General features: G+C 41.3%; 41 protein-coding genes and 2 tRNA genes. 22 read left to right on the forward strand and 21 right to left on the reverse strand.

Going from position 1 to position 57671, the window contains the following annotated elements; genetic code table 11:
* The first annotated feature begins 524 nt into the window (after positions 1–524).
* The 6 genes from HMPREF9304_RS04910 (at position 525) to HMPREF9304_RS04935 (ending at position 6692) form a co-directional block, all read left to right on the forward strand.
* A complete protein-coding gene (locus HMPREF9304_RS04910) occupies positions 525–1238 on the forward strand; it encodes a glycoside hydrolase family 25 protein (RefSeq protein WP_008121905.1) in 714 nt (237 codons plus the stop codon).
* A gap of 40 nt (positions 1239–1278) precedes the next feature.
* The gene (locus tag HMPREF9304_RS04915; RefSeq protein WP_036926999.1) at positions 1279–2424 is read left to right on the forward strand and encodes a zinc ribbon domain-containing protein; all 1146 of its coding nucleotides are present in this window, start codon (positions 1279–1281) and stop codon (positions 2422–2424) included.
* A gap of 277 nt (positions 2425–2701) precedes the next feature.
* Complete coding sequence (locus tag HMPREF9304_RS04920) at positions 2702–5080, forward strand: TonB-dependent receptor (RefSeq protein WP_036927048.1); 2379 nt, start codon at positions 2702–2704, stop codon at positions 5078–5080.
* Between the two features lie 24 nt (positions 5081–5104).
* The gene (locus HMPREF9304_RS04925) at positions 5105–6397 is read left to right on the forward strand and encodes a type IX secretion system plug protein (protein ID WP_081953650.1); all 1293 of its coding nucleotides are present in this window, start codon (positions 5105–5107) and stop codon (positions 6395–6397) included.
* Between the two features lie 146 nt (positions 6398–6543).
* A tRNA-Thr gene (locus HMPREF9304_RS04930) sits at positions 6544–6616 on the forward strand.
* 5 nt (positions 6617–6621) lie between these two features.
* Positions 6622–6692, forward strand: a tRNA-Gly gene (locus HMPREF9304_RS04935).
* A 208-nt stretch (positions 6693–6900) separates the two neighbouring features.
* Here HMPREF9304_RS04935 and HMPREF9304_RS04940 read toward each other — a convergent pair.
* Positions 6901–8406, reverse strand: coding sequence for a glutamine synthetase family protein (locus HMPREF9304_RS04940; protein ID WP_036927001.1), 1506 nt, complete (start codon positions 8404–8406; stop codon positions 6901–6903).
* Positions 8407–8744: 338 nt separating this feature from the next.
* Here HMPREF9304_RS04940 and HMPREF9304_RS04945 point away from each other — a divergent pair, with 338 nt between their 5' ends.
* Genes HMPREF9304_RS04945 through HMPREF9304_RS04955 form a run of 3 tightly spaced genes read left to right on the forward strand, consistent with a single transcriptional unit; the run spans position 8745 to position 11709 of the window.
* Positions 8745–9665 (forward strand): glycosyltransferase family 2 protein, encoded by a 921-nt coding sequence (locus HMPREF9304_RS04945; protein ID WP_036927003.1) that lies wholly within the window; start codon positions 8745–8747, stop codon positions 9663–9665.
* Positions 9617–10594, forward strand: a complete 978-nt coding sequence (locus tag HMPREF9304_RS04950; protein WP_008121891.1) for a glycosyltransferase family 2 protein — start codon at positions 9617–9619, stop codon at positions 10592–10594. Before HMPREF9304_RS04945 ends, HMPREF9304_RS04950 begins: the two co-directional genes overlap by 49 nt.
* Positions 10591–11709 carry a glycosyltransferase family protein gene (locus HMPREF9304_RS04955; RefSeq protein ID WP_036927004.1) on the forward strand — a complete coding sequence of 373 codons (1119 nt, stop codon included), beginning with the start codon at positions 10591–10593 and terminating at the stop codon, positions 11707–11709. The genes HMPREF9304_RS04950 and HMPREF9304_RS04955 overlap by 4 nt, the downstream gene beginning before the upstream one ends.
* 90 nt (positions 11710–11799) lie before the next feature.
* On the opposite strand, the gene HMPREF9304_RS04960 is transcribed toward HMPREF9304_RS04955, so the two are convergent.
* From HMPREF9304_RS04960 to HMPREF9304_RS05015, 12 genes are all read right to left on the reverse strand, one after another.
* On the reverse strand, positions 11800–13857 hold the full coding sequence (locus HMPREF9304_RS04960; protein ID WP_036927052.1) for an NAD(+) synthase: 2058 nt from the start codon (positions 13855–13857) through the stop codon (positions 11800–11802).
* A gap of 44 nt (positions 13858–13901) precedes the next feature.
* Positions 13902–15074, reverse strand: coding sequence for a DUF2027 domain-containing protein (locus HMPREF9304_RS04965; RefSeq protein WP_036927006.1), 1173 nt, complete (start codon positions 15072–15074; stop codon positions 13902–13904).
* Between the two features lie 50 nt (positions 15075–15124).
* Positions 15125–16423 carry an S-adenosylmethionine:tRNA ribosyltransferase-isomerase gene (locus HMPREF9304_RS04970; RefSeq protein WP_036927009.1) on the reverse strand — a complete coding sequence of 433 codons (1299 nt, stop codon included), beginning with the start codon at positions 16421–16423 and terminating at the stop codon, positions 15125–15127.
* A gap of 20 nt (positions 16424–16443) precedes the next feature.
* Positions 16444–17142, reverse strand: a complete 699-nt coding sequence (locus tag HMPREF9304_RS04975) for a phosphatase PAP2 family protein (RefSeq protein ID WP_036927010.1) — start codon at positions 17140–17142, stop codon at positions 16444–16446.
* 24 nt (positions 17143–17166) lie between these two features.
* A complete protein-coding gene (locus HMPREF9304_RS04980) occupies positions 17167–19764 on the reverse strand; it encodes a BatD family protein (protein ID WP_036927011.1) in 2598 nt (865 codons plus the stop codon).
* Positions 19765–19795: 31 nt separating this feature from the next.
* The gene (locus HMPREF9304_RS04985; protein WP_197061642.1) at positions 19796–20485 is read right to left on the reverse strand and encodes a tetratricopeptide repeat protein; all 690 of its coding nucleotides are present in this window, start codon (positions 20483–20485) and stop codon (positions 19796–19798) included.
* Positions 20486–20492: 7 nt separating this feature from the next.
* Positions 20493–21518: a vWA domain-containing protein gene (locus HMPREF9304_RS04990; protein WP_036927012.1), complete on the reverse strand. Its 1026-nt coding sequence runs from the start codon at positions 21516–21518 to the stop codon at positions 20493–20495.
* A 98-nt stretch (positions 21519–21616) separates the two neighbouring features.
* The gene (locus HMPREF9304_RS04995; protein WP_036927014.1) at positions 21617–22615 is read right to left on the reverse strand and encodes a vWA domain-containing protein; all 999 of its coding nucleotides are present in this window, start codon (positions 22613–22615) and stop codon (positions 21617–21619) included.
* A gap of 35 nt (positions 22616–22650) precedes the next feature.
* Positions 22651–23733 carry a membrane exported protein gene (locus tag HMPREF9304_RS05000; protein ID WP_036927015.1) on the reverse strand — a complete coding sequence of 361 codons (1083 nt, stop codon included), beginning with the start codon at positions 23731–23733 and terminating at the stop codon, positions 22651–22653.
* A gap of 55 nt (positions 23734–23788) precedes the next feature.
* A complete protein-coding gene (locus HMPREF9304_RS05005) occupies positions 23789–24679 on the reverse strand; it encodes a DUF58 domain-containing protein (protein WP_036927016.1) in 891 nt (296 codons plus the stop codon).
* An 81-nt stretch (positions 24680–24760) separates the two neighbouring features.
* Positions 24761–25756 (reverse strand): AAA family ATPase, encoded by a 996-nt coding sequence (locus HMPREF9304_RS05010; RefSeq protein WP_008121869.1) that lies wholly within the window; start codon positions 25754–25756, stop codon positions 24761–24763.
* Positions 25757–26713: 957 nt separating this feature from the next.
* Positions 26714–28231 carry a DUF4301 family protein gene (locus tag HMPREF9304_RS05015; protein WP_036927019.1) on the reverse strand — a complete coding sequence of 506 codons (1518 nt, stop codon included), beginning with the start codon at positions 28229–28231 and terminating at the stop codon, positions 26714–26716.
* 140 nt (positions 28232–28371) lie between these two features.
* On the opposite strand from HMPREF9304_RS05015, the gene HMPREF9304_RS05020 reads away from it, so the two are divergent.
* Together HMPREF9304_RS05020 and HMPREF9304_RS14640 are read left to right on the forward strand one after the other, a co-directional pair.
* Complete coding sequence (locus tag HMPREF9304_RS05020) at positions 28372–30582, forward strand: RelA/SpoT family protein (RefSeq protein ID WP_036927055.1); 2211 nt, start codon at positions 28372–28374, stop codon at positions 30580–30582.
* A gap of 74 nt (positions 30583–30656) precedes the next feature.
* The gene (locus tag HMPREF9304_RS14640; protein ID WP_197061643.1) at positions 30657–30818 is read left to right on the forward strand and encodes a hypothetical protein; all 162 of its coding nucleotides are present in this window, start codon (positions 30657–30659) and stop codon (positions 30816–30818) included.
* Positions 30819–30873: 55 nt separating this feature from the next.
* Here HMPREF9304_RS14640 and HMPREF9304_RS05025 read toward each other — a convergent pair whose 3' ends face one another.
* Positions 30874–31494 (reverse strand): TetR/AcrR family transcriptional regulator, encoded by a 621-nt coding sequence (locus HMPREF9304_RS05025; RefSeq protein WP_036927021.1) that lies wholly within the window; start codon positions 31492–31494, stop codon positions 30874–30876.
* Between the two features lie 252 nt (positions 31495–31746).
* On the opposite strand from HMPREF9304_RS05025, the gene HMPREF9304_RS05030 reads away from it, so the two are divergent.
* The 10 genes from HMPREF9304_RS05030 to HMPREF9304_RS05080 all read left to right on the forward strand — a co-directional run bounded on the left by HMPREF9304_RS05030 (position 31747) and on the right by HMPREF9304_RS05080 (position 45493).
* On the forward strand, positions 31747–34065 hold the full coding sequence (locus tag HMPREF9304_RS05030; protein ID WP_036927023.1) for an NADP-dependent malic enzyme: 2319 nt from the start codon (positions 31747–31749) through the stop codon (positions 34063–34065).
* A 49-nt stretch (positions 34066–34114) separates the two neighbouring features.
* Entirely contained in the window at positions 34115–34954 is an 840-nt protein-coding gene (gene ispE, locus HMPREF9304_RS05035) for a 4-(cytidine 5'-diphospho)-2-C-methyl-D-erythritol kinase (protein WP_036927025.1), read from the forward strand.
* A gap of 247 nt (positions 34955–35201) precedes the next feature.
* Positions 35202–35519: a 50S ribosomal protein L21 gene (gene rplU / locus HMPREF9304_RS05040; RefSeq protein WP_008121852.1), complete on the forward strand. Its 318-nt coding sequence runs from the start codon at positions 35202–35204 to the stop codon at positions 35517–35519.
* Positions 35520–35539: 20 nt separating this feature from the next.
* A complete protein-coding gene (gene rpmA, locus HMPREF9304_RS05045) occupies positions 35540–35830 on the forward strand; it encodes a 50S ribosomal protein L27 (RefSeq protein ID WP_008121848.1) in 291 nt (96 codons plus the stop codon).
* 242 nt (positions 35831–36072) lie between these two features.
* On the forward strand, positions 36073–37362 hold the full coding sequence (gene serS / locus HMPREF9304_RS05050; protein WP_036927027.1) for a serine--tRNA ligase: 1290 nt from the start codon (positions 36073–36075) through the stop codon (positions 37360–37362).
* A 14-nt stretch (positions 37363–37376) separates the two neighbouring features.
* Positions 37377–38000 carry an outer membrane beta-barrel protein gene (locus HMPREF9304_RS13790; protein ID WP_156104765.1) on the forward strand — a complete coding sequence of 208 codons (624 nt, stop codon included), beginning with the start codon at positions 37377–37379 and terminating at the stop codon, positions 37998–38000.
* A 92-nt stretch (positions 38001–38092) separates the two neighbouring features.
* Complete coding sequence (locus HMPREF9304_RS05060; RefSeq protein WP_036927028.1) at positions 38093–40444, forward strand: bifunctional dihydroorotate dehydrogenase B NAD binding subunit/NADPH-dependent glutamate synthase; 2352 nt, start codon at positions 38093–38095, stop codon at positions 40442–40444.
* On the forward strand, positions 40441–40809 hold the full coding sequence (locus HMPREF9304_RS05065) for a DMT family protein (protein WP_008121840.1): 369 nt from the start codon (positions 40441–40443) through the stop codon (positions 40807–40809). The genes HMPREF9304_RS05060 and HMPREF9304_RS05065 overlap by 4 nt, the downstream gene beginning before the upstream one ends.
* A 505-nt stretch (positions 40810–41314) precedes the next feature.
* Entirely contained in the window at positions 41315–44038 is a 2724-nt protein-coding gene (locus HMPREF9304_RS05075) for a TonB-dependent receptor domain-containing protein (RefSeq protein WP_036927059.1), read from the forward strand.
* A gap of 3 nt (positions 44039–44041) precedes the next feature.
* A complete protein-coding gene (locus HMPREF9304_RS05080; protein ID WP_036927032.1) occupies positions 44042–45493 on the forward strand; it encodes a RagB/SusD family nutrient uptake outer membrane protein in 1452 nt (483 codons plus the stop codon).
* 437 nt (positions 45494–45930) lie between these two features.
* Here the strand turns inward: HMPREF9304_RS05080 and nqrF are convergent, their stop codons facing one another.
* From nqrF to HMPREF9304_RS05110, 6 genes are read right to left on the reverse strand one after another with little or no spacing between them, the layout of a single operon-like run.
* Positions 45931–47202: an NADH:ubiquinone reductase (Na(+)-transporting) subunit F gene (gene nqrF / locus HMPREF9304_RS05085; protein ID WP_008121835.1), complete on the reverse strand. Its 1272-nt coding sequence runs from the start codon at positions 47200–47202 to the stop codon at positions 45931–45933.
* Positions 47203–47208: 6 nt separating this feature from the next.
* The gene (nqrE, locus tag HMPREF9304_RS05090) at positions 47209–47817 is read right to left on the reverse strand and encodes an NADH:ubiquinone reductase (Na(+)-transporting) subunit E (protein WP_036927034.1); all 609 of its coding nucleotides are present in this window, start codon (positions 47815–47817) and stop codon (positions 47209–47211) included.
* 30 nt (positions 47818–47847) lie between these two features.
* Positions 47848–48474, reverse strand: a complete 627-nt coding sequence (locus tag HMPREF9304_RS05095; protein WP_008121832.1) for an NADH:ubiquinone reductase (Na(+)-transporting) subunit D — start codon at positions 48472–48474, stop codon at positions 47848–47850.
* Between the two features lie 14 nt (positions 48475–48488).
* The gene (gene nqrC / locus HMPREF9304_RS05100; RefSeq protein ID WP_036927036.1) at positions 48489–49211 is read right to left on the reverse strand and encodes an NADH:ubiquinone reductase (Na(+)-transporting) subunit C; all 723 of its coding nucleotides are present in this window, start codon (positions 49209–49211) and stop codon (positions 48489–48491) included.
* 4 nt (positions 49212–49215) lie between these two features.
* Positions 49216–50379 carry an NADH:ubiquinone reductase (Na(+)-transporting) subunit B gene (locus tag HMPREF9304_RS05105; protein ID WP_008121826.1) on the reverse strand — a complete coding sequence of 388 codons (1164 nt, stop codon included), beginning with the start codon at positions 50377–50379 and terminating at the stop codon, positions 49216–49218.
* Between the two features lie 4 nt (positions 50380–50383).
* Positions 50384–51754, reverse strand: coding sequence for a Na(+)-translocating NADH-quinone reductase subunit A (locus tag HMPREF9304_RS05110; RefSeq protein ID WP_036927038.1), 1371 nt, complete (start codon positions 51752–51754; stop codon positions 50384–50386).
* A 273-nt stretch (positions 51755–52027) separates the two neighbouring features.
* Between HMPREF9304_RS05110 and HMPREF9304_RS05115 the strand changes: the two genes are divergently transcribed.
* Entirely contained in the window at positions 52028–56377 is a 4350-nt protein-coding gene (locus tag HMPREF9304_RS05115) for a translocation/assembly module TamB domain-containing protein (protein ID WP_231564472.1), read from the forward strand.
* Positions 56378–56423: 46 nt separating this feature from the next.
* Here the strand turns inward: HMPREF9304_RS05115 and HMPREF9304_RS05120 are convergent, their stop codons facing one another.
* On the reverse strand, positions 56424–57380 hold the full coding sequence (locus tag HMPREF9304_RS05120; protein WP_036927042.1) for a LuxR C-terminal-related transcriptional regulator: 957 nt from the start codon (positions 57378–57380) through the stop codon (positions 56424–56426).
* Between the last annotated feature and the right edge of the window lie 291 nt (positions 57381–57671).

The raw sequence follows: 57671 nt of genomic DNA on the forward strand, positions 1-57671 counted from the left end.
AGTGCTATATTTTAATTAACATATATTAGTCCTTTTATCAAAACACAGAAAAAATCTTAACAAACACCCCTCCATAACTTTAATATTTCTGAACAGGTCTGCATTCGGCTGTAAATATGCGAGTTTTGAGCGAGTTTTATAACTCAATATCAGTGAATGCGTTATGGAAATATGCCGAATATAGACGCGCTTTTTATCACTATTTTTGTCTCAAAACCAGCAAAAAATGCGTGTTGGAACAATGACTTTGTGCTTCTATTATAGCTTAGTAGTGCGACAATCTACATACTTTTGTTGCTTTAACTCAATGTTATAACCCAAAAACGGTATTATTTTGATGAAAAAAACGCAAAATCTATCTGCGCTTTACTGATTTTCTTTTCTATTTCACAGCTTTTCATCACACGTTTTTTGGTTAATTATATTTACAAAAGAGTAATTCTGGAGGAGTGATAAATCATAAATATATGCTAAAATCATGATATGACCTAACGCATTGAATTCTTTTTATTAACTTTGCAAGTATGAAAAGAATTGCCACATTATTATTGTTTATCTCTATGGTCATCGTAGCTAACGCTCAATACTTTGATGTTCAGTGTGAAGATACGTGTACACACGTACATGGGATTGATTTAAGCCATTATCAAGGTGAAGTGTTTTGGGAGGCTGTTGGAGAAAACACGAAAAATGCGTATGTGTATTTGAAGGCAACAGAAGGAGGCAACAACATCGACCCTACCTATCAATTAAATATCCAACTCGCCAATAAGTACGGCCTTAAAGTCGGCTCTTATCACTTCTTTCGTCCCAAAACGAATCTTACATTGCAACTCCAAAATTTTATGACTCAATGTAGGCCTAAAGATCAGGACTTGATTCCAATGATTGATATAGAAACGAAAAGCGGACTGTCTACAGAAGCCTTTTGTGACTCTCTTCACAAATTTTTAGGCATGGTAGAAGAGGCTTATCACCAAAAGCCACTTATCTATACGGGAGCAAACTTCTATGATCATTATTTGGTGGGACAGCTTGATAACTATAAAATCATGATTGCCCAATATACAAGTCGCGAACCTGTACTAAAGGATGGACGAGACATTACCATGTGGCAATACACTGGTAAAGGGCGCATCAATGGTATTAACACATTCGTGGATAAAAGTAGAATGATGGGACGACACGGTTTGAGAGAAATTAGATTTCGTCGTGACACAGGAAGTAAAAGACCTTGAAATGGAAACATTAACTAAAATACAGTAATACATTGATAACATGGCGATTATAAAATGTCCTGAGTGCGGTCATCAAATTAGTGACCGAGCACCCATTTGCCCTTCTTGCGGGGTAAAGATAGCAAATCAAATAACCACCTGTCCGCAGTGTGGTGAAGTGTTTTTTAAGGATTTGAGACGCTGTCCTCGTTGTCAGCATCTCAATATGGATTATCAAAACGGTATTTCTCAAAGCGAGGAGGAAGAAACAACACCCACAGACAACCCAACATCCTTATCTGAGAATGGTGAGCAACCCTCACCTAAGCAGCCCAACAAAAAGAAAAAAACGACCAGCTTGTTGATTGGATTCTTTATAGCGATAGCTATTTGCTGTGGTGGTTATTATTTCTATTCTCAGGCTCAACATAATCAAGAGAAAGAAGCCTATGCCTTTGCATTGGCAAGTTCAGACCCCATTGTTTTGCAAGACTATCTGGATCGCTTTAAGAATGCACCCACCGCTCATAGAGATTCCATTCTCTCCCACCTTTCAGCCCTTCAGTCAATGGATCGAGAATGGACAGACGCATTGGTAAGCAACTCTAAAACCGCCTTGCAGAATTATATAGATCAGCATCCCGATTCACCACATAAAGCCGAAGCTCTTCGAAAAATAGATTCTATTGACTGGGTTTCTGTCAGTATGGCTCACACCTTGGATGCCTATCAAGTCTATTTGGAAGACCACCCCAATGGTGCGTATGTGGATATGGCAAAAGATGGCATTAAACGAATCAATGCCGCAACAGTACAACCTGAAGAACGAGCTATGATTAGTAATCTGTTCAGACAATATTTTCAATACATTGATCAAAAGGATGCCGAAGGTTTGTCAAGCTTGATGAATCCGATAATTTCTTCCTTTTTAGGCAAGTCAGATGCCAATAAAAATGATGTGGTGCTGTTTCTACATAAGCTCTATCGTGAGGATGTTGCAAGTATGAATTGGCATCTGCTCAATGATTTCAAGATAGAAAAGAAAGAAATAGGCGATGAGGAGTATGAGTATTCTGTCAACTTCTCTGTCAACCAAGATATTGAGAAGGTGGATAACACTCAAACAAGTAACCACTATCGGGTTAAAGCTAAGGTGAATCCAGACGATAAAATCACGGAATTTAATATGACCAGGATTATACAATAGTTCAGGAGATAATCCTTTTCTATCACAATTTTGGCACTCTGTTTCACTTCTCATCATGATTGCCGATTCTATCCGAATGACATAAAGAAGGTCAATACCGCCTTTATGTCATTCGGCTTGAATAAGGACTTACCATGAAAGTGAAGGAAAAATAGGACAAGACTGAGATAGACAGCAAACATCGTCTACTTTTGATGCTCAAGTTCAATACCATACGCTTTCCTTACCTTTTCAAGTTTTGGCACAATATTTCGTGGCAGAATACGTTAAAAAGACAATGATTAAATTGAGATTACTGCTCTTACCATTATTCGTACTTTGTGCCCTTTGCGCACAAAGTCAAACATTTATTCTACAAGGCAAAGTGGTTGATGAGCAACTCAATCCTATTGAATTGGCATCTGTCTCTTGCCTTGCACAAGGGAAGGCGACCGTTACCTCCTTGAAGGGCGAATTTAGCATGCGGTTGCACACTGCTGATTCGGTTGTTGTCAAATTCTCAATGATAGGTTATCGTACCAAGAAACGTGTTCTACGCTCTCCAAAAGGAAAACTAACACTACAAATTGTCCTTTTTACCGATGAAACGACATTAGATGAAGTACACGTAAAAGGCGAGCAGATACAGACAGGACAGACGCAAAATATAAAAGCTGAACATGCAAAAAACACTCCTTCTGCGACAGGAAATGCCATAGAAGACCTTATCAAGACACAAGCTGGCGTCTCTTCTCACAACGAATTGTCCTCTCAATATAATGTGCGAGGTGGAGCCTTCGATGAGAATAGCGTTTATATCAACAACATAGAAGTTTATCGACCTTTCTTGGTTCGGTCGGGACAACAAGAAGGACTGTCTATTATCCACCCCGATATGGTAGAAAAGATAGGCTTTTCTACAGGAGGATTTGCCGCAAAATATGGCGACAAAATGTCGTCGGCATTGGATATCACCTACAAACAACCCAAACCATTTGAAGCCAATCTGTCTGCCAGCATGTTAGGTGCCAGTGCGTTTGTTGGGTTCAGAACAAAAAAGTTTTCATGGAGCAATGGTATTAGATACAAAACAAACCAATATTTATTAGGAAGTTTGCAAACAAAGGGAGAATATAAACCTGCATTTTTGGATTATCAAACCTTTTGGGTCTATACCCCTAACCAACGGTGGAAAGTATCAATGATTGGAAACATATCCGATAATCATTACCAGTTTACACCACAAAATAGAGAAACCTCCTTTGGAACACTCAAAAATGTAAAATCCTTCAAAGTCTACTTCGACGGACAAGAAAAGGATCGCTTCACTACTTACTTTGGTGCCATGGATATTACTCGCAACTTTGGTGACTCTACTTCCATATCTCTTCTGGCTTCTGCCTTTTATACCAATGAGCGCGAGAAGTATGACATACAAGGACAATACTGGCTTACACAGACAGAGACAAGTGAGAACTTGGGAGTTGGTACCTATTTCCAACACGCACGCAACTATCTTCAAGCACATGTAGAAAACGTAAAATTGATGGCTCGTCATACCACCAAGCGACATCGTATTGAAGCTGGCATCACCTACAAGTTTGAACGAATCAATGAGTATGCAGCGGAATACGAAATGAGAGACTCAAGTGGATATAGTATTCCGCACACGGGGAAAGACTTATATATGATTTATGCCTTACGAGCCAACAATCAACTAAAGTCCAATCGCATTGAGACTTACTTTCAAGATACTTATCGATTCACCAATAAAGGCGGAAACACCCATTACACACTCAATTACGGCATACGTATGAGTCATTGGAGTTTTAATAAGGAATTGGTGGTCAGTCCACGACTCTCATTGGGAATTATTCCGGCGTTCAATGAAAACATGACTTTTAGGATAGCCACAGGTCTATATTATCAAACTCCTTTCTATAAAGAGGTGAGAGACACTACCACCGTCAACGGCATCACTTACGCCCGATTGAACGTAAAAGCAAAGAGTCAGCGTTCTATCCACTTTATTACTGGTATGGATTACAGATTTCGTGTAAACAACAGACCTTTTAAGTTGACCACAGAAATATATTATAAAGCTCTCTCTAACCTTATTCCCTATAGTATCAACAATGTGAAAGTGGTGTACTATGGAGACAACAAAAGTTCTGGACATGCTATGGGTATTGACTTCAAATTATATGGTGAGTTTGTGCCAGATAGAGACTCATGGATTAGTTTTTCGTTGATGGATGCACGCATGAAGCTGAATGGAAAAACAATACCCATGCCTACCGACCAGAAATATGCGGTAAATCTGTTCTTCACGGACTTCTTTCCTGGCACGAATCGTTGGAAAATGTCTTTGAAACTTGCCTATGCAGACGGATTGCCCTTTGCTGCTCCGCATAAAGAGTTAGAGAGAAATTCTTTTCGTGCCCCTGCTTATAAGCGAGTGGATATTGGTATGAGCTATAGACTGTTCAATAACGAAGAGAGAAGAACAAAGTCCATCTTTAAAAATATTTGGTTAGGTGTGGATGGTCTCAATTTGTTTGGCATCAATAATGTCAATTCCTATTATTGGATTACAGATGTTACCAATCAACAATATGCTGTTCCCAATTATCTCACGGGAAGACTTATCAATGGTCGCATCTTGTTTGAATTCTAAATAATAGAGTAATATTTAGGGCTTATGTTTCAGATAAAAAACATCTATACGTCAATTCTTAGGTTGAGTATATTCTTCATTTCTTGTGCAATCCCAGCAACTACCTTTGGTCAAAACGCTCAAATTTATAAAGAATCGATAGCTTCTTTACAAGTGGTAGCAGGTGATGATTGGCTCTCCCCTCCAGTCACTACTCTTGGAGGTTTGCCCATCAACATCTCCTTTGACGACCTTACACATGAATATCATCGATACTCTTACTCTATTGAGCACTGTGAAGCTAATTGGATACCAAGCACACAACTCTTTGAAAGTGATTTCCTGAGTGGATTTGCAGAGGATAACATCATCAAGAGTTTTCAAAAGTCAGTGAACACAAAAGTGCAATATACGCACTACAGTCTTCAAATTCCCAATGCAGAATGTCAATTAAAAATGAGTGGGAACTATCGGTTGACAGTCTACGATGCGAATAATGACAATGAAAAAATACTGACCGTTTGCTTCATGGTTGTTGAGCCTTTAGCGCAAATTGGCTTAGATGTAACGGATAACACAGACTGGGATATTCGAGGAAATCATCAACAAGTCAACATGACTGTGAGATATGGCAACCTGTCTGTCACCGATCCACAAAAACAACTCCAAACAGTGGTGCTTCAAAATGGGATATGGACGCAGCAACGATTTAACATTAAGCCGCAATACGTCACACCAGAGGGACTTCGTTGGGAACATAATGAGGCACTTATATTCGATGGTGGCAACGAATATCGCAAATTTGAAACCTTAGATGTCAACCATCCCACAATGGGAATAGAAACAGTTGGCTGGGATGGTACCGACTATCATGCCTATGTTTGGACAGACGAGCCTCGACCCAGCTATGTTTATGACGAGGATGCAAATGGCAGTTTTTATATTAGGAATAGTGACAACATCGAAAACAACACCACCTCAGAATATCAGATAGTCCACTTTCGTTTACGAGCCCCGCAACAAACTGGCGAGGTTTACCTGCATGGCAATTGGACTCATCATCAGCTTGCACCCGAATATCGAATGACTTATAATCGAGACACGAAGTGCTACGAGGGTTCTGTACTTCTCAAACAAGGATATTACTCCTATCAATATGTCGTTGTCAATCACCAAAACGAAATAAAACCTGTATCATCAGAGGGCAATTTTTATCAAACGGAAAACAAATATCAAGCACTTCTCTACTTTAGAGGAACAGGCGAACGCACTGACCGACTTGTTGGTTATCAACAGGTAAGCTTCAAAATAGGGGCTACGACATTACTAAATCGATGAAGAGGAAAACTGTCGTAATCATTCCAGCTATCCAAAACCGACTCTCTAAAAGTGTTAATAAACTCTAATCTCGTTGATATGTGTCCTTGAACTATTGGTATATGTCGAGCAAATTGCTTACCTTTGCATTCGCCTAAATAAGAAACGCCGATATGGCTCAGTTGGTAGAGCAACTCATTCGTAATGAGTAGGTCCCCGGTTCGAGTCCGGGTATCGGCTCTCTTGCGGAATTAGCACATCGGTAGTGCGTGGGCTTCCCAAGCCTGAGAGGCGGGTTCGATTCCCGTATTCCGCTCTATTTCTTTTATTAAAACATTCTAAACTCCCCTATTTAAAGAATTAAGAGATGTTAAGGAACTCGGGCGGCAACTATGCCCCTTTATCCTTCATTGTTTAATACCGCAGTTTTTAAAATATCAGGAGTTAAGGGATTGTGCAGCCGAGGTTGTCTCTTTGGCTCCGCAACTCCTTAACTCCTGAATATCTATTTTGCCGTTGCAGGCTTATCCGCAGTGGAAGTATTCCTGCACGAGCTTCTTCGTGGCATCGTGGTTCTTCTCGATGTCGTGGCGGAGCGTGCGGTCATTGAATGAGCGTAGCTGCTTGATGATGCCGTCGATCATGGCCTTGCTGAACACGCCCTTCTCCTCATACACCGCGCGCTGGCGCTCGAGGCAGTCGGCGGATGCGCAGCAGCTGTCAGGCAACTGAGCCAGTTTACTGAGTTTGTCGGCGTTTGCTGCATCGTGTATGTTGACGTTGACGTATGTGCTGTCTGCCACTTCGAGCGCGTTGTCCATCTCGAAGCCATGGCGGCATGCCACGCAGAGGCCTGCGATGAGTTGGTACAGGTCAGCGCTGCCGTCCGGTGAGCGCATTTCCACCGTCTGCTTTGCCGATGTGTCGGCGATGGCCTCCGGCTCCTGCGGGTTTGCTGCGTGGCAGAGGTCGATGCCTGCTGTCCACCCGAGCGGCACTCTGACGAGCACGCTGCGGTTGCGGTCGCCCCAGCAAACGTTTGTCGGCGCTTCCTGATGCGGCACGAGGCGGAAATATGACGTTGGGTTCTTGTTGCCAAAGGCGGTGATGCTCTCTGCCAGGTCCATCATTCCGGCGATGGCCTTGCGTGCTGCGGCGCTCAGTTTCCCGCCATCGAGCATCTGGTTCTTGCCGTCCTTCACCATGCGCATGTGTATGTGCAGCCCGCTTCCTGCCTTGCCCACGGTGATCTTCGGGGCGAACGTCACGTTGAGCCCCATCTCGTATGCCAGGTTCCTAATAGCCCATTTCGCCAGCATGAGCTGGTCGGCGGCTTTCTCGGCGTACACCGGCAGGAACTCAATCTCGTTCTGTTCGTAGAGCAGGCCGTCCTCTGTGAAGTTGCCCACTTCCGAGTGCCCGTATTTTATCTCCCCTCCGGTCTGTGCCACATAGAGCATGCACTGCTGGCGGAAGTCGTTCATCTTGGCATACGGGGCAGACTCGTGGTATCCGTGCTGGTCGATTGCCGGGAACACCTCCGGGTCTTCGTCTATGACGTAGTATTCGAGCTCGCCCATCGCATAGAACTCCATTCCCGTTGTCTCGCGGAATGCGCGGCACGCCTTGCGCAGCGTGTTCTCGGGAGAAGATGCGAGCGGATTGCCGTCTTTGTCGAAGTAACTGCACAACATGCAGAGCGTCGGGATTTCTGCGAACGGGTCGAGGAACGCCGTGCTGAAACGCGGCAGCACATACAGGTCACTGCTTCCCGCCTCGATGAATGAGAACAGGCTCGAGCCGTCGACACGCTCACCGCATGTCAGTATGGTCTCAAGGTAATCCCTGTTCGTGATGACAAAGTTGAGGGTCTTCAACTTGCCGTCGTCCGCAGGATACATGAAATTGACCATCTTCACTTCATTGGCCTCGATGAAGCGGATGATGTCTGCCTTCGTAAATTCTTCCGTAGGCTTCTGCAGGAATGCCACCACGGGGTTGGCATTCATTACCAGTTCTGCTTTTGTCATAGTATTAATATTTTTTACAAGTTAGTAATGTAATTTTGCGTGCTAAATTAGTTATTTGTTTTCACACCGCCAAATAAAAACATGGAAATAATGTGGGGGGGGGGAGGGAGATTATAGATATAAAGTTTTGGATTATTTGATAAAGACAACGGGAATAGATCCTATAAAAAGATTTTTTCCTAACAAATTACGGAATTATCTTGCTTGAACCCATTTATAATTACCAACACCCTTCCTTCCATGAAAGAGCTGTGAGAGTTGCTTAACAAAACATGAAACCTATTTGTGTTTGTGCGTAGAAACAGTTACCTTTGCAGATACGTTACAACAGTCAAGACATGCTATTAAGTATCATCATACCTGTCTATCTTGTCGAGGAAACATTGCAACGATGTGTGAAGAGTATTTTGCAACAAACCTTTACCGACTGGGAACTTATCTTGGTAGATGACGGTTCACCTGACGGTTGTCCTGTGCTGTGTGATGAGTATTGTCAGCAAGATGACCGCATCAAAGTGGTACATCAAGCCAATGGCGGACTAAGTGCTGCTCGCAATACGGGTTTGTTGCAGGCACAAGGTAGCTACATCACGTTTGTAGACAGTGACGACTATGTACGCAAAGACACCTACCAACAAGTGATGCAACAATTGGTGGAGCAACCAGAGGTCGATATCATTGAATATCCTATCACCCTCCACGCTGGCAACAAACAACGAGAAAAGATATTATCCTTTCCTGCAAAGCGTTACAGCAATATGCTCACCTATTGGTTTGAGAGCAAAGCCTACCTACACACCTACGCTTGTAACAAGGTGTACAAACGCAGGCTTTTCAACCAAGTACGCTATCCTGTGAATAAGGTGTTTGAAGATGTGTACACCCTACCATTGCTTTTACGACAAAGCAAGGTGGTAGCTACCACCGATAAAGGTATGTATTTCTATGTTGACAATCCGCAGGGCATCACCGCAACGGCTGGTGGTGAACAACTCAAGGATTTGCTGCATGCCCATCTTGCGGTGTTACAAAATTCTCAATTAACAGAACATGAGGGATTTGCCAATTACTACGAACACATATTAAATATACAAATGGATGTCTGCGAGATGACGGGAGCACAACCCACTCTACCCTCATTCAGCTTTCGCGGTCAGCAAGACATTCCTTTCAAGACGAGGCTTTCCAGTCTCATAGGAATACAACGCTTATGCCAACTGAACCAATTTATACACAAGGTGTATCGAAGAAGCCGTTAGTGAGCTTCATCATACCCGTTTACAATTTGCCATCATCAATGGTTATCGAGTGCTTAGACAGCATCCTAATGCTATCGCTTGACGCACAAAATTGCGAGATAATTGTGGTAGACGACGGCTCCGACACGTCTCTCCTCGGTGCATTGAACGCTTATCTCGACAAAATTGTCTATATACGACAGCCCAACCAAGGATTGTCAAGTGCTCGTAATATGGGACTTTCCATAGCTCAGGGAAAATATATACAGTTTGTCGATGGCGACGATGCCCTTATTCCCTTTGTTTATGAACATTGTTTGGATCTTGTGCGATGTCAGGATGCCGAGATGGTGAAGTTCGATTTAACACGCAACAAAAAGCAAGACAACAACTACAATATTGAAGGTCCAATGACAGGAAGCCAATATATGAATACGCACAACCTGAAAGCCACTGCGTGTGGCATGATTTTCAGGCGTGACCTGCTTCAAGGACTCAGGTTTACACCAGGCTTGCTGAACGAAGACGAGGAATTTACACCTCTAGTCATCTTGCGCACCGAACGATTGTACATCACTGATGCCAAGGCGTATTACTATCGAAAGAGGGACAATTCGTGTACCACGAGCAAAAATAAGAAAACCCAATTGCAACGCCTGCAAGATACTCTTCGGATATTGGGGCAATTTCAACAACGCATTGACACGCTGCCTCTCATGGAGCGAAACGCCATGCAGCGACGCATCGCACAGCTTTCAATGGATTATATTTATAATGTGGCACGCTATACGCACAGTCTTCGCCGACTTGAAACTGCCTTGCAGGAGATGAGGCGACATGGGTTATATCCGCTACCCGACAAGAGATATACCCGTAAGTACAGCCTTTTCAGACGCCTAATACGCACTAAAGCAGGCAGATATTTACTCATTTTACTGACATCGAGATGAAGATTTTGCTTTTAGGAGAATATAGCAATGTGCACTGGACATTGGCAGAAGGACTGCGACAATTGGGACATATGGTAACAGTGGTATCGAATGGTGACTTCTGGAAGAACTATCAGCGCGACATCAACCTGACAAGAACATATACAAAATTAGGTAGTATTAGCTACATGATAAAGTTGTATAGTCTTCTACCACGTCTGAGAGGGTATGATGTGGTACAGATCATCAACCCTATATGCCTTGAAATAAAGGCTCAACGTATCTTACCTATTTATCAATATTTGCGCAAACACAACAAAAAAATGTTTATGGGTGCCTTTGGCATGGACTACTACTGGGTTCACACCTGTTGCACCGACATGCCGCTGGAGTATAGCGATTTCAATATGGGCAAAGAATTGCGCCAAACAACCGATGCTCTAAAAGAGCAAAGGGACTGGTTGGGGACGGAGAAACAACGGCTCAATGAATATATGGCACACGATTGTGACGGCATCATTGCAGGACTTTACGAATATTGGGTATGCTACCACGCCCATTTTCCCGACAAAACAACGTTCATCCCCTTTCCTATTCGGACAAAAACGATGAGAGAAAGACAACCAATGACGAATGGTGATCATCGACTAAAACTGTTCATAGGCATCAATCGTGAACGGTCTATCTACAAAGGAACAGACATCATGTTGAAAGCAGCACAAGACCTCGTGTTGAAATATCCTCATCAAGTGAGTTTGCAAATAGCAGAAAGTGTACCTTTTGAGCAATACCAACGCATGATGAACGAAACAGATGTCATACTGGATCAGCTTTACAGTTATACTCCTGCCATGAATGCGCTTGAAGCAATGAGCAAGGGAATTGTGTGTGTAGGGGGTGGCGAATCTGAAAACTACCAGCTATTGCACGAAGACACGTTGAGACCAATTGTCAATGTAAAACCCTGTTATGAAAGTGTTTACCACGAATTGGAGAGCCTGATATTGCATCCAGAAAGACTCAGTGTTCTTCAACAACAAAGCATCGCATACATTCAAAAGCACCATGATTACGTGAAAGTGGCGCAACAGTATGTCGACTTTTATAATAGCAGCGAACCAGTCGCCAAGAAATAAGAGTAAAAAGAAAATCAGCGCACAACGGTTGATTTCCTTTTTACTCTTTTTCATCTAATGTTTTTTCGACAAGCGAACTAATAGTACGCTTTAGAGAGTATCGCACTCTTCAAGCCACAACCTGCTGATTGCATCGCTTGGCATGCGCCAATCGCCACGAGGACTCAGGCTGACACTCGTCACCTTAGGTCCATCGGGCAAGCAAGAACGCTTGAACTGTTGTGAGAAGAAACGCTTGAAAAATACCTTGAGCCATTTTTTGATAGTCTCCTCGTCATATTGTCCTTTCATTTGAAGAGCATCGTTTGGTTGAGGTTGCCCCTCTTGTGCCATGCTTTCAGCAAAGGCTTTCTTTGCCAAAAGGAATATTTTACTAGGTCGGAACCCAAAGCGCAGCACGTAATACAAGAAGAAATCGTGCAACTCGTAAGGTCCTACCAAATCTTCTGTCTTTTGTTCTATCTTCCCTTGTTCGTTGGCAGGGGTTAACTCAGGAGAGATAGGGGTATTGATGACATCTAAAAGTATCTTCGCTATGTCTTGATTTTCGGCAAGGTGTTGAGCATAATAGTTAACCAAATGGCGCAGCAAAGTTTTGGGAACGCCAGCATTGACCGCATACATAGACATGTGGTCTCCGTTGTAGGTTGCCCATCCTAAAGCCAATTCGGACATATCGCCCGTGCCAACAACAAGTCCATTGAGCTGGTTACTTAAATCCATGAGAATTTGCGTGCGTTCACGAGCTTGACTGTTTTCGTAGGTCACATCTTGCACTTGTGGGTCGTGTCCAATATCTTCAAAATGTTGCATTACACTCTTTTCGATGTTGATTTCCTTGACCGTGATACCCAGTTTGTGCATCAGGCCCATGGCATTGTGGTAAGTACGTCCAGTAGTTCCGAACCCTGGCATCGTAACACCTATAATTCCCTTTCGATCCAGTCCCAACTTATCAAAGGTCATGACGCAGACGAGCAATGCCAAAGTTGAATCTAAGCCGCCGCTAACCCCAAGGACAGCCGTCTTGGCTTGTATATGGGACAGCCGTGTGGCAAGTGCCATGGTTTGTATGTTGAGCACTTCAACACAGCTATCTGGCAAGAGATTCGGGGCTGGGACAAAAGGATGTGGATTTATCTTCCGTTCAAGAGTGAAGGTTGCTTCATTCTCTGGAGCTATACACGGAATATAATGGATAGCCGAGGTGTTGTTGAAGATAGCAAACTGATTAGGACTCAAACTGCTTGAAAATCCTCTTTGACTGGCAAAGGTGTTAACTTGTCGCTGTGCATTTACGTAAGTAGAGTTGATACGACGCTCCGCTCTCAGCATTTCTATATCTATCTGTGCACAATGGATTTGGCTTTCCATGGTGAAACGCTTTCCTTCTGCCAACAACACTCCATTCTCATAAATGAGTCCATTGCCTGCATAAACCAAGTCTTGTGTGCTTTCGCCAAAACCACTGGCTGCATAGATGTAACCTGTGATGGTGCGCGAGCTCTGCTGTGATAAGAGACTCTTGAGGTAGTCGTACTTGCCAATGACAGCATCACTGGCAGAGAGGTTGAAAATTAAATCAGCTCCAGCCAATGCCAATGTGTTGCTGGGAGGAACGGGAGCCCAAACATCTTCGCAAATCTCTACGCCAAACTGCACCCCATCGTCAGTAGTATATATCTGAGGGTCAGGAGTTACCACAATGGTTTGACCCGCATAACGAATGGTAGTCTCCTTCAAATCTTGCGAAGAAGCAAACCATCTCTTTTCATAAAACTCACTGTAGTCGGGCAAGTAGGTCTTCGGAATGACACCTAAGATTTGCCCTCGTTGGATGACCATCGCACAGTTGAGTAACAAGTCACCCACCACAATGGGTAAGCCTACGATACTAATCACATCCAACTGGCGTGTGAAGTCGAGCAAATGGAGAATGGAAACCTCGGAAGCCTCGAGTAGAAGCTTCTGTTGGAATAAATCTTGGCAGGTGTAGGATGTAATTCCTAACTCTGGAAATACAATAATTTCAACTCCTTGCTCTTCAGCTTGCTGAATTTGGGCCATTGTTTGTTCTACATTGTATATGCAGTCAGCCACTTTCACTAATGGCACTGCACAGGCCACTTTAACAAATCCACTGTTCATCATAATAAGATTATGAGTTAATAAAATAAAGTCTATTGAAACCTTTAGCGAATTGTCACTTGGGTTGCTCCATAGCCATATTCTTGAAAACTCGCATCTTGGTACTGGTATTTCTTGTATCGATAATTCAAATCATTAATCAACGCTCTACGTAGTACGCCCTCCCCTTTGCCATGGATGAAGACAATGCGTTGCCCCTTCTTATCTTTATATTGTTGAAGGGTGTCACGAAACTTTTGTAATTGGAAATTTAGAATGTCTATGGCACTCATACCTGTAGTGGTATCTAATAGTTCATGGGCATGCAAATCCACAACAACAATGTCGTCATTTTCACGATGTTTCAGTTGGAAAGGGTTTCCTGTTTGTTTGCGAGCGTTATATCGACGGACATAAGTGTCGTTCTCTTTCTCGTCAGCTTTAGTCACCTCAATATGATCTTTTGGCTCTTTCTGATACATTTCTTCCTTCAATTGCTTGGAGTCTACAACCAAAGGGCGGGTCACTTTGTCGTTTTCGACAATCGTATATAGCAAGGCAGGAAGTTCAAAGAAATCATTTTCTTGAAAGGTATGGAGCTTATAGAATTTTACGGTATCTATTCTGAATTGCACATCTATCGTGGGCTTCAGCATAAAAGACTTGTCACGCTTGTACGAGAGCAATTGAATTGCCACGTGTCCTAAATCGTTCAAATCTTCTTTTCCAAACTCTTCGATAAATTCTTTCGTGTTTGGTTCTACCTCCATGCTACTCTTCAGCTTCCAACTGTTGCCCTCTGCCGATAGATAAGTAAACCTAACGTAGTAGTTGCTATCGTTGACAAAGTAACTTTCAAAACGAGTATGCGTCATATCCTTCATGTCCATGGGGACAAAAGCCAGATAACAACTCAGCAGGTTGCCACCTTTTCTTTCCTCAACAGGTGTACGAAAAGTGATTTCCTTGGTGGAAGGGTCATCGTCAATCTGGTCTTCTTCGTCATCGGTTGCCGATGAAGTAAGCGCATTTTTTACCGATGTGGGCTTAGGAAGTGTAGACCCAACAACTTTTCCAGTGCTATAATCGTCATCTATTACTTGTATCACATCATTGATGGGCGTTGGGATTTGAAAGCCATCTTCATCTTCCACCAATACAATATTCTTTCCTTGGAATCCAGCAATGACACCACCACCCGACTCGCTAAGGAATCTTACTTTATCTCCTATTTTCATATTGTCGTTTCTTTCTTTGGTTATATAACTATTGATTCATTGAAACCTGCTTAAGGAATCAACAAGCTGCTGTCACCATAGCTTAGGAATCGGAACTGATGTGCCAGTGCATAATCATAGATGGTACGCCAATCACCGTTTACGAACGCACTCACAAGAAGCAACAAAGTGCTTTGTGGTTGGTGGAAATTTGTAATTAGCATCTTGACGATTTTATACTGATAACCAGGTGCTATGATGATTTGTGTAGAGCTATGCAAACTTTCAAGCTCATTTCTTACTAAATAGTCCAACACATTTTGTATGGCTTGCTTGGGTGAAATATTATCTATCAAGCCTCCATCCAAATGTTCGACTTGTCCATCTGTGTGCAGTCTTTCATAAGGAGCCCACTGTTTAACATGCAATTCTTCTTCCGTGGCGTCTGGATGAGTCTCAAGAAACACGCCCATGTAGTACAAACTTTCCAAAGTTCGCACACTCGTTGTACCAACGGCAATCGCTTCAACATTGTGTCTTAGCAGTTTTTCAAGTGTTTGACGATGCACACAGATATATTCGGTATGCATAGCGTGTCCTTTTATTTCTTCACTTTTTACAGGTTTGAAGGTGCCTGCTCCCACATGTAAGGTTAACTCTTCTCGGTCAATACCATGCTCATCTAAGCTTTGAAGCACCGAATCGGTGAAGTGTAGACCAGCAGTAGGAGCTGCAACAGAACCCTTAATTTTAGAGTAGACTGTCTGGTAGGTCGTTTTATCACTTTCTTGTGTCTCTCTATTCAGATAGGGAGGTATCGGTAATTCGCCGATTGATTCAAGAATCTCGGCAAAAGAAACATCCTCTGCATCCCAATCAAAATCTATCCAATGATGAGTTGAAGGCGTGGCATGAAGTCCCTGAGCAGGCTGATGTTCATCTGTTGCTGGTTCTCTTCGAGTGACTTGTAACGTTACCGATTTCTGATTAATGTGATAAATTCGTGTTAAACTTCCACTCTTCCATTTCTTTAAGTTGCCAATCATACAGTACCATGCGCAATGTCTCTTGCTTTGGAATATCTGTTCGTAATCGGCTGGCATGGCTGGTTCCATCAAGAAAACCTCTATCAGTGCACCCGTATCTTTCTTAAAGTGCATGCGTGCCTGAATCACCTTTGTGTTGTTGAAAATCATCAATGCCCCCTGTGGCAGGTATTCGTATAAGTTATAAAAGACATCCTCACCCACTTTACCATGATTGTAAATGAGAAGTTTGCTATGGTCGCGCTGCGCTATTGGGAATTTTGCAATTCTCTCGTCGGGCAGTTCGTACTGATAATCACTGATGTGTATATGTTTTGTTTCCACTGGAAAATATGTTTATTATTTTATGTGTACAAAATTAACGCTTTTAATGTTGAATAGAGCAAGGTTGACACAAAAATAAAGATTACCATATCAATATCTTGAAAGTTATAGCCTGTATTGGTATATTGACTTGAAATAAAGTTTCCTTTCGCTATCACACGGTGGGATAATCTTTGAAATAAATAATAAGTGAAAAATCCCACACCAGTTCCCCAAATAAGTCCTGCAAAAATATCACTGGGATAATGCACCCCTAAGTACAATCGCGTATAGGCATTGAGTAGAGACCATGAGATAAGGAAAATACTTAATAGTCGGCTTCGCACTAAAAGACAAATGAATATGACTATGGAAAGCGTGTTTGAAGCGTGTCCAGAGAAGAAACTGAATGTTCGTGGTCGGTAATTATTAACCACCTCTATTTGATATTTCAACATGGGGTCATTACATGGACGCATGCGTTCTATCCAAGGCTTGATAGAAATATCAGCAACACCTGTAGATAATAATAAGCATAAGCAGGCAAATCCGAAGATTAAAAGGATTTGAGACATCGTTTCATTATTCTTAATAATGAGATAGAGGAGTGACAAGTACAAGGGTATCCACGTGATACTCGATGTAATGGTCATCATCATTCCATCCCAGAATAATGAGTTTGAGCCATTCAAGCTTTGCAATACTTGCTGGTCAAGTTCTATGAGTGCTTGTATATCCAAATCCTTAAACGATTTCCTTAGTGATTAAATTTCCTCTATTTCTGTCGTCTTTAACCATCCTTCTCGTCCATCTGATAAGCGAATGCCTCTCCAGTCCTTGAGTCCTTTGTCCGTGATGTAGACCTTTGTTCCTTCGTGAATAACAAATTCGTCGGTACTGCTATTGGAGGGAGTCTTCTTCACCTGTGTGGCAGGAGCAATGACGATAGCTCCTGTTCTGTTCATGAGTAAACGCTTCTGTTGATAAGCAAAAAAGTTACTCATTACAAAAAGGATAAGGAAGCAGCAACCTCCATAGAATCCTACCTTTCGGAGCAAAAGGTTTGGGACAAACAAATATAAGAGAGCTAAGACGAGTACCAATACAATAGAAACAATTGCCATGTTAGCCCAATTGTCAACACTGGTGTAATTCACCAAAGAGTGATACCATGTCACAAAGAACATCTCACTCTCAGGTGTAATTTTATCTATTGTTTTGGCAGACACAAACTGTAGATTAAACTTGATGTCATCATCTCCAGGCGACAATAAGGATGCACGTTCATAAGCAAGAATCGCTTTTGTAAGGTCATCTGTGCGGTAATACGCATTTCCGAGATTATAATAAAGGTCAGCACTGACACCCTGTTTCAACAATTCCTCGTACATTTTAATTGCCTCTTGATAACTACCATGCTTGTAAGCCATATCAGCTTCTTGTTTGGTAGTTGCCGAAATTGCCGTTGACCATAGCAACATTGCGAACAGAAGTAATGTGAGGTTGGTACGATGATGCGCGTTTTTGTTCATTTTTGCGACCGATTTCAATACATTCTCTATGTTCATAATGGCTGTGATAGCCGAGTCCATTGTCTTATTCATATTTCCAGAGGCGTCACCAGGGGCATATCGTTCAAACTCACATTCATCCAAAGCCGATAAGAATGTATTGACCGTTTCATCGTCTACCGCTTGATGATGTAAATTATCCGCGATGTTTTCACGCGACAGTTGTTCTACTGGCATGTTCAATTTATCGCTAACATATCCCCATAAGGCTCGCAAAACTTCATCATAAAATTCATTTTGCTTGTTTTGCTCCATGAGTTGATGTGCTTTCTTTAATCGTCTCGTAGCCACTTTGTTCGCTTTCTTTCCTCTCATCTTCACCACATCGGCATGCTCTATAGCACGTTTTCTAAAAACAATCAATAATACGACAAAAGCGACAAGTGGAATTAGCAGACTTATCCAATAAGCTGTGGAGCCAAAGAAGAATTTATCAATGGCATGTTGTTTTGTCGTTCCCTCTTTTATTTTACGAATATCATTTTCTTGTGTCTGACTATAATCTGCTACATTATCAGCGTTTGCCTTTCCTTTCTTCACATTGATTTGGAAAGATTGTGTCTGAATGGTTTTGTAACTGTTAGACCCCGTATCATAATAGGTGAACTTGATAGGTGGTAATTGATATTTTCCTTGATTTCGAGGAACAGCCAAAATGTCATAAACCATGCTACCTTCTACCCCATTGGCGGTCACTTTGGTCTTGTCTGTCACCTTTGCATCATACTTATCAAAATCTTTTGGAAACTCGACAGTAGGTTGCTTCATCAGCTTCAAATTGCCAATTCCACTCACCACTACACGTAATGACAAAGGTTCTCCAGCCTTTACTTCCGAATGATTGATAGAGGCAGAAATGCTAAACTTACCTACTCCTCCAGAAAAATCATTGGGGCGTTTGGGCAAGGGGTCCACTTGAATGTTGATTTCTGGTGCCTTGATATTTCGTTTCACCTCGACATAGCCAGACCCTCCGTTAAAGAATGCTTCGAACGGATCTACAGCTCGGTCTTGTTGCACCACAATTCCCTTAAACATAATGCTTGGAATCTTCAATTTACCCGTCATTTGTGGATACATCACATATTGACTCCAAGTTACACATCGATAGTTTTTACCATTGACTTTCTCAATGTGGAAGTTCTTTTGTTGTGGAAGTTTAATTTCCTGTGTATGAAATCCAGTAAGGTCAGGCATTTTACCTTCCAACTGTGTGAGGTCCACTAACGTGTACACCTTGTATGTGAGCAATATAGGTTCTTGTTCATGTACCCGTCGTTTGTTGGCACTCACCTTTATAAAGAGGTCGTTTCCAGAGATTCTACTGCCAGCTGATCGCATAGACATGTCTGCTCCTTCGTCATCACGCATGGATGGCGTACCATGTCCTTTGCGTGCAGATCCAGAGACAGTTACTTTGACAGATTTTGAACTAATGACCTTTCCATTGACACGAGCACGAGCTGCTGGAATGGTAAAGGTGCCATTCTTAGAAGCATAGAGCGTATATGTGTAGGTGATAGAGGACGAACTACTTGTTTTTCCATTCACCATCTGATAACTTGACTGACTGGAAGTGTAAGGGCCTGCGATAATTTCAATTGCTGAAGGAATATTCCCTGCCCTAAAATCTTCCACGTTTTGGGTGTTGATGGTGTATGAGAGTCTGAAGTTTTCGCCTACAGCTACCTGACTGGGTACAGACACCGAAATGCTTTGTGCATAAGTGTTCAGAGCGCATAGAACACAGAAAATGAACAGTATGGATGTATATTTTATATATCGATTCATAGATGCAGTTATAAAATAGGAAGAAACCATCTTACCAATTTCGTTTTAACTTCCGTGAGCGAGGCTGTTGTTCAGCCTTCTTCATTCTTTGCTGAGTAGCTTTCTCTTGTTGCATGGCAGCATTTAACAGTTGCTCTGCATTTTCTTTACTCATGCGGTCTTTTGGCTTGTTTTGTTGCTTCTGCTGATTGTCCTTTTGCTTTTGTTGCTGATTGTCTTTTTTCTCTTTATCCTTACCTTTTTTATCATCCTTTTTCTTTTGCTCGTTGTCCTTCTTTTGTTGCTTTTGAAGACGCTTGCAAAGTGCAAGATTATAACGAGTTTCGTTGTCTTGCGGATTATTTCTCAAACTTTCTTTGTAGGCTTCAATGGCTTCACCATACATCTGATGAGTTTGACAAACGACACCTATGTTATGATAGACCTTGGCTTTCCTGCTCTTGCTTGTTTCTATTTTCCCAGCATTTTCGTACTGTACGATAGCCGCTGAATCTTTTTGTTGCATCATCAGCGCACAACCAAGATTATACAATGCTTGCGAATTCTGTGCATTTTGCGCAATCGCCTTGCGGTATTCCGCCTCGGCTTTCGCATAGTTTTGCGCTCTAAATAGCTTATTTCCTGACCGTATGAATTGTCTGTCGCTTTGGGCAAACATAGAGGTAAAGCCCAAAGTGAGCAGTAATAAACTGAAGATATGTCTTTTTTTCTTTATGCTCATCGTACTTCTACTGTTTCTTCTTGAATAATCGGACATTTTTAAGTAATGGATTCTTACTTTCCAAGATACAAACTTCTATGATCAGTAGCAATAAGGCTAAGATACCAAAAGCTTGAAATTGCTCGTCATATTCGCTATAAATAACACTATTTGTTTCTCCACGTTGAAGTTTAGCCAATTCATCATTGAGCTTTTTTTGGGCATCATTCGTATTATCCACATGGATATAAGTCCCTTTGCCAGCCCGTGCAATGTCTTGACACATCTTTTCATTGAGGGCTGTCCTAACCGTCTGTCCGTTCTCATCTTTCATATAGCCACCTTCAGCTACTGGTATGGGCGCTCCTTGTGTGTTGCCCACCCCTAAGATAAAGACGTTGATGCCTTTCTTATTTGCATCTGCTGCTGCCTCAAGCGCACCACCCTCGTGGTCTTCTCCATCCGTAATCAGGATAATGGCTCGCCCCACTTTGTCCTGTTGTGTAAAACTACTCATTGACAAACGAATGGCTCTCGCAATGTCAGTACCCTGCGTTGTAATCAGAGAAGGGTCAGTATTTTGCAAGAACATTTTAGCACTTACATAATCGCTGGTAATGGGTAGCTGAATAAAGGCATCGCCTGCGAAGACTACCAAACCAATTTTATCGTTGGTAAAGTTATCTACCAGATTTTCAACCAACAGCTTACTCTTGGCTAAACGTGAAGGAACAACATCTTCAGCCAGCATGGAGTTTGAAATATCCAAAGCGATAATTGTTTCTATGCCATTCCGTTTTTCGTTAGATATCTTTGACCCCATCTGTGGACGGGCTAACATCACGATTAACAGTGCTAATGCACTTTGTAACAACCAAAACTTAACAGTTGGACGATATTTCGATATGTCAGCCATTTGTTGCTGTACCAGCTCCATATCTCCAAACTTCTTGAGCTTCACAAGTCGTCTTCGATATCCTATCAAGCGAATCAATGCAAGGATAGGGATAACAATTAAAAGCCAAAGGTATATAGGATCATCAAATCTTATCATCGTGTTCGTATTCATCTGCAGCAAGCTGCAATCTGTTTATAACCATTTTTTTTTAGCGTTGAATATCGTAGGTCACTGGCATTCTCAACTACTATTCTTTAAGGAATCCTACGCAGAACCGTGTTCCTAAGAAGCAACTCGAGCAACAAACTAAGCACTGCCAACAAGGCAAATGGCTGGAATGCTTCGTAACGCTTCGAGAATTTCTTGACATTCATCTTTGTCTTTTCCAGTTTGTCAATATCTTTATAGATTTGTTTCAACTGTTGATTATTCGTTGCCCTATAGAAGTTTCCTTCGGTCACTGCTGCAATATCACTGAGAGTCTTGGAGTCTATCTCCACAGGAATATTGATATATTGAGTTCCTCCTCCTACACTCATTGGGTAAGGAGCTACTTTATTGGTTCCAACCCCAATCGTATAGACACGGATGTCCAAACTTTTTGCAATTTGAGCACTGGTCATGGGTGAGATGTCGCCCATGTTATTACTGCCATCCGTCAGCAAGATGACAACCTTACTTTTGGTCTTCGAGTCTTTCAGACGTGACACAGCGTTTGCCAATCCCATTCCTACGGCAGTGCCGTCAGATATCAATCCTCGTGCTGCAATATCTGTTCGAACGTTTCTCAACAAATTGAGAAGTGACGTATGGTCTGTGGTCATAGGACACTGGGTAAAGGCTTCTCCAGCAAAAATGGTTAAGCCAATGTTATCATTCGGTCTTCCAGAAATAAATTCTGCAGCTACATTTTTGGCAGCTTCCAAACGATTGGGCTTTAAGTCCTCTGCAAGCATAGAGGTAGACACGTCCATTGCTAACATAATATCGATGCCTTCCACCGAACGTTCATCCCAAGCATTGTGGGTTTGGGGGCGTGCCAAGACACAAATGATGAAGATGAAAGCAAGACATCTTAACACCATCGGTGCGTGCACCAAGCGTGTACGCCAACTTTTTGGTGCAAACAGATAGGCGTGTGTATCGCTCATCTTCATGGTAGCCTCGCTCTTCTTACGATAGAGGAAATACCATATCACATACGGAATGAGCAATAATAGCAGTAAAAAATATTCTTTATTTACAAATTCCACGTTATTTCATTTTACGATTTAGTAGTCTCCAGATATTAAACCATGAGCAAATAAACCTGATAGACAATATAGATAAGCAAAGCAAACACGCTGATGCCAATGGCGGTTAAGAGCATTTTGATGGTCTTTCTGGTCTTTTGAGTTCGCCTGTCTTTTTCATCTAATTTGGGAACGATGCGCTCTTCGGTGGGTTCACCCTCAATCTTTGTTTGATCAATAAAGTTGATAGCGTTCACCAAGTTCTTATCATTCTCATTGATAAGCGTTTCATACTTCGCAAATTTCACCAAGTCGGCTGTTTCAAAGAGACTTTTCAGTTCATCAATCATCTTCTTGTCTCCTTTTTTGTGCAGCGTATAAATAATCTCTGAGGTTGTCATCTCCATGGCATTAAAGCCAAATCGCTCTTCTATATACTGTCTCAACGTGTCGGTGAGCTCAGTGTAATAAGTCTTTTGGTCGGGAGATGACACCATTCTCTCACTTTTCAGCTTGTCTATTGCGGTGAGTGCTTTTTGATGAGGCGGTATCTTCTTGATAATTCTGATACGTGTGATGATGGGTTTGTTATTGTATATTCTAAGGTATAGGTAAAATCCTAATACACAAAGCAATAACATTAATACACTCAACCAAAAGATAGGACTCCATTCTTTCCATGAAAAAGGATTGTCTTGAACATCCTTGGGTGGAAAGAACTGGTTAGGATGCAAAGTATCAACGTCCACCGTAACCACCTTTAGTGCCAAGGTATTCCCCACATAATCTTTGCCGTTTACCTGTACTTTCTGTCCGGGAATGGCATATAGGTGTTCATCAAACGAAGTGAGCGTATATTGCTTCGACACCTTCACGAACCCATTGTCCAGTGCTGTCGTATCTCCAGAAGAAATTTCGAGTATCTCCACACCAGGCACCAGATAGTGCGACGGTTTCAAAGCGGGAAAATGAATGGTGGCATTCTTAGGTGCTGTGACGTCAATCGTCATGTTAATCTGTTGTCCTATGAAGATACCAACAGAGTCTAACCTTTGCTGCACACCTATTTGGGCATGCAGTCCTAAGCACCACACTGTGCTTATCAGCAGAATTAAAAAGTATTTTTTTATCAAATTCATTCTTTATTGACAATTACATACCGTTCCTTTTTCAGTAACGTGATCATTCCAGCGTTTACACACCTCTTTGTGCAAAGAGGCGCATCATGGCTTTCACATAGTCTTCATCGGTGGCTACACTGGTCCAGTCTACCCCACCTTTAGCAAATATCTGTTTGAGTTTTGCAGCACGCTCCAACCAGTAAGCCGTGTGGGTGCGACGGAGTTTAGCCGATGAAGTATCAATCAGCATCTCATGTCCTGTTTCTGCATCCCTGATTTTCAGCAAGCCGATATCAGGCAAGCTCTTAGCTCGTTGGTCATACACCTGCACTGCTACGATGTCGTGTTTGTGGTTGGCGATGGTCAAAGCATGTTCGAAGTGTTCGTACTCGGCAGTTTCATGCTTGATATAGAAGTCGCTTAAAATACAAGCAGTACATCTTCTCTTCATCATTCGGGTAAGATACTCTATCGCCATACCGACATCTGTCTTTCTGCTCAGTGGTTCAAAGTCGAGCATCTCACGAATAATGTACAAAATATGCTTGCGTCCCTTTTTGGGTGGGATATATTTTTCTATCCTATCTGAAAAGAAAACCACTCCTATCTTGTCATTATTCTGAATGGCACTGAATGCCAGCGTGGCAGCGATCTCGGTCACCATTTCTCGTTTGGTTTGTTTCTTGGTACCAAAATCCAAAGAGCCAGAGACATCGATGAGTAGCATGACCGTCAGTTCGCGTTCCTCTTCAAACACTTTGACATAGGGGTGATTGAAACGTGCGGTGACATTCCAATCGATATCTCGAACATCATCTCCAAATTGATACTCTCTCACTTCCGAGAAAGCCATACCCCGACCTTTGAACGCCGTATGATACTGTCCTGCAAAGATGTTCTGGCTCAAGCCACGAGTTTTGATCTCAATCTTCCTGACCTTTTTTAGAATTTCACTTGTTTCCATTATCATCTCACCTCAAGTTGTGCTACTCCTGCTGTCATGCCTTGTCTACTTCTCTCAAGCCTGTCTTTCGTTATCCAACGCTTAAGGAACTTCTACTTTATTGATAATTTTCGATACGATTTCCTCAGAGGTCAGATTGCTGGCTTCTGCCTCATAGGACAATCCTATACGATGCCTCAATACATCGTGAACCACAGCTCTCACGTCTTCAGGAATCACATATCCGCGATGCTTGATGAAAGCATAAGTGCGCGCTGCTTTTGCCAAATTGATAGAAGCACGTGGCGAACCACCGAAAGTAATCATATTCTTCAGTTCGGGTAGCTCATATCGTTCAGGGTATCGAGTGGCAAAAACAATATCCGCAATATATTGAGCTATTTTTTCGTCGATATAAACCTCGTTGACGATGGTTCTTGCTTTTAATATTTCTTCAGCGGTAGTCACTGGCTTTACTTGGGGCAGTCCGCCTTGAATATTCTCCTTCACAATGAGCTTCTCCTCTTCCAATGTAGGATAGTCCAGCACCACTTTCAACATGAAACGGTCCACCTGAGCCTCTGGAAGTTGGTAAGTACCCTCTTGCTCAATGGGGTTTTGCGTCGCCATGACCATGAATGGATGGGGCAATTTGTATGTATTTTCTCCAATTGTTACTTGGTGTTCTTGCATTGCCTCTAAGAGTGCGCTCTGAACTTTGGCTGGCGCACGGTTAATTTCGTCTGCCAAAACAAAGTTGGCGAACACAGGTCCTTTCTTTACTTGGAATCTTTCTTCTTTTTGCGAGTAAATCAAAGTTCCGATAACATCGGCAGGCAACAGGTCTGGCGTGAACTGAATACGGCGGTAGTCGGCATCAATGAGCTGAGACAGCGTTTTGATTGCCAGTGTTTTTGCCAAGCCTGGCACACCTTCTAAAAGTATATGACCATCACTCAACAAAGCGATGAGCAATGAATCTACTAAATGTTTTTGACCTATAATTACTTGATCCATTCCTTGAACCAAGTTGGTAACGAACCCACTCTGTTGTTCGATTCGGATATTTAACTCACGAATATCAATAGCTTCTGCCATAATAGTGTTGTTATTCAATTTATAAAACCAAGCACAAAAATACAATAATAATGAGATAGAAGCGAAAGATATGAGTTTATTTATAATAATTTTATGACTGTCTCTATTGATTTTAAGAACTTTTATACGCAACTATCTGCCATATTCTCAAAGAAACGCACTATAAGTGGCAGTTTCGCAACAATGCGGAGGATGTTCAAAGGCATGTGGCGCACGCAAAATAAGTGCGCTGGATGAAACGTTGAGTTGCTTTTTTTTACTTGTTTTCAAGATGCTAAAATTGCGTTTTAAGTATGAATTAAACTGACAAAATACGACAAAAATAAGGAAGTTTTGTCAATATAATTACTATTTCAAAAAGTTGAAAATAGCAACTCGATGACTCCTCGAAACATGGTAAAAGTCCAAAATCATGACAAGGTGCGCATTGAAGCATTGAGTTAAGCCTTGTAAAACATGTAGACAAGCATGGAAAACACATGCTTCAGCATGGTTAACTCCATGACTTAAGGAGGTTAACTCATTGAGTTAAAGTAAAACGTCATTGCTCGTTGGAATAAAAGTGCTTGTGAATGAGGAAAATATAAAATTCGCAAATTTGTGATTATATTCACGTTTGTACGGAAATATGCGCAAAATAAACGGATTGTTAAATATTTTATAAGTATGCGTATCGTGAAAAATTATAACAATCTACACTTCTCTATAGGGTTGTGAAAATGTGAAAATGGAAAGAAACGAAATGAGAAAAAGTGCTTGACAGAACCTTGAGCTACCAAATGGAGAGTTGAGCTCAAGAAAAAGTGGGTAGTTCATGTTGCTCATTCACTCCCACTTTTCTGTTCATTCCCTCTAATTAACATGAAAAAAGCAGCGCTTTTTCTTTTCTTAATGCTTACACAAGCTTTTTGATAAACACGTTTCTTTTCAAAAAAGATGCTTTCCTGCGTGTTCTCTTTAAGGTTGATGTTGCTCTCTAAGAAGGTCGTTGACGGTCTTTACAGGATTGAAAGTAGTCAGTGGTACCTCTACAAAGACGGTATTCCAGTTGCTCATGGCACCGTTCCATAAACCCGGCAGTTCCAATGCCTTCAACTCCTTCCCATCCTTGCTCTTACAAGAAACGAAACCAGTTTCAGGGTCTACATAGTCGGGAAGATTGAAAGGCTGCCCTTTGCTATCTTTCACAGCACAAACCAAATCAACGGGATTGAAGTGTGTACTATGCTCAAACATCCGAACATACTCTTTGTTAGACTTGTCAATTTGGCTCGATTCCAAGATTTGTGGACTGGTTGCTTTATCTTTACCTATAACAATAAAAGGTCCACCTCCAGGCTCGCCCACATTTCTAACCACTCCACAAACACGCAAAGGACGGTTGAGTTTGGCTTTCAAATAAGGTATCAACTCTTCGTCTTCCATATATTTCAGACGAGGATTTCTACATGTAAGGTCACGCTGAACAAATCGGATTGCATCTTCCAGTTGATCGTGTGTGTACTTTCCCTTTTCCAACATATTGAGATAATGGAAACATTGTTCTTGAACCTCTATCAAAATACCTCCCAAGAGTTGTTTGTTGGTCACCGTATCCGTCTTTAACCGATCGGGCACTACATTATCAATGTTTTTAATAAAGATGACATCTGCTTCAATATCATTGAGGTTCTGAATCAATGCGCCATGCCCACCGGGTCTGAATAGCAGCGAACCGTCTTCATTTCTAAATGGCGTGTTGTCCATATTGGTGGCAATGGTGTCGGTACTTGGCTTTTGTTCTGAAAATGAAATATGATATTGAACTTTATATCGCTTTGAAAATCTGTTCACTACTTCTGCTACACGTTTCTTAAAGAGGTCGAGGTGCTGGTGCGAAACGGTAAAGTGGATGTAAGCCTCTCCGTGACAACTCGTATATAGCGCAGCCTCTACCAAATGTTCCTCCATTGGGGTGCGGGCGTCGTCCTCGTAATAATGAAACAGCAAAAGCCCTTTTGGCAACTGTCCGTAATTGAGTCCTTTTGGCTCCACCAAATTCTCAACTACCTTTTTATATTTGCCTTGTGCCATTAGCTTGGTCATCTTCTGCCCTTCGTTCTCTTCACATTTTTCGGTTAACTCTTCACTAAACGCAAATTTCTTGATGTTGCCAAAGAACTCTTTTTCAAAGTCGGTAGTGGGAACGTCATAACTGGCATGTAAAAAAGCATACAAATCCTTGAACATGCGACTGGCTGCACCAGAGGCAGGAACAAACTTCACAATCCTGTGATTGCCCTGTTTGTATTGGTTCCACAGCTCAACGTAATGCTTCTTCTGAAGCTCATCGGCAACCATGATGCCATGTTCTGTACTTGCCGCTGCCTGTAATTCCAAGAAGGGGAACCCATTTTTAATATTTTCCAACTGCTGGTTGACTTGCTCTTCCGTCATACCACGTTGAGAGATTTGTTGTAAATCTTGCTGTGTCATAAGAACTTGAATTAAAAAGACTTGTTCATCGCACGAGTTTACGTTCGTTGAATATTGAGACAAAGATAACTACTTTTTGTGAAAAACAGAGTTGTTTGGGAGAAAAAATATTATCTTTGTGGCAACAGAAAGATTGGGATATGAGCAAGAAATTCGAGTTTACGGATACGGAACGACAAGAATATTTGGATATTTTCAAACGTATTCATCAATCAATTGGTGAATCGTTTCAGGATAATGATGAGGAAAATATCAGAGAACACCTTAAGGCATGTGTTGAAAACGGACAAGTAGACCGTGATGTCTTTGGGCTTAACCCCCTTTTGAACGCCTTACAGACAGCCGAAATCGCTGTTCAAGAAATAGGATTGAAACGCGATGGCGTGATTGCCATTTTACTTCATCAGAGTGTTGTCAATGGCATTTTGACTATAGAAGAGGTGGGAGCGAAATATGGAGACACGGTTGCGCACATCATTCACGGTCTGGTGAAAATAGATGAGCTATACCGCAAGAACCCTGTGATTGAAAGCGAGAACTTCAGAAACTTGTTGTTGTCCTTTGCCGAGGACATGCGTGTCATCTTGATAATGATTGCCGATCGTGTGAACCTCATGCGTCAAATACGAGATGCGTCAAACATAGACGCCAAACATCAGGTGAGTGAGGAGGCAAGCTATCTGTATGCGCCTTTGGCTCATAAGCTGGGACTGTACCAACTGAAGAGTGAGTTAGAGGATTTGAGTTTGAAGTATTTGGAGCATGACGCTTACTACCTTATCAAGGAGAAGCTCAATGCCACAAAACAGGCACGTGACAAATACATCGCCACCTTCATTGAACCCATTGAGAAGAAGCTAACGAGTGCGGGACTGAAATTCCACATGAAGGGACGCACCAAGAGTATTCACTCGATTTGGCAGAAGATGAAAAAACAGAAGTGTGGCTTTGAAGGTATCTATGACCTATTTGCTATTCGCATCATCTTGGACTCACCTTTAGAAAAAGAGAAGATGCAATGTTGGCAAACCTACTCCATCATTACAGACATGTACCAACCCAACCCCAAACGCTTGCGCGATTGGCTCTCAGTGCCAAAGTCAAATGGCTATGAAAGTCTGCATATCACCGTGCTGGGACCACAAAACAAATGGGTAGAAGTTCAGATTAGAACAGAAAGGATGGACGAAATTGCCGAACGAGGACTGGCAGCACACTGGCGGTATAAAGGGATAAAGAGCCAAGGAAATGTGGACGAATGGCTTGCAGGGATTCGCACAGCCTTGGAAGCTGGCGACGACTTGCAGGTGATGGACCAGTTTAAGTTGGATTTATACGAAGACGAAGTGTATGTCTTTACCCCCAAAGGCGAAATCAAGAAGTTTCCCAAAGGGGCTACGGTGTTAGACTTTGCTTATTATATCCACTCCAGAATAGGCAGCACCTGCGTGGGTGCGAGGATTAACGACAAGAATGTGTCTATCCGAGAACAGTTGAAATCGGGCGATACGGTGGAGATTATCACTCAAAACAACCAAAAGCCTAATCCCAACTGGCTCCATATTGCCAAGACAAGTAGGGCAAAGTCGAAGATTCGGTTGGCTTTGAAGGAGACGCAAGCCAAAGACGGACTCTATGCAAAAGAACTGTTAGAGCGTCGATTTAAGAATAAGAAGGTGGATTTGGACGAAGCCATCATGAGCCATTTGGTGAAGAAAATGGGGTTCAAGGAGGTGTCCGAGTTTTACAAGCAAATTGCAGACGAAAAACTGGATGTTAACGACATCATCGATCAATATATTGACCTTAGAGACAAAGAACTCAATAGCATCTCGACAAGACCCGCACAAAGCGCTGAAGATTTCAATCTTGAAAAACCCGACGCTCAATCACATTCTTCGAATGATGATGTCTTGGTGATTGACAGGAACTTGAAAGGTGTGGAATATTCATTGGCACCATGCTGCCATCCTATCTATGGTGATGCCGTTTTTGGCTTTGTCACGGTGAGTGGTGGTATCAAGATTCATCGCAAAGACTGCCCCAATGCCCCTGAACTTCGAAAGCGTTTTGGCTATCGTATTGTAAAAGCACGTTGGAGCGGACAAGGAAGTTCGTTGTACACCATCACATTAAAAATTATTGGCAACGATGACATTGGAATTGTGAACAACATTACCAGCATCATTGCCAAGGAAGAGAAGATTCTGATGCGCTCTATCAATATTGACTCACATGATGGATTGTTTAGTGGAAATCTGTCCATTCAGGTGGACGATGTTTCCAAGTTGGATGCCTTGGTAAAAAAACTGGAGACGGTGAAAGGTGTCAAACAAATTCAACGACTATAAATCTTGATATGAAAGAAAGAGCAGGATGCGAAAATAAAAAACTTGCACCACCCTCCTATAATGAATCCTCAAAAATGACAAAGTTTCAACGATTTGAACAAGATCAAGAGCTCCGAAGAGAAGAACTGATTAGAAACATCGAGTACAGCATTTCGCAACTCAGTGTTGCAGAATTAGAGTCATTGTATTATGATATGATGACGAAGCAGTACATGGGAAAGAACCAAGAGGGTTGAGGACTATGCACCGAAGTACTGAGCATTTACGGTATGCGCCGTGAAAAACAGGAGTTTAAGACAAATCTTCTAACCTCTGCAGCCCTTTCAATGTGCAAATGCCTCTGATGAACAGCAAGATAATGTTACTAAACACTTCTTGAATGGAGTGCTCCTTGTACAGTTGATTCATCATGGCATAATGTACAGATTCACGAGCAATCTGTGTTACTATCGAATAGTTGATGTCTGCTCTGAAAAATCCTTCTTGAATACCTTTTTTGATAAATAGTGAGGCGTTTTTATCTCTTTCGCTCTGTTTGGAATGCAGATACTCCGTAATCAATGAATACTTGTGGAGATCTTCATAATACGCAGGCGTTATTTTAGCTAATTTGGTGACTTGGTAATGATAAAACTCAATCAGAATATCCATTACATTGTTGCTTTGTTGGAAAGAAAAGACTTTCATGTGTGCATCAAATTCTGCTTCGGCAGCCTTCATCCCTTCTAACAACAATTCTTCCTTGTTCTGATAAATCTCATACAGCGTGCGTTTTGATATGGAGAGGCGTTTGGCAATATCATCCATCTTAACGGCTTTGATACCTTTGGTATAAAATTCATTCATAGCCGTAGCTAAGATACGCTCACGCAACTCTTGTCTGTAAGAATTTTGACTATTATTTTTACGCATAGTGACCAATGATTATCAAGCAAAATTAGATAAATTTTCCGAATTATAAGCCAATGAGATAAAAAAAGTACTTTTTCCTTCTAAGGAAAGTTTCAAAAAAAACAATAAACCACACCCAGTATTCATGGAATTTTACTAACTTTGCTTGAATGTTATAAGTTCAATATATAATAGGTTCAGTGATATGGAGAAAATGCGTTAGTCGTTCATCTCTTCAATGAACCTCATTTGTTTCATTAGGAATCAAACTTTATGGTTAAAATTACAAAAGAAGCCGCTTTGGCTTATCATGAGGGTGAACGCCCTGGAAAAATAGAAGTGAAGCCAACTAAACCTTATCGCACACAGACAGACTTGAGTTTGGCTTATTCGCCAGGAGTGGCATACCCCTGCTTAGAAATACAAAGCAATCCCAACGATGCATACCGATACACCGACAAAGGAAACTTAGTGGCAGTGATTTCCAATGGTACTGCCGTCTTAGGTCTTGGCGACATTGGAGCCATTAGTGGTAAGCCTGTTATGGAAGGAAAAGGCTTGCTGTTTAAGATTTATGGTGGGATTGATGTGTTTGATATCGAATTGGATGAGAAAGACCCTGAAAAGTTTTGTGAAACGGTAGAACGCATTGCGCCCACTTTTGGTGGCATCAACTTAGAGGATATCAAAGCCCCAGAATGTTTCTATATCGAACAAAGATTAAAGAATACATTGGATATTCCAGTGATGCACGATGACCAACATGGCACAGCTATCATTTCTGCAGCAGGTCTAAAGAATGCTTTGGAGGTAGCGGGCAAGGATGTGAAAACGGCAAAACTCGTTATCAATGGCGCTGGAGCAGCAGCTATCAGTTGTACCAACCTGTATATGGCACTCGGTATACAGAAAGAAAATATTGTGATGTTAGACTCTCATGGGGTAATAACAGTAGACAGAGAGGACCTAAATCCACAAAAAGCAGCTTTTGCTACCACTCGCACCGACATACACACACTACAGGAAGCGATTAAAGGTGCAGACGTTTTTGTGGGTCTCTCGAAAGGGAAGGTACTCACAAAAGACATGATACGCTCCATGGCGGATCGCCCTATTGTCTTTGCTTTGGCAAATCCTATTCCAGAAATAAGCTATGAAGAAGCCATAGAGAGCAGACCTGACGTGATAATGTCCACAGGGCGAAGTGACTATCCCAACCAAATTAACAATGTCATCGGATTTCCTTATATCTTTAGAGGAGCGTTGGATGTCCATGCAAAAGCCATTAACGAAGAGATGAAAATGGCTGCTGTTCAGGCAATAGCAGACTTAGCAAAGCAACCCATCCCTGATGTAGTGAATGAAGTGTATCACATCAATGACTTAGTTTTCGGTCCTGCATACTTTATTCCTAAACCTATCGACCCACGACTCATTACAGAAGTCAGTGTTGCAGTAGCGAAGGCTGCAGTAAAAAGCGGAGTGGCAAGAACACCAATAGAAGACTGGGGCGCATATAGGGAATCGCTCAAGCAGCTGCTTGGACAAGAATCTAAGTTCACAAGAAAGCTTCATGCTACCGCTGTGCGACATCCACAACGTGTCGTATTTGCTGAGGGAGAGCATCCTACTATGATGAAAGCCGCCTTTCAGGCGATGCAGGAGGGAATCTGTCATCCTATCTTATTAGGTAATCCCGACCGTGTAAGTAGATTAGCCAACAGACTTAAGATTGATTTAAAAGGCGTCGAAATCGTTGATATGCGCGCTGATCAAGAGCAAGGCAGACGAGCTGCCTTCGCTAAACACTTGGCAGAAAAGTGCGAAAGACAAGGATATACGTTTGACGAGGCGTATGACAAGATGTACGAGCGCAACTATTTTGGTATGTCGATGGTGGAACATGGAGATGCAGACGCTTTTATTACAGGGCTTTATACAAAGTATTCGAATACGATTAAAGTAGCCAAAGAAGTTATCGGGATTCGTCCTGGTTACGATACCTTTGGTACTATGCATATTTTAGATACGCAAAAAGGAATTTTTTACATTGCTGATACTCTCATCAATAGACATCCTAACGAAAAAGTATTATACGATATTGCTCGTCTAAGTGCTCATTCGGTTAAATTTTTCAATGATGATCCTGTCATGGCTATGATTAGTTATTCTAACTTCGGCTCCGATACAACAGGAAGTCCACATGAAGTTCATGCTGCGGTACAAAAACTCCAAGCCGACTATCCTGATTTAGTCGTGGATGGAGAAATGCAGGTTAACTTTGCCATGAATCGCAAATTGCGCGATGATAAGTTCCCCTTTACTCGTTTGAAAGGAAAAGAGGTCAATACATTAGTGTTTCCAAATATAAGCAGTGCGAATGGAAGTTATAAACTTCTACAAGCCTTAGACACCGATACCGAAATCATCGGTCCTATCCAAATGGGACTGAAAAAACCAATTCACTTCACGGATTTCGAGTGTTCTGTTCGTGATATCGTGAATATTACAGCAGTAGCAGTGATTGATGCGTATGTAGAAAAGGTGAAAAAAGGAGTGGAAGATTCGTGTCACACGATGAGTAAAAAGTAACTGTATCACGAAGATGCGCGCTTATAAGCAATAAAACAAATAAAAGAATATGGTGGTATTTCCATGTGCTAAGATAAATTTAGGACTTCAAGTAGTGGGTATTCGGGAGAATGGATATCATGACATTGAGACCGTTTTCTACCCTATCCCACTTCATGATGCCCTCGAGATAACTCCTATGGATGACGAGTTTCCGTCTGACACTCGATGTGATATCAAGATAACGGGCAATTTCATACCAGGCAAAGACGAAGACAACTTGGTTGTTAAGGCCTATAAATTGCTGGCTAACGATTTTGATTTACCTAAAATCCATATCCACTTATGCAAGCAAATTCCAACACAAGCAGGATTGGGAGGAGGCTCCAGTGATGCGGCATATATGCTGAAGTTGCTGAATGAACAATTCTCTTTGAACTTAACAGTTGACAAGTTGAAAGAATATGCAGCTCGCCTTGGCGCTGATTGTGCATTTTTTATCAAGTCTGAGCCTTGCTTTGCCTCTGGTATTGGTGACATTTTAGAACCTATATCAAACTCATCGCACCTGCTCAAAGGATACAAACTTGCACTTATCAAGCCCGACATTGCTATTTCTACCCAAAGAGCTTATCAGCAAATCAATGTCAAGAAACCGTCTGTATCGTGCAAAGATATCATTCAAAAACCGATAAAATACTGGAAAGATGAATTGTTCAACGATTTTGAAACACCTGTCTTCCAAGAATTTACCGAGTTGAAAGCTATCAAAGAGCAGCTTTATCAGCAAGGTGCCATTTATGCATCCATGTCAGGTAGTGGCAGTGCAATTTATGGAATCTTTGAAGATGAACCGAGTCATATTCACAAACTATTCGATTCCTACTTTACAGAAGTCTTAACACTATAAGTGCTATTTTATGGAATCCAGTAATAGTATTTTTTCAAGTTTGTGACAGATAGTTTTGTCAGAAATTACATCAAAAGAGGGATTCGTTCGTTAATGTCTCTTAAAAAGGCACTCTCTTTTTGTATAAAGAGTACCATAACTCAATAAAAATGATTAATTTTGCAACCGATTTAGTCCGTTTTGGCAATAAGAAGTACTGTGACATATCAGTCGCCTTGCGGAGAAACCCGTTTATAATTAATTAATAATGTACGCAATCGTAGAAATTAACGGTCAGCAGTTTAAGGCAGAACAGGGCAAAAAGCTCTTTGTTCATCACATGAAAGATGTTGAAGCTGGCAAAACTGTTGAGTTCGACAAAGTGCTCTTGGTAGACAATGAAGGAGCAATCTCTGTCGGCGCACCTACAGTAGAAGGTGCAAAAGTAGTAGTAGAAGTTGTGAACCCTCTTGTGAAAGGTGACAAAGTCATCGTTTTCAAGATGAAGCGTCGCAAAGACTATCGTAAGAAGAATGGTCATCGCGAGCAGTTCACCGAAGTAGAAGTTAAACAAGTAATCGCTTAAATTTTAGGAGGAATTCAACAATGGCACATAAGAAAGGTGTAGGTAGTTCTAAGAACGGCCGTGATTCAGAATCGAAAAGATTAGGCGTAAAGATTTGGGGTGGTCAGAGTGTCATCGCAGGCAACATCATTGTTCGTCAGCGTGGCTCTAAGCATAACCCAGGACAGAATGTAGGAATGGGCAAAGACGATACACTATATGCTTTAAGTGATGGTATCGTTTACTTCCAAAAAGGTCGTAAAGACAAGAGTACCGTTTCTGTTCTTTCAGAAGAAGCTTACGCAGAAAAAATGAAAAAAGCAGAAGCTTAACAATTTTCAAACTTATTCCAAACAAACAACAGGATTCCCAATTCTCTACAGAGGATTGGGATTCTTGCATTATGAAACAAACTTTTATTCATATCTTCTCAAACAACCATCAGTAGTACAGAAACTTGACTTAAAATGAAAAACACTTTGACAAACTACTAAAATATCTCCATTCAATGTACTGGATTCAATTAAAAATAGTAACTTTGTGAACAGAACGAAATATTTAAAACAAAATAGATATGCTTACACTTAAACTCATCAGTGAAGAAACTGAACGCGTGGTAAAAGGATTAGAAAAGAAACACTTTGAAAACGCGAAAGAGACCATTGCTCAAGCACTGGACATCGATAAAAAGCGTCGGGAATCACAACAGAAACTTGACAAGAATAAGCAAGAAGCAAACCAGCTTTCTAAAAAGATTGGAGGGCTGATGAAAGATAAGAAGATGGACGAGGCCAATGAGATAAAAGCTCAAGTGGCAGACTTAAAGAAGGAAGCAAAGTCTCTTCAAGATGCAATGGAAACGGCAGAACACGAATTAACCGAATTGTTATGTACGATTCCTAATATTCCAAATGCTGACGTTCCAGAAGGAAAAGATGCCTCTGATAATGTCGTTGTTAAAGAAGGAGGTGTCATTCCTGATTTACCAGACGACGCATTGTGCCATTGGGATTTGTGCAAAAAATACAATCTTATCGATTTTGATTTAGGCGTTAAGATTACTGGAGCAGGTTTTCCCATATATATAGGTAAGATGGCGCGTTTCCAACGAGCCTTAGAGGCTTTCTTCTTGGAAGAAGCTCGCAAATCAGGATATCTCGAAGTTCAACCTCCTTTTGTGGTTAATCAGGCTTCAGGATATGGAACAGGACAATTACCAGACAAAGAGGGGCAAATGTATCACGTGCAATTGGATGATTTATATTTGATTCCTACAGCTGAGGTTCCTGTTACCAATATTTTCCGTGATGTGATTTTAGACGAGAAAGATTTGCCCATTAAGCGTTGTGCATACTCTGCATGTTTCCGTCGCGAGGCAGGCTCTTACGGTAAAGATGTGCGCGGACTTAACCGTTTACACCAATTCGATAAAGTAGAACTCGTGCGGATCGATCGCCCAGAACACTCTTATCAATCTCTTCAAGAAATGCTGAATCATGTGGAAGGCTTGTGCCAAAAGTTAGAACTCCCCTATCATATCTTGAAACTTTGTGGCGGTGATATGAGCTTCACCTCTTCTATATGTTACGATTTTGAAGTTTGGAGTGCCGCACAAAAGAGATGGCTTGAAGTTTCGTCTGTTTCTAACTTTGAGACTTACCAAGCCAATCGCTTGAAATGCCGTTACCGCCACACGGACGATGGTAAAATTGAACTTTGCCATACACTCAATGGCTCTGCACTCGCATTGCCACGCATCGTTGCAAGCATCCTTGAAAACAATCAAACACCCAATGGTATCCGTGTGCCTAAAGCCTTGGTACCCTATTGCGGTTTTGAAATGATTGATGACCAGAACTTCTAAAAATAAGTAGAATAATGAAGTGTAAATATATTTATACTTTTCTTTTCTTATTTCTTTCAATCCACAGTGTAGCACAACATAAGGTGGGCGGAATGACCTTCAAGCCTTATGTTGGCTACAGCTTTGCAAGTATGTTTAACGGAGACCTTGACTTTAGAAAAAGTGTCATGGCTGGTGTGGATATCGAAAAAAGATATTTTAAGCACCTATCTGTCAGCGGAGGCGTAAACTATGCCCCTATGGGAGGTATTTATAATAGTTCTGGCAAAGATAGGTTTGTTTGGAAGCACGATTATATCGCCTTCCCTATCACAGCCAATTGGTATATCTTCAAAGGTTTCGCATTAAAAACAGGCATTCAACCTGCTATCAGTATAAGAAACAGACAAGAAAGTATTGATGCCCCTACCATGATTGATCGCAATATGGAAGGAAAGCTAAATACATTTGATTTGACCATTCCTGTGGCAATTTCATACGAATTATATAACTTTGTGCTGGATATAAGGTGGAATATTGGAGTCACTGATACGGGAAGTGCAGACGCATGGAAGCATGATTATCACATGGTCAATTCCAAGCTACAAGGAACAAATTTTGCTTATGTGTTTTCCATCGGCTACCAATTCGATTGGTAAATACCGCATCTCAAGCCAGCGTAGTCTACTGATAAAACAAACTATAAAAATTGATTATTATATAACCTAAATTACTAATACAAAAAACGATTATGAATAAAATTATTCGTAAAAAACAATTTTCCGAAAAGGTATTCTTGTTTGAAATCGAAGCACCGCTCATTGCAAAGAGTCGAAGAGCTGGTAATTTCGTGATTGTACGAACAGGAAAACGCGGAGAGCGCATGCCTTTAACCATTGCTGATGCCGACCCAAAACGTGGTACCATCACATTAGTAGTACAAAAGGTAGGTAAATCTTCCTACAAATTATGTGAGCTCAACGAGGGCGATTATGTGACTGACGTCGTAGGACCATTAGGAAATGCCACTCACATTGAGAAGTTTGGAACCGTACTCTGTGCTGGCGGAGGCGTTGGTGTGGCACCTATGCTGCCCATCATCAAAGCATTAAAGAAGGCAGGTAACAGAGTGTTGTCCGTTTTAGCAGGCAGAAGCAAGGATCTTATCATCATGGAAGATGAAGTAAGAGCCAATTCTGACGAAGTTATCATCATGACAGATGACGGCAGCTACGGAGAAAAAGGCGTGGTAACCGTAGGTATGGAGAAGTTTATAGAGCAAGAGCATGTCGACAAGGCCTTTGCCATAGGCCCTCCTATCATGATGAAATTTTGCTGCTTGCTTACCCAAAAGTACAACATCCCTACTGATGTGTCTCTTAACACCATCATGGTTGATGGAACTGGTATGTGCGGTGCTTGCCGTCTCACCATAGGTGGAAAAACAAAATTTGTTTGTATTGATGGTCCTGAGTTTGATGGTGCTTTAGTAGATTGGGATGAAATGTTCAAACGAATGGGCACATTCAAGGACGTGGAGCGCTTAGATTTAGAGCGTTTGCAGGCACACAAGGAAGCGGTAGAGCAAAAACAAGTGAAGCCGAAACCTAACATAAAGATGGATGTAGAGCCAACCGATGATAAGTTAGATGTGCTCACTGACCGCAATGCAGAATGGAGAAAAGAACTCCGGGCGTCCATGAAACCAAAAGAACGCACCGCTATTTCGCGCGTTCAAATGCCAGAATTGGATCCTGTGTACAGAGCTACAACTCTTAGAGAGGAAGTTAACAGAGGCTTAACCAAAGAAATGGCAATGACAGAAGCTAAGCGTTGCCTCGATTGTGCAAAGCCCACCTGTGTTGAAGGCTGCCCTGTAAGTATCAACATACCTTCGTTTATCAAAAATATAGAGCGTGGACAATTCCTCGCAGCTGCAAAGGTGTTGAAGAGTACCTCTGCCCTACCTGCTGTTTGTGGACGTGTATGCCCACAGGAAAAGCAGTGTGAGAGCCGTTGTATCCACCTCAAGATGAAAGAACCTGCTGTAGCTATCGGTCATTTGGAGCGATTTGCTGCCGACTATGAACGTGAAAGTGGAATGAGTTCACTCCCCGATTTGCAGCCTGCCAATGGCATCAAAGTAGCTGTTATCGGCTCAGGACCAGCAGGATTAAGTTTTGCTGGCGACATGGCAAAATATGGTTATGAAGTACATGTCTTCGAGGCTCTACATGAAATTGGAGGTGTATTGAAATACGGTATCCCTGAATTCCGACTTCCCAATGATATTGTAGACGTTGAAATAGAAAACCTTCGCAAGATGGGTGTTCACTTTGAAACGGATTGCATCGTGGGCAAAACGATTACGATACAAGAATTAGAAGATGCTGATTTCAAGGGTATATTTGTCGGTTCGGGTGCGGGTCTACCAAATTTCATGGGTATTCCTGGTGAAAATGCTATCAACATCCTGTCGTCCAACGAATACCTCACACGTGTGAACCTGATGGATGCCTCTAATCCTACATCCGATACTCCTATCAATTTGGGCAAACATGTAATGGTTGTTGGCGGTGGTAACACAGCCATGGACTCATGTCGAACCGCCAAACGACTTGGGGCAGATGTGACCTTAGTATATAGACGCTCTGAAGCAGAAATGCCTGCACGTTTAGAAGAGGTGAAGCATGCCAAGGAAGAGGGTATCCACTTTATGTGTTTACACAATCCGATTGAATATTTGACGGATGAAAAGGGTGCAGTAAAGTCAGCTGTATTGCAAGTCATGCAGTTGGGTGAGCCTGATGCCAGTGGACGTCGCCGTCCCGAACCTATCGAGGGCGAAACCATCACTTTAGATGTTGATCAGGTTGTTGTTGCTATCGGAGTGAGTCCTAACCCACTCGTACCACGTTCTATCGAAGGACTGGAACTGGGCAGAAAGAACACCATCGTTGTGAATGAGAACATGCAATCTAATAAACCTGAAGTATATGCTGGTGGTGACATTGTAAGAGGTGGAGCTACTGTCATTCTTGCGATGGGCGATGGACGTCGAGCTGCTTCAAGTATGGACGAACAATTGAAAAAATCAAAATGACGGGTATCTATACCATTCTATTACTCATCTGTAGTAATATCTTTATGACTTTGGCATGGTATGGCCATCTTAAGTTACAACAAACAGGGGTCAGTTCTAACTGGCCTCTGTTTGCTGTTGTTATCTTCTCATGGTGCGTGGCTTTCTTGGAATATTGTTGCCAAGTACCAGCCAATCGTATCGGCTTTGCAGACAACGGAGGACCTTTCTCATTGGTACAACTCAAAGTCATTCAAGAGGTTGTTAGTCTTACAGTGTTTGGCGTCTTTTCCACTATTTTCTTTCAAAACGAAAGCTTGCATTGGAATCACATTGCTGCATTTGGCTGCCTACTCTGTGCCGTTTACTTGATGTTCATGAAGTAATTGCATCCACAATAACAAGAGGTGTGTTAAGTTTTTCCCTGTCCCAGCGGCTTGTAGTGCAGTTTATTCCTGTCACCATATCCAAGAGCCACCTTTGTCTGAAATATCAAAATCATTGACCATTGTGCAATGATTTACAGGAAATCCTAACGAGAAAAATAAACGTTATAGCCTTAATCGTCTATATATAAGCGAAATAACCAAATTTGTTCAATGAAAGCCCTCAATTGGATACTCGGCAAAAAAATAATTGATTCAACTTTTAAAGAAAACAAATATCATTTTGTAAAAACAAATTTGGACCATATTTTTTTGATATTTGTGGAAAAATAGTTTACTTTGCATCGCTTTTTGAACCTTTATAAGGTAAGCAGATTGTATTTGACAACAATTATTTTTTATAATAACAAACGGATTAACAGCAATGAAAAAACTTGCCCTATGGCACAGCGCGTGCCTCGTGGCTTGCATCCTATTTGCGAAAACAGCCGATGCAAAGTCTATGATGCCCAAAGTTATCAACCCTTTGGCAGGTGTAACAAAAATAGAGAACAAAGACAAAAACCTCTTGGATAGCATCAATCTTGATGAGGTTGTAGTAACAGGACAAGGCAACGCCATACGTCGTCGCCGCTTGTCGTCGTCAGTAACGAAGGTATCAGCAAGTGAGCTGCAGAAGACTCCTGCCACTCGTATCGACCAAATGCTGCAAAATGCACTGCCCAATGTGCAACTGTCGCTTACCAACGGACAGCCAGGAACCACCTCTATCATCAAGTCAAGAGGACTGTCATCGGCTTTTGCCAACTCTACACCTATTATATATATAGACGGTGTGCGCATCGACAACCTCAATACGGGTTCTATCCTTAATTACTCAAAACACGGATATGGAGCCAATCCATACACCATTGGTGACATGCCCATGGGCGAGATGGCATCGTCGAGTACGCTCAGCGACATCTCCATTGAGAACATCGACCACATAGAATATGTACCGGGAGGAGCTGCCACCACGCTGTATGGGTCGGATGCTGCCAATGGTGTGATACAAATCTTTACAAAGAAAGGTACCGAAGCAGGCTTCCGAGCCACTGTAACAGCCGAAATGGGGTGCGACGTACCTACCACACAGTTTTATCACTTTCGACGAACTCGCGAATTACTCAACCAAACTGGTTTTCAACAGCGGTATCGCCTGTCCCTGTCGGGTGGCAATCAAACTTTTGGGTATAGCTTAGGAGCCAGCATGGGCGGTAATACGGGAATCATTATTCACAACAACAACGAGCAAAAAAGGTACGACATACGTTTTGGTTCGCATGCGCGATTACACCGCACTTTGGAATATCAAAACTCGTTTGGCTTTGTAGCAGAGGACTACAGACGCAGTCGCAATGGCAATCAGGGCTTTTACACTGGGCTATGGTTTACGGAGGGCGCTGCCGCAGCCAACATGAAGTACCAAGCTGCCGACGGCACACAGCACAATTTCAATGCCGACATCGATGCTGTAGACGACTACCAGTTTGCACAAATGAAAGCTTTTGTGGACAAAGCTGAAGCGCTACAAAACTACAAGGAGTCAGTGAAGCGATTCCAAACTTCGCAAGTGCTTATTTATAAGCCTATGTCAAATCTCACGTTAAAGGGTACTTTTGGGTTGGACTACCGTGCCAATGGCAACAAAGAGATTGTAACCAACCAGTACTTGGTTCACACCCAAGTAAAGCCTGTAGGTACTACAGACGCTGGACGCATCAATAATTTCGACCGCACTTACTTTGGACTGACAGCCGACGTGAACGCACAACACAAGGCATACTTTGAACACGGCATTAGTAATATTGTTACTGCTGGATTTCAATACTTCAACAACCACGACCATCAAGCTATTTACAATGGCTCCAACGTACGCGACGGAGCAAAAGTGATGTCGGGAGCAGGAACACAACAAGCTGACGAATGGATGAGCTACCTGCACAGCTACGGATTTTACGTACAAGATAACATTGGATTGTTAAATCGCTATTATCTTGACTTAGGTGCTCGCATCGACTACAATACTGCCTTTGGCGAGAATGTAAGGTGGCAGTTTTACCCAAAGGTAGGGTTGTCTTACGTAATGACCGATGAGCCTTTCATGCGCTCACTCGTGAGTCGTCGCATACTCACCACGTTGCGCTGGTTTTGTAACTATGGAGTGGCAGGTAGTTACCCACCACCCTTTGCCTATCAAAAGACTGTGGACATCAGTTCCTTTCAAGGTAAGTTAGCCGCCACATTTGGACAATACGGGAATGCCAACTTAGGTCCTGAGAAGAAACATGCCTTTGAAATAGGTTTCGAAGGATCTCTCTTCAACGACCTTTGCTCCGTTGGCTTCACCTACTATCATGCTCGTACACTCGATGCACTGTTCAGCATTCCCACGCTCCCATCTTCGGGACAAGCAGCCAACTATTTGGCAAACATCGGTGATATCCTTAACCATGGAGTAGAAATCAACACTCTCATTACGCCCATCCGTACCAAAGATTGGCGTGTAAGTCTGCGTACATCGTTCAATACCAGCCACAACAAAGTGCTGAGTACGGGAGGAGCAATACCTTTTGCCATAGGAGGCTTTGGTCCCAGCACCATTCAGACGGTGGTGGAAGAGGGCAAGTCAGTAGGATTTTTACGAGGAAACAAAGCCATACTCAACGAAGACGGTACTCTGAAGGAAGTACAGCAAATGCAAGATTTAGGACGCACGGTGCCAATTTTTTATGGTAACATGATGCTAAATGTGAATTATCGGTCGTGGCAGTTCACTATGAGTGGCGACTACCAAGCAGGCTCGTACGTACATTCGTTCGACCGACAGTTCCGCTTTTCCAAAGGACTGAAAGACGATGCCATACCACAAGCGGCTCTCATGGGAAAACCACAAAAGAAAAGCTGGCTCAACTTTACCAATTATTTTGTAGAGAAAGCCGACTTCCTAAAGATAAGGAATATCGCCTTGAGCTACACACACACTTTCACATCGGGCAGGACACCTGTCAAGGCTGTAAACATCGGACTGAACGTGTACAACCCACTAAGCCTTACAGCAGCTTCGGTAGATCCCGAAGCCACTATTGCAGGGGCACGGTCGCAAGGTGCCGTAGCAACAGGTGGACTTAACTATTCCACCTATTCTATGCCTCGTCAATACATCATTTCCATTCAATTAAATTTGTAAAACATGAATAAGTTCATTACACATAGCACAGGATTGGCACTTACGTTCATACTCGCTTCTTGCAGTCTGATAGAGCCAACCGAAGTAGAAAACCCCAATGTTGGAGAAGGCACATACTTAGCATCAGATCGTGCCATGGATATATGGGTAAACGGTGCAGAGAAAGCATTTGCTACCACCATTGCCAAATTTTGTCTCCATACCGAAATTATCTCTGATAACTATTTCAACAACTATACGCGTGAAAGCAAAGTGTTTGACAAACCGGAACTGAAAAACACCGATCCTGATATTGCCGATCTGCAACGTTTGGTTGCTAATCTGCGTGAATCTGCCGATTATGGCATCAATACGGTGAGCCAGCACGACCAACACACCACCGCAGAACATCTGTTCAAGTTACATACGATGAAAGCCTATGCCTTCTTACTAGCAGGTGAGAACTTTCGTGCCTTACCCACCACTGTAGGAGGCAATCCGCTACCAGCTAATGAACAACTGCAACTGGCGAAAACCACCCTTGACAAAGCACTGACGTATGCCACCAACAATCATGAAAAAGCATTGATACACACCCTCAAAGCAAGAGTGTACTATGTGATGGGAAAGGCGCAAAATGCTATTGACGAAAGCAAATTGGCACTGCAAAATAGCAACGACTTTATAGAGCAAGTAACCTTTGACGGCAAGAACAATGTGACCAACAGTATGCAAGATGTTATTTGGAAAACAATGTACCAGCCACTACCCCGTCTCGACTTCCTTGATCCAAAATACTTCCAGCTAAAGGCAACCGATGAATGCCCTATCAGTATTGCGAAAGCCGAAGAAAATTATCTCATCTTGGCAGAAGCCTATCTGTCTCAAGGACAATCGCAACAAGCTAAAAAAGAATTAAATCAACTGTTGCAGCTGGTTGCTAAACGACCAGTACAACAGCAACTTAACGACCAATTGGAAGGACGATATAATGGTGGATTCAAACACTATCCCGATGCAGCTGATTACCGAGTGGCAGCATCGCCCAAGGACCCTTTCCGCAGTGGACTGGTGTTAAATCGTAAATCACCGCATCTGATACAAGTTCCCACGGTGTCGGGCACATCGGTCACTGCAGAGATGATAGATGAATGCAAAGACAACGACGCTTTATTAGAACTTATTTACCTGATGCGTCAAGAAATATTCTTGGCAGAAGGACGACGCATGAGCGACTTGGGCATTCGGCTGCCTATAAGTGACGTAGAAATAGCACACACTCCAGCTGCCAAGACCTATGCAGAACCGCTTATCCCCAAGTTCATTCCCTTGGAGCAAGGCATGGACAACTTCGATATAGACACCGAAAAAAGATTGGTGACCATACATTACAATATGAACCACCTCATCGTCATTAATAAGAACCGACCAGAGGTGGCTCCCCTTTTCACTACCTCCAGCAGCAAAGGCAAATAACTTTGTAAAACTATCTCCATGGAGTAATCGTGTTATTTCCATGAGTTAATGCTGTTATCTGCATAACTTAACCGTGCAAAACAGTCTGTTTTATTGTCCAAAACAGTCTGTTTTGGACAACAATCTGCATGAATTAGTGCTGTTATCTACATGGGTCAGCAACATTGAAGCATGTAGATAACAGGCTTAACTATGTGAGGTACGTAAACACCTTCAAGCAAGAGAGGCGGACAACAAAAATCTGTGAAAGTGATTGACGATAGCGTGGATAGGAATCAGTCGTAGGGACAGCGTTGATCTACATTCTCATATCCATATGAAGAATTGCAAATTCTATCAATAATCAAGTTGCAACAATGATATGCAGAATTGAAAAAAAGTCGCTGATATTCAGCGACTTTTATAATTATAAATAAGTTGTTTTGAGTTGCACTAACTTATCCGAAGTTATCAAACATGATAGATTCAGGATCGACACCAATACTATCTAACATTTTCTGAACAGCGGCACTCATAGGACCAGGACCACACATGTAGTATTCTATATCTTCGGGAGCCTCATGATCCTTTAAGTAGGTATCATACATTACTTGATGAACAAAACCAGCCGTGTATTTTACTCCTGCTTCATCAGCTACTGGATCAGGTCTGTCTAAAGCTAAATGGAAGTGGAAGTTAGGATATTCTTTTTCTAACTCGTGGAAGTCGTCTAAGAAGAAGGCTTCGTTCAGAGAGCGAGCACCGTAGAAATAGTGCATCTCGCGATCTCTTGTGTGCAGCGTTTTGAGCATGTACATAATTTGGCTTCGTAGAGGAGCCATACCAGCACCACCGCCGACCCAAATCATCTCTTTCTTAGAGTCAAAGATTGGATGGAAGTCACCGTAAGGTCCACTCATCTTTACCTTATCACCTGGTTTCAAAGAGAAGATATAACTGGAAGCAATTCCCGTAGGTACATTTTGGAATCCTACCTGTGGACGTGGCTTAAATGGAGTGGATGCAATACGTACCGTCAGCATAATAATATCTCCTTCCTCAGGATAGTTCGCCATAGAGTATGCGCGAACAGTGGGTTCTGGGTTGTGAGCCTTGAGAGATAAGATATTAAATTTCTTCCATGCACCAATGTATTCTTCGCCAATGTCATTCTTGTCGAAATCCTTGTCGTAATCGATAACATCAAACGCAGGAATAGATATTTGAGCATAAGAGCCTGGAATGAAGTCCATATGCTCACCAGGAGGCAATTGTACTTTGAACTCTTTGATGAAGCTCGACACGTTTTTATTGCTGATGACGGTGCATTCCCATTCTTTAACACCTAAAACGGTTTCAGGTATTTTGATTTTTAAGTCACCTTTCACCTTGCACTGACATCCCAAACGCCAATTATTCTTTATTTCTTTCCTTGAAAAGTGAGGACGCTCTGAATCCAAGATTTCACCTCCACCTTCAATCACTTGTAATTTGCATTGTCCACAACTGCCCTTTCCGCCACATGCAGAAGGTAAGTAAATGCCATTTTGGGTGAGGGTACTCATGATAGAAGCACCTTGTGGAACGCTGAGTGTCTTGTCTTCGTTAATAATGATGTTGACATTTCCGCTTGGAGACAAATATTTTTTTGCCACAAGCAAAATAATGACAAGCAAGAGTATTACACTCAAGAAAACAACAATACTTGTTAATATAAAACTAAAATTCATAGCTAATTATATTTTTAATCCAGAGAAGCACATCATGGCAATAGCCATTAGTCCTACTGTTATAAATGTAATACCGAGTCCTTGCAAAGGCTTTGGTACATCACTATATTCTAATTTCTCACGAATAGCACCCATTAACACAATAGCGAGTGTCCATCCTAATCCACTACCCACAGCATAAGCGATGGCATCGACGATGTTACCGATATATTGGGTATTGCTTGGATCCAAGTTGATACGCTGTTGCATAAACATGGAGCCACCCATGATGGCACAGTTTACGGCAATCAGTGGGAGGAATATACCCAAAGACGAATACAATGAGGGACTGTATTTCTCCACCAACATTTCAACTAATTGAGTGATACCTGCGATGACCGCAATAAAGATGATAAAACTAAGATAGCTTAACCCTAATGGATCGAGTATTTTAGTTTGTAGGAGATAATCCACTGGTACGGTGACAAAAAGTACAAACGTCACGGCCATTCCTAAACCAAACGAGGTCTTCACATTCTTCGATACTGCCAAAAATGAACACATTCCTAAGAAGAATGCAAAAATCATATTGTCGACAAATATCGATCTAAAAAATAATGATATGATATGTTCCATAATAATTCTAATTAAAATATTTAGTATCCGTTACTGTTCTTCTTTATAGAAATATGCGCGGTGAATCCAAATAACACATCCTACAAGAATCAATGCCATGGCTGGCATTGCCATCATACCATTATTCATATATCCAAAGTCATAGAAAGACGACGGAATAATCGTAAATCCTAATAAAGTTCCTCTACCAAATAATTCACGGAAAGCTCCCACAACAACTAAAATCATTGCGTAACCTAACCCATTACCTACTCCATCAAGAAAAGATGGCCAAGGTTTGTTCATCATCGCAAATGCTTCTAAGCGTCCCATCAGAATACAGTTGGTAATAATCAAAGCCACATATACTGAAAGCTGAACACTTACATCATACGCATAAGCTTTTAAGATCTGACTGACAATCGTCACCAATGCCGCAACGACAACTAACTGCACAATGATACGGATTCGCATTGGGATGGTGTTGCGAATAATCGAAATAATTACATTTGAAAATGCAGTAATAACCGTCACTGCCAATCCCATGACAATAGCTGGCTTTAATTGTGAAGTTACTGCCAAAGCCGAACAGATTCCCAAGACTTGAACCAAAATAGGATGATCCAAATTGAGAGGGTTTGTAAAGACTTTCTTATTTTGTGTTGAAAATAATGACATAATTATAAATCAATTTAATGAGCTTTTAAGAAATTCATATATGCACCTAAACAAGTCTGCAACATCTCAGTAACACCGTTGGAAGTGAGCGTAGCACCCGTTATACCATCGACTTGCGTGGCAGGGTCTTCCACCTTCTTACTAACAGCCAATGCGATTTTTTGGGGATCTTGAGCAAATAGTTTTTTACCTTGGAATTGATTTTGCCATGCACGATTGTCTTTAATTTCAGCTCCCAATCCAGCTGTTTCACTTTCATGGTCGAAATAAGTTCCGAAGACAGTCGACTTGTCTGCATTGATGGCAATATAACCGTTGATAGCTCCCCATAGTCCCATGCCATAAACAGGTATCACATATTTGGTTTGTCCATCAACCTTACAAACGAAGAGTGCTAACTTTCCATTCTTAAAGTCTGCTGAATTGAGCTTAAAACCGTAGTTTTCTCCACCCTGTTCACCTTTCTCAAGAACATTCCCCTGCTCATCTATGATTTCGTCAGCAAGTACAACTTCTTGATACTTTGCAGCAGCTTCTTCATTATTCAAATCTCTAATATTCAACGAATTTAATATCTGCTTCTTCTTGTCCAATGCAACGTTAGCATCTTGCATAGGTTTCAAAACCTGGAATACAAAAGCCAACAAGAACGCAACAAGAATCACGATAATGATTGAATATATAATCGTATAGGAATTAGAATTGGTATTCAATCCTTTTTTATTTTCTTCAGCCATTGTCTTATTTATTATCAGCAGTTAAACGTTTCATTCTATTATTAATATTGTGTTGAACTACACAATAGTCAATCAGTGGAGCAAACATATTTGCAAACAATATGGAGAGCATCATACCTTCTGGATATCCCGGATTCATGACACGAATAATCACCGTCATTACTCCAATCAGAGCTCCATAGATGTACTTACCCGTCTCTGTGCGTGCAGATGTTACAGGATCTGTTGCCATAAAGACAGCACCAAAACAAAAACCTCCCAAAATTAAGTGTTCATACCATTCAATAGGAGTCATTCCAAGAGATTGGAAAAGCACTGCCATGATTCCACCTCCCGCAAAAACGCTGAACATTGTTTTCCATGAAGCAATGCCAGTGAGAAGTAAGAGTATCGCACCCAAAGCTATCGCAATAACACTTGTCTCTCCAACAGAACCAGGTATTAATCCTATCATCATTTCATTGATGGTATAAGGAATGTCCGTGTGCTGTGCCAACTCACCTAAAGGAGTTGCCATTGTAGTAGCATCTGGTAATGTATTTCCTAATCCAAAAATGGAATGATTAGCTACCCAAACAGTATCTCCTGTCATTACACTTGGATATGAAAAGAACAAAAAGGCACGAGCCGATAAAGCAATGTTAAAAATATTCATGCCTGTACCCCCAAATATTTCCTTGCAGAGGATAACTGCAAAAGCAATGGATAAGGCTAACATCCATAATGGACAGCTTATTGGAATAATGAGTGGCATCAACATACCTGTAACAAGATATCCTTCTTGTATCTCTTCTTTTTTCCATTGTGCCCAGGCAAATTCAATACCTAATCCCACAATATAAGAAACCAAAATCTTTGGTAACAGTGCAAGAAATCCAAAACAAAACATCTCCCAAAAGGAAGCGTTTGCCAATTGTCCTGCAGCAGAATAGTTTTGATAACCAATATTATACATTCCGAACAAAAGCGCAGGCATTAACGCAATCACTACCAAACTCATGATTCGCTTGGAATCAATGGCATCATGAATATGTGCACCTGTCTTGGCTGTTGTGTTCGGAACATAAAGGAAACTCTCAAAACCGTCATAAATACTCCAAAAAGCGTGGAGTTTTCCACCTTCTTCGAAGTGTGGCTTGATTTTATTTAAATATTTTTTCAAACTCATATCTTTATGCGTTTTCTTTACGTAATGTATCTAATCCCTTACGTACGATTTTCTGTAGTTCTAATTTAGAAGAATCAACAAATTCAGCAACGGCAAAGTCTTCTGGTGAAACTTCATAAATACCTAACTGTTCCTGTTTGTCAATATCTCCAGCTATTAAAGCTTTTATCAGATATTCACCAAAGATATCCATTGGCAACACTTTATCATATTCACCGCTCATAATCATGTGGCGTTTTCCTCCTTTAATACGAGCATCCACATCGTACTTCTTTTCTTTCCCCATTAACCAAGAGAAATAACTGTGTGAAGCAGAGAATTGATTGGTTCTTGGCAAAATCCATCCAAATAACTCGTCAGCTTGATTACCTTCTGGAATGACGCATACCTCTGAAGTATGAGCTCCTAAGAAATCATTCAGATGACACTGTCGTCCTGTCAAAGGATTTCCGTTGATAATACGAAGACATTCTCCATCTTCTGGATTTATTTTTTTTGTCACTTGTCCAGCTAAGAGGTCAGATATTGGTGTTCCCACCAAGGTATCAACATACTTTGGTTCGTTCACTTCACTGCCAGCCACAGCAACTGTTCGTGTAAGTTGTACTTTGCCTGTCAAGAACAAACGACCTATGAATATCACGGCAGTAGGCTCAACGGTCCAAACTACTTCGCCTTTATTTACAGGTGCGATGTGGTTAATCTGCACACCGACATTACCCGAAGGACATGGGCCATCGAAAACGGTCACTTCGACATCCTTTGCTTGCGTCAATGCAGTTGCTTTCTGATTCGCATGAATATTCAGATAGGTTTTCGCTATCTTCGACAAAGCCGTTAATCCAGTCTGAAAAGCTTCTTCATTGCCTTGCAGTTCAAACTCAAACTTTCCTGCCAAAGGCATGTTTCTAAAACCTGATACAAAGATAGCTCTCGGACATTCTTTTGGGTTAGTTGATACTGCATAAGGCAACTGGTTGATATAACCAAAGATGCCTGCTTCTAACAATGATTCGATGACTTGCTCGGAAGAAAGTTGGGTTACATCTTTCTTTCCGTAATCAACAAACTCTTGTTGTTGTGAAGTCTCCACGACAACAGCCATTACCTTGCGCCTTTCACCTCTCACGATTGACTTTACTTTCCCACTCACAGGCGATGAGAATTTCACCTCGGGAAAGTTTTTGTTGACAAAGAGTGCCTCACCAGCTTTCACTTCGTCACCAATGTGTACAATCACTTTAGGGGTTACGCCGACAAAATCGTCTGGAACGAGCGCATATTCATGACTCAGTTTCAAGGAAGTTTTTTCTTCCTTGGCTCTCCCTTTAAGATTAATGTCTAAGCCCTTACGTAACTTAATTACACTTACCATAAATTATATAAATTAAACCTTGTTCGAATAAAAAAGTATATACAAATTTTATAAACGTTATCTATTTGGCAAAATTAGTAACTTTTACTGATTAATAAAAGAAATTCCAGGCATTTATTTAGTTCGTACAGAAAAATGATGTAATTTTGCATCCAATTAATAAAGATTGCCCTGAGAAAGTTCAAAAATATATTAAATATTGCTTTATGGAGCATTGTAGGATTTTATCTTACAATAGTTATTTTGTTGCACATTCCAGCAATTCAGACTTTAATGGGGCAACAAGCAGGAAGCTATTTATCCAAACGTTTTGGGACACAAGTTCGTGTCGAACGAGTTTATTTAGGTTTTTTGAATCGATTGGTTATTGACGGGTTATTCATGGACGACCAAAAAGGAGTCCCCATGCTCCAAGCTTCACGTCTTTCAATAAAGCTTGATGTATTCTCGTTGATGCGTGGAGGTATCAACATCTCGTCTGCACAGTTATTTGGCATAAAAGCCAATTTATATCAGGCGAACAAGCATGCACAAACAAACTTCCAATTCCTCATCGATTCACTTGCATCTAAAGACACCACTTCACAATCCACACCAATCAATCTAAACTCAATGATTATCCGTCGTGGAAACATCCGTTATCAAGTCCTTGATCAACCCAAAGAAAATCATTTTTCTTTCAATGATTTGGCATTAACAGAGATAAGTTCGCACATTGTTTTTAATCATTTTTCGAATGACTCTCTCAACGTTAAATTAAAAAACTTATCGTTCAAGGAAAAGTCTGGTTTACATGTTAAATCCTTAACTGCTAAGTTAATAGCAAACTCTTCTTCATGTTTTTTAGAGAATTTCAACCTCTCTCTCCCCCATTCGATGCTTCATGTCGATGAAGTTCGCACAAACTATCATCAAAAGAATCATCACATTGATTTATCTACACTTTCATACAAGGGTAAAATCAAAAACTCAAAGCTTACATTAGCAGACTTTTCTTTCTTAGATGCTCAACTCTCCAAGTATACTTCTCCGTTTGATATCAAAACCTCGTTTCATGGAAATCGAAGTTCATTAACGCTGTCTAACTTGCAGGTACAAGCAGACAAGATGCTCAAAGCCACTGCAAACGCAACACTGCAGGGCTTGGATAAAAACCTGAAATGGATGTTGGAGCTTAAAGAATTGGAAGCAACCAACAAAATGTTGACCGCATTTTTCCCGAAGATAGCGCAACAGTCCCCTTTTCAGCACTTCACAAATCTGAAATTAAAAGGTTTGGCTCGCGGTACTCAACAAAACTTCAACATTGATGGTCAGCTGGCATCAAACCTTGGTGAAGTGAAGTTTCGTTTGCATAAAGAGAAAAACAACTACAACGGAGCTTTAGAAACGATAGAGCTTAGTCTTGATAAACTATTGGAAAGAAAAGACTTAGGAAATATTACTTCAAGATTAGAACTGAAAGATTTTCAAAGAAATTCGAGCCATTCTAAATTCCTATTGAAGGGAGATATATCGAAAATTGACTATAAGGGTTACACTTATCAACATATTTATATTGACGGCAACGGTCTACTCAATCCAAAAAATGAGCTTACAAGCTTTGAGGGAGTTGCAAATCTCAATGATCCCAACGGAGAACTTCATATTAGAGGAAAAGTAAATCGTCATCAAACAATTTACCAAGTGCAGTTAGATGCGCAGGCGAAGGATTTACATTTAGCAGCGCTTAATATTTCTAAGAAGTTTCCTCATCGCAGAGTCAGTTTTGAAGTTGGTGCAAATGTTTCTGGTAAATCATTAAAGGATGTAACAGGTCAATTGAGCTTAAATCATCTTAGAATTGTTGATCAGCGTTCGCAATATCAACTCAACAATTTGGATTTGCAGACTGGCTTTGATGAAAAGCATGAACATTTTGTATCCATTAATGGGGATTTTGGAAGTGCTATGATAGTAGGCACATTCGACTTCGATGCTCTTTCTCAAAATGTTGCAAACATCTTGATAGAGAAGTTACCCAGTTTGCAGCACTTAACTCCAATACGTCAACGGCATACCGCTCCCACGAATGCTCGACTTTATGCAGATATTCGTAATACAGATTGGGCGCCCTACTTCTTTGGTGTTCCATTTGTGCTACATCAACCGCTACAAATTAGTGGAACGATGGAGAGTTCACAGAATTTAATGAATGTCCATATTACAGCACCAGATTTTACTTATCAGGGTAAGAAATATTATCAATGCTATGCTCATCTTCAAACACGACAAGATACACTTTGTCTGGATGCCGAACTGAATCGTTTGAACAAGCAAGACAAGAAATGGTCATGGTCGGTAAAGTCTGCAGCTGCCAACAATCATTTATTGACAAAACTCTCTTTTGATAATCATGAAGCGCATCCCTTCCGAGGCACTGTCAACACAGAAACACAATTCTTCAAGAATAACAAAGGAGATGCGGCTGCCCATATCAGCATACATCCTTCTGAAATATTAGTTGAAGATAGTATTTGGAGAATAGAACCCTCTGACATTATTTATAGTAAGAAGCATTTGAATGTAGATTACTTCTCTATTCACCACGATGAACAGCATGTCATTGTTAGTGGATTGGCAACCCGCAATCCTAATGATTCGCTCTTGATAGACTTAAAAGATATCGACGTTAGCTATGTCCTAAATCTTCTTAACTTTCATGCTGTAGAGTTTGGAGGTTTATTGTCTGGCAAAGCTGTTGCGTCTGGATTGTTTGGAAATCCGAAAGGTCATGCCGATGTGTTGGTAAATCAATTCAAGTTCGAGACAGGAAGAATGGGCGCCTTAGATGCGCACGTCGCTTGGAACGAAAAGGCTAAACAAATTGACATCAACGCTGTTGCCAATGATGAATACCGTAAGACTCTGATTCGTGGATACGTTTCTCCTGAACGTGATTACTTGGATTTAGACATCTTAGCCAACAACACTCGCTTAGAGTTCTTGGAGGGCTTTTGCGATAGCTTTATGCAACAGGTAGATGCGAATGGTCGTGGTAGGCTTCGACTCTTTGGAAACTTAGGTAGTTTGAACTTAACGGGACAGGTAGTAGCAGATGGAACCGTTGGAATTACGCCCATTCATACTACCTATACCTTAAAGAACGATACGATTAGGTTAGTCCCTAACGAAATTATTTTTAATCATAACATCATTTACGATCGTCACCAACACACCGGACTCCTTAACGGTGTCTTAAAACATGACCACCTCAGTGATATACAATGCGATTTGCATGTGAAGGCAGACCATTTGTTGGCGTATGATACACACGATTTTGGAGAGGAAAACTTTTATGGAACCGCTTATTTAACAGGAGATTGTAACATTAAAACAAAAAGCGGTGAACTGACTATAGATGTGGATGCGACTCCGCAAAAGGGTTCACAATTTGTTTACAATGTTGCTGGCTATGGGCATTTAGATACACAAAAGTTTATTAAATGGACGTCACAAGCCGACTCTATTAAGAATGGTGCGACGAATGAACTCGAACCACTGCAACAAACGACACAGTTTTTACGGGAAATCCCAAGTGACATCCGACTCAACTTCCTTATCAATTGTACGCCAAACATGGAGATTAAACTTATTATGGACAATCAGACAGGCGACTACATCTCTTTGAGAGGGAATGGAGTGTTACGAACCAATTACTATAATAAGGGAACCTTTGATATTTATGGCAATTACGTGGTGGATCATGGCATCTATCGTCTGACAGTTCAAAATATCATCAAGAAGGATTTCCAGTTTAGACAAGGAGGAACGATTGCATTTGGTGGAAATCCATACCTTGCCACCTTAGACCTAAATGCCATTTACACAGTGAATGGAGTTAGCTTAGCTGACTTGAATATCGGAAAGTCTTTCACAAGGAACAATACTCGTGTCAACTGTTTGATGAATATCACTGGCACTCCCGATAAGCCGCAAATTGACTTCAACTTAGACCTGCCAACCATTAACAATGATGCAAAGCAAATGGTATATAGTTTGATGAATAGTGAAGAAGAAATGAAGCAACAAGTTTTGTATCTTCTCGCAGTAGGCAGGTTTTATTCACAAGAAGCCAAAAATGCAGCTATCAATAACCCCACTCAACCCAGTCAAGCAACGTTAGCCATGCAAAGCATTTTGAGTGGAACATTGAGTCAACAGATAAATACGGTCTTAAATTCTGTGATCGACAATACCAATTGGAACTTCGGTGCAAATATTTCCCCTGGAACAGAAGGATTTAACAATGCAGAATATGAAGGGAGCTTGTCTGGACGACTGTTAGATAACCGCCTAAATATCAATGGGCAATTTGGATATCGTGATAATCCAAATGCGACCACTACTTTTATTGGCGATTTTGACATCAAATACTTACTCTATCCGAATGGCAATTTGGCGGTAAAGATTTATAATCAGACCAATGACCGATATTTCACTCGCAACAGCTTAACAACACAAGGAGTGGGCTTAATTATCAAGAAAGACTTTACGAATCTACGTGACTTGTTTGGAAGGAGGCGTCAGAAAAAAGTCAAAACAAAAACTCCAGACGCTTCACCGCAACCCAAAACCAAATAAACAGAAAAGCGGAAACAATTTATTCCTTGACGGTTTGAAAAGCACTTTATAGCTTGACGTTGCGAATATCTATCAGATTATTCACTATTGCGTAAATTGTTAAACCCGATGGAGAATGTATTTGCAGCTTTCGTGCTATATTTCGGCGATGTGTAATCACCGTATTGATAGAAATAAATAGATGGTCGGCAATCTCTTTATTCGTCATACCTTGTACCAAACTGACGATAACTTCCTTTTCGCGCTCACTTAAAATCTCCTGACTATGTGGTACCTGACTGAGCATCGAAGATATCTTAATGGAAACATCACTCTGTCTTAACTTCTTCTCTATATGTCGAATGGCAGGGATAAATATTTCATCTTCTACCATAGAATGAAGCGTAAGCCACTGTTCACAATTATAAATATCGTACAATGTGGCTGTCAACTGATTATTCCTCAGTCCATTAGAAGGTAAATATTTAATAATGATATTCTTCAACTCCTTCAGCTTCAAGTCTGTTTGTCCGTGGTGTTTAGAATAGGTCTCAATATCGTATGTTTCGTTGATTTTACCATTCAACAAATCATCGACATACGGAAAAACATTCTTCTCCTCATACCGCATGTGGTTTCTGATAGAATGTGCGTATTCATCATATAGCCGCAAGATGAGTCGAGCCAAGTTATTGGTTTCGTCCAAAGCGCCTGTCAGTTCCTTTCGAATAAATGGTAATTGAAAATCAAGATAATACGAATGACTTGCACGTAAATATTGAATCAGGGTAGGAATATTCAGTTCATTTGAGTCCTCATCCCCCTTATACCCATTTATGGTGAGGTTCACTATCGCCAGAAAAGTATAAGTATCCACATTCTGACTCTCACAAACTTCACGAACCGTTTTGTCACCAAAGCCTAAGTTAATGCCAAACGATCCAAGACTCTGAAGAACACTATAGTTGTCTCCAATAATGGAAATAAGCTTATCTTCAGGTTCGTACATCTTATGAACTTTCATTGCTTCAATCTTGTTATAACAATATTTGGATACAAATATATATATTTTTTACAATATATCAATCATTATTTTAGGGTATTTATTTTTTTTGATTTCATTATCTCTCCTATATAAGTAGGATTGAGCTTAATTTCCCTATTTAGTAGAACACCTACTTAAAACAAAAAATGTCATTAAATAGTATTCAGATTAATGGTTACTGCTTTTTATTCTTAAGACAATGAAGATAATTCGCATTATATAATAAAGAGGTATTTCTCTAAATTCTTGCAGACAAAAGTGCTAAAAAAT

This window comes from Hoylesella timonensis S9-PR14, assembly GCF_000762405.1.
Taxonomy (GTDB): domain Bacteria; phylum Bacteroidota; class Bacteroidia; order Bacteroidales; family Bacteroidaceae; genus Prevotella; species Prevotella timonensis_A.

Coding starts and splice junctions, on each gene's coding strand:
- HMPREF9304_RS04910 (WP_008121905.1), top strand. CDS start 525: ATGAAAAGAATTGCCACATTATTATTGTTTATCTCTATGGTCATCGTA.
- HMPREF9304_RS04915 (WP_036926999.1), top strand. CDS start 1,279: ATGGCGATTATAAAATGTCCTGAGTGCGGTCATCAAATTAGTGACCGA.
- HMPREF9304_RS04920 (WP_036927048.1), top strand. CDS start 2,702: ATGATTAAATTGAGATTACTGCTCTTACCATTATTCGTACTTTGTGCC.
- HMPREF9304_RS04925 (WP_081953650.1), top strand. CDS start 5,105: ATGTTTCAGATAAAAAACATCTATACGTCAATTCTTAGGTTGAGTATA.
- HMPREF9304_RS04940 (WP_036927001.1), bottom strand. CDS start 8,406: ATGACAAAAGCAGAACTGGTAATGAATGCCAACCCCGTGGTGGCATTC.
- HMPREF9304_RS04945 (WP_036927003.1), top strand. CDS start 8,745: ATGCTATTAAGTATCATCATACCTGTCTATCTTGTCGAGGAAACATTG.
- HMPREF9304_RS04950 (WP_008121891.1), top strand. CDS start 9,617: ATGCCAACTGAACCAATTTATACACAAGGTGTATCGAAGAAGCCGTTA.
- HMPREF9304_RS04955 (WP_036927004.1), top strand. CDS start 10,591: ATGAAGATTTTGCTTTTAGGAGAATATAGCAATGTGCACTGGACATTG.
- HMPREF9304_RS04960 (WP_036927052.1), bottom strand. CDS start 13,857: ATGAACAGTGGATTTGTTAAAGTGGCCTGTGCAGTGCCATTAGTGAAA.
- HMPREF9304_RS04965 (WP_036927006.1), bottom strand. CDS start 15,074: ATGAAAATAGGAGATAAAGTAAGATTCCTTAGCGAGTCGGGTGGTGGT.
- HMPREF9304_RS04980 (WP_036927011.1), bottom strand. CDS start 19,764: ATGAATCGATATATAAAATATACATCCATACTGTTCATTTTCTGTGTT.
- HMPREF9304_RS04985 (WP_197061642.1), bottom strand. CDS start 20,485: ATGAGCATAAAGAAAAAAAGACATATCTTCAGTTTATTACTGCTCACT.
- HMPREF9304_RS04990 (WP_036927012.1), bottom strand. CDS start 21,518: ATGATAAGATTTGATGATCCTATATACCTTTGGCTTTTAATTGTTATC.
- HMPREF9304_RS05000 (WP_036927015.1), bottom strand. CDS start 23,733: ATGAATTTGATAAAAAAATACTTTTTAATTCTGCTGATAAGCACAGTG.
- HMPREF9304_RS05005 (WP_036927016.1), bottom strand. CDS start 24,679: ATGGAAACAAGTGAAATTCTAAAAAAGGTCAGGAAGATTGAGATCAAA.
- HMPREF9304_RS05010 (WP_008121869.1), bottom strand. CDS start 25,756: ATGGCAGAAGCTATTGATATTCGTGAGTTAAATATCCGAATCGAACAA.
- HMPREF9304_RS05015 (WP_036927019.1), bottom strand. CDS start 28,231: ATGACACAGCAAGATTTACAACAAATCTCTCAACGTGGTATGACGGAA.
- HMPREF9304_RS05020 (WP_036927055.1), top strand. CDS start 28,372: ATGAGCAAGAAATTCGAGTTTACGGATACGGAACGACAAGAATATTTG.
- HMPREF9304_RS14640 (WP_197061643.1), top strand. CDS start 30,657: ATGACAAAGTTTCAACGATTTGAACAAGATCAAGAGCTCCGAAGAGAA.
- HMPREF9304_RS05025 (WP_036927021.1), bottom strand. CDS start 31,494: ATGCGTAAAAATAATAGTCAAAATTCTTACAGACAAGAGTTGCGTGAG.
- HMPREF9304_RS05030 (WP_036927023.1), top strand. CDS start 31,747: ATGGTTAAAATTACAAAAGAAGCCGCTTTGGCTTATCATGAGGGTGAA.
- ispE (WP_036927025.1), top strand. CDS start 34,115: ATGGTGGTATTTCCATGTGCTAAGATAAATTTAGGACTTCAAGTAGTG.
- rplU (WP_008121852.1), top strand. CDS start 35,202: ATGTACGCAATCGTAGAAATTAACGGTCAGCAGTTTAAGGCAGAACAG.
- rpmA (WP_008121848.1), top strand. CDS start 35,540: ATGGCACATAAGAAAGGTGTAGGTAGTTCTAAGAACGGCCGTGATTCA.
- serS (WP_036927027.1), top strand. CDS start 36,073: ATGCTTACACTTAAACTCATCAGTGAAGAAACTGAACGCGTGGTAAAA.
- HMPREF9304_RS13790 (WP_156104765.1), top strand. CDS start 37,377: ATGAAGTGTAAATATATTTATACTTTTCTTTTCTTATTTCTTTCAATC.
- HMPREF9304_RS05060 (WP_036927028.1), top strand. CDS start 38,093: ATGAATAAAATTATTCGTAAAAAACAATTTTCCGAAAAGGTATTCTTG.
- HMPREF9304_RS05065 (WP_008121840.1), top strand. CDS start 40,441: ATGACGGGTATCTATACCATTCTATTACTCATCTGTAGTAATATCTTT.
- HMPREF9304_RS05075 (WP_036927059.1), top strand. CDS start 41,315: ATGCCCAAAGTTATCAACCCTTTGGCAGGTGTAACAAAAATAGAGAAC.
- HMPREF9304_RS05080 (WP_036927032.1), top strand. CDS start 44,042: ATGAATAAGTTCATTACACATAGCACAGGATTGGCACTTACGTTCATA.
- nqrF (WP_008121835.1), bottom strand. CDS start 47,202: ATGAATTTTAGTTTTATATTAACAAGTATTGTTGTTTTCTTGAGTGTA.
- nqrE (WP_036927034.1), bottom strand. CDS start 47,817: ATGGAACATATCATATCATTATTTTTTAGATCGATATTTGTCGACAAT.
- HMPREF9304_RS05095 (WP_008121832.1), bottom strand. CDS start 48,474: ATGTCATTATTTTCAACACAAAATAAGAAAGTCTTTACAAACCCTCTC.
- nqrC (WP_036927036.1), bottom strand. CDS start 49,211: ATGGCTGAAGAAAATAAAAAAGGATTGAATACCAATTCTAATTCCTAT.
- HMPREF9304_RS05105 (WP_008121826.1), bottom strand. CDS start 50,379: ATGAGTTTGAAAAAATATTTAAATAAAATCAAGCCACACTTCGAAGAA.
- HMPREF9304_RS05110 (WP_036927038.1), bottom strand. CDS start 51,754: ATGGTAAGTGTAATTAAGTTACGTAAGGGCTTAGACATTAATCTTAAA.
- HMPREF9304_RS05115 (WP_231564472.1), top strand. CDS start 52,028: ATGGGGCAACAAGCAGGAAGCTATTTATCCAAACGTTTTGGGACACAA.
- HMPREF9304_RS05120 (WP_036927042.1), bottom strand. CDS start 57,380: ATGAAAGTTCATAAGATGTACGAACCTGAAGATAAGCTTATTTCCATT.